This is a genomic window from Sphingobium sp., from assembly GCF_036170395.1.
Classification (GTDB): Bacteria; Pseudomonadota; Alphaproteobacteria; order Sphingomonadales; family Sphingomonadaceae; genus Sphingobium.
Map to the genome: position 1 here is coordinate 1 of NZ_JAVHPD010000007.1, position 55,269 is coordinate 55,269.

Genomic DNA, 55,269 nt, shown 5'->3' on the forward strand with positions numbered 1-55,269 from the left:
CTGATCCGCTCGCTGCTCGCCTTCAACGCCTATTCGGAGGGCTGGGCGCTCTATGCCGAACAGCTGGGCGACGAACTGGGCGTCTATGAGAGCGATGCGGCGGGGCGGCTGGGCTATCTCCAGTCGATCGCCTATCGCTGCTGCCGGTTGGTGGTGGATACCGGGTTGCACGCGAAACGCTGGACCCGGAGCCAAGCGATCGACTGGTTCGCCAGCACCAATGGCTCGACGGTCGAGGATGTGCAGGGCGAGGTCGATCGCTATTGCGCCTGGCCGGGGCAGGCGTGCGGTTACAAAGTCGGCCATGGCGAGATCGTGCGGCTGCGCGGGGCAGCGCAGAAGGCGCTGGGCGAGCGGTTCGACTTCCGCCTGTTCAACGACGCGGTGGTGAAGAGCGGCGGCGTGCCGATGACCGTGCTGGCAGGCAATGTCGAGGCTTGGGTGAAGGGGCGGAAGGCCTGATAACATCATCCTCCCCTGTAAGGGGAGGAAGATTGGCGAGACCCCGCCCCCGTCGGGAACCTACCCCACGAACGCCCGCTCGATCACGAACTGGCCGGGCGCAGCGTTGCTGCCTTCGGTGAAGCCTTCGCCTTCGAAGAAGGCCGCGAACTGCTTAATCATTTCCATGCTGCCGCACATCATGATCCGATCGGTTTCGGGGTCGAACTTCGCCGCGCCCGGAATCCCTTCGAACAGCGCGCCGCTTTCGACCAGCGCGTCGATGCGGGTCGTGTTGCCCTCGAACGGCTCGCGGGTGACGGTCGGGACATAGTGAAACTGCGCGGGCGCCTGTTCCGACACCAGCGGGTCTTCGGACCATTTGCCCTCCAGTTCGTCGCGGAAGGCCAAATCGCTCACCCGGCGCACCGAATGGACGATCACCACCTGCTCGTAAAATTCATAGACATCGGGGTCGCGCGACAGGCTGAGGAAGGGCGCAAGCCCCGTGCCGGTCGAGAGCATGAACAGCCGCTTGCCGGGCAGCAGCGCGTCGGTAACGAGCGTGCCGGTGGGCTTGCGGCCGAGATAGATCTGGTCGCCGGGCTGGATCAGCTGGAGCCTGGAGGTCAGCGGCCCGTCCTGCACCTTGATCGAGAGGAACTCGATCTCCTCGTCCCAGCTGGGACTCGCGACCGAGTAAGCGCGCAGCAGCGGCTTGCCATTGTCGCCCATCAGGCCGATCATCACGAATTCGCCCGAGCGGAAGCGGAAGCTGGCAGGCCGCGTGATACGGAAGCTGAACAGATGCTCGTTCCAATGCTTGACCGACAGCACGGTCTCCACGGAAAGCGCGCCGGTCGGTTCCAATACCGGCTTGTCGGTCGTCACGTCGGTCAACAGTCTTGTCCTTGCGCCTGGGCGGCCGCGCGTCGCAGCCTTTTGCGGATCATTCGCAATAATCAATCTATGCGCGAATTGGCCCGTCCGCACGCGCGGCGCAAGGACAAAAAAACTTGGGCGCCCTAAACCGCCGCGCTTCTACCCGAACAGCCCCTTGGCGATGCCGCCCAGTTCATTCATCGGATTGCCGTCGCCGTCACGATCGAACATGCCGCCAATCTGCCCCAGCAAGCCTTCGGGGCCGGTGAGGTTGCCGAGCAGGCCCTGGAGCGCGTCGGCCGAGACGCCATGCTCCGCCGCGACCTCGGCGAGCGCGCTGACGCTGGTTTCGCCCGAGCCGATCTTCGCCGCGATCTCGCTCATCAACGCCTGCATCTGCGCCGGCTCCAGCCCGATCTGCGCCGCGACCGCTTCCAGCCCGCCCAGCTTCCCGATCAGATCGTCGAACATGCCCGTCCCTCCCGCGTGAGTGAGGAAGGAGGATAGCAGTGTCTACGAGGCGAGGCAAAACCATCCTCCCCTGTAAGGGGAGGGGGACCGCGCCCGTAGGGCGTGGTGGAGGGGTGTCACCCTCTCGATAGCGGGACACCCCTCCGTCAACCCTTCGGGTTGCCACCTCCCCTGCAAGGGGAGGATGATCGGTGCGCCAACGAAGAGGGGCCGGAGGATTTCTCCCCCGCCCCCCTTATTCCGATGTCGCCCGATCAAGCCGCAGCGACGAGCGCCGCGTTGCGGACGCTGTCGTCCACATGGTCCTCGAACTGCGCGAAATTGTCGACGAACGCCTTGACCAGCGTCGCGGCCGTCGCGTCATAGGCGTCCTTGTCGGTCCACATGGCGCGCGGATCGAGGATGGTCGAGTCGACGCCGTTCACCGCCACCGGCACCTCGAAGCCGAAATTCGGATCGATGCGGAACTCGACATTGTTGAGGCTGCCGTCGAGCGCGGCGTTGAGCAGCGCGCGAGTGACCTTGATCGGCATCCGCTTGATCCCCGGCATCGTCGCCTTGCCGCCCGCCCAGCCGGTATTGACCAGCCAGCAGGTGACGCCGCCCTTGGCGATCCGCTCCTTGAGCAGATTGCCATAGACGGTCGGATGGCGCGGCATGAACGGCGCGCCGAAGCAGGTCGAGAAGGTGGCGGTGGGCTCGGTCACGCCGATTTCGGTGCCCGCAACGCGCGCGGTATAGCCCGACAGGAAATGATACATCGCCTGGTCGGGGGTCAGCCGCGCGATCGGCGGCAGCACGCCATAGGCGTCGGCGGTCAGGAAGATGATATTCTTGGGCACCGGCCCCAGATTCTTCTCCGACGTGTTCGGGATGAAATCGATCGGGTAGGAACCCCGGCTGTTTTCCGCGAGGCTGTTGTCATCGAGGTCGATTTCGCGCGTATCTTCGTCGATCACGACATTTTCCAGCACGGTGCCGAATCGCTTGGTGGTGGCGAAAATCTCCGGTTCGGCCTCGGCCGACAGGTTTATCATCTTGGCGTAGCAGCCGCCTTCGAAATTGAAGACCGCCGTGTCCGACCAGCCATGCTCATCGTCGCCGATCAGGGTGCGGCTGGCGTCGGCCGACAGCGTCGTCTTGCCGGTGCCGGACAGGCCGAAGAAGACCGCCGTGTCGCCGTCCGGGCCGATATTGGCCGAACAGTGCATCGGCATCACGCCCTTCACCGGCAGCAGGTAGTTCAAGATGCCGAACACCGACTTCTTCATCTCGCCGGCATAGGCGGTGCCGCCGATCAGGATCAGCTTCTCGCTGAAATTGACCGCGACCACGGTCTCGGTGCGGCAGCCATGACGCGCCGGATCGGCCTTGAAGGTCGGCAGGTCGATGATGGTATATTCGGGGGCGAAGCCCGCCAGTTCATCGGCGGTAGGGCGCACAAGAAGCGTGCGGATGAAGAGGTTGTGCCAGGCCCGCTCGTTGATGACGCGCACATTGACGCGATGCTCGGGCTGCGACCCGCCGAACAGGTCGGCGACGTAGAGCGTGTCCTTCTCGCCCAGCGCGGCGAAGAAATCTGCCTTCAGCGCAGCGAAATGCTCGGGCGTCATGGGCACGTTGGTGTTGCCCCACCAGACGGTGCTTTCGGTTTCGGCGTCGCGGACGATGAACTTGTCCTTCGCGCTGCGGCCGGTATGTTTGCCGGTCTTGACGACCAGCGGGCCGTCCTTGGACAATATGCCTTCACCGTTGCGGACGGCCGCTTCGACCAGCGGCGCGGTGCCGAGATTCCAATGCAGTTGCGCATGGGTGGAAATGCCCTGGTCGGCCAGGGTTATTGAGGATTTGGCCTGCACGCCTTTGCTCCTGATATGTTAGTCGCATCGCGCAAGGTATGTTTGCGCAACCGATCCGCCGCGCCGGCGCCGCGATCTTCCGCGCGGCGTCCATCGCTTGGGAACGCCATCGGCATAGGGCTTTGTTCCTTGTCCGTCAAATGGCCGGAGCGCGCGATTGTGCCGAATATCGACAGCCTATTGACCTATGTCGCCGACCGCACCGATGCCGCGCCTTTTCTTGCAGCCGCGCGGCGCATCGTCTAACGCACCTCCTCGCCCCCTCAACGCTCCTTGGATCGCGCAGGACGCCGCATGACCGCAACCATCGCTCTGGTGGACGACGACAAGAATATCCTGACCTCGGTGTCGATCGCGCTTCAGGCCGAGGGTTTTCTGACGCGGGTCTATTCCGATGCGGAAACCGCGCTCAAGGCGCTGCTGGACAATCCCGCCGACCTCGCCGTGTTCGACATCAAGATGCCGCGCATGGATGGCCTGGAACTGCTGCGCCGGCTGCGCGAGCGGAGCCAGATGCCGGTCATTTTCCTCACCTCCAAGGCGGACGAACTGGACGAGGCGCTGGGCCTTGCGATGGGCGCCGACGACTATATCGCCAAGCCCTTTTCGCAGCGGCTGCTGATCGCCCGCATCCGCGCGATATTGCGCCGCGCCGAGGTGCGCGCCGCGCCCGAGACGCCCGACGATCCGGTCGCCGACCCGATCCTGCGCGGCCGGCTGGAGATGGACCCGGCGCGCCATCGCGTCAAATGGGCGGGGCAGGACGTGACGCTGACCGTCACCGAATTCCTGATCCTGGAAGCGCTTGCCGCGCGGCCCGGCGTGGTCAAGAACCGCAACCAGCTGATGGACGCCGCTTATCAGGACGACGTCTATGTCGATGATCGCACCATCGACAGCCATATAAAGCGCCTGCGCCGGAAATTCCGCGAGGTGGACCCCGATTTCAACGCGATCGACACGCTCTATGGCGCCGGCTACCGATTCTCGGAGGAGTGACGGCGCGCCGCTTGCGGTGCGTTGGTCGGGGCGGCTGAGCCTGACGCCGCGCATCCTGGCGATCAACGTCTTCGCGCTCGCGCTGCTCGCTGGCGGCTTCTTCTACCTCGACAGCTATCGCACCCGCATCGTCGACGCGCGGCTGGAGCAATCCGCGCGCGAGTTGCAGTTGCTTGCCATCGGCCTCGCCAATGCCCCCGCCGACCGGCACGATTCGCTGATCGCCGCCTATGCGCGCCAGACCAGGGACAGGGTGCGCCGCTACGCCCCCGACGGGCGACTGGTCGCCGACAGCTTCGCCATGGATGCGCCGCGCTACCGCCTACGCTCGCCCGACGAGGAGCAATTGCGCCGGCATATAGCCCGCTTCCTCGACAAGATGGTGGACAGCGTGGTCGATGCCGACCGGCCGCCCGATTTCGAGGAGCCTGCGATCGACCGCGCCGACGCCTGGCCCGAAGTCGCCGCCGCGCGCCGCACCGGCCGGCCGCAGGCGACGAACCGCTATGCGCCCGACCGCACCTTCATGATTTCCGCCGCTGTCCGCATGAAGGATGGCGGCAGCCTGCTTGCGACCGAAAATGCGCGCGACATCACCCGCGTGGTCCGCGCCGAGCGCTTTCGCCTCGGCATCGTCCTCGCCGCCGCGATCCTCGCCTCGGTGCTGCTCTCGCTGTTCCTCGCCCGCACTATCGTCCAGCCGCTCCAGCGCCTCGCCCGCGCCGCCGTGCGGGTGCGCCTCGGCCGGGCGCGCGAAGTCACCGTGCCGCGCCTGCCCGAGCGGCGCGACGAGATCGGGATGCTCGCCCGTGCGCTGTCCGACATGAGCCATGCGCTGCGCCAGCGGATCGACGCGACCGACGCTTTCGCCGCCGACGTGTCCCATGAACTCAAGAACCCGATCGCCTCGCTCCGCTCCGCGCTCGATGCGCTCGACCGGGTGGAGCAGCCCGACCTGCGCGCGCAGTTGATGGCGATCGCCCAGGACGATGTGCGCCGGCTCGACCGGCTCGTCACCGACATTGCCGAAGCCTCGCGCGTCGATGCCGAACTCTCCCGCACCCGGTTCGAGCCGATCGACCTTGGCCTGCTCATCGAAAAGATGGTGATCGCCCGCGAGGCGCGCGGGGTGCCGCGCGGCGTCCGCCTCGCCTTCGCCCGGCCGCGCAAGGATGTCGCGGTCGTGCTGGGCGAGGAAGGGCGGCTGATCCGCGTGCTCGACAATCTCATCGACAATGCCGTCTCCTTCTCCCCTGACGGCGGCCTGGTCCAGATCATCGCTACCGTCGCCGACGATCAGGTGTTCGTCAGCGTCGAGGATGAAGGGCCGGGCGTCCCCGAATCCGAGCGCGAGCATATTTTTCGCCGCTTCCACAGCGTCCGCCCCGAAGGCGAGGCGTTCGGCAAACATTCGGGCCTCGGCCTCGCCATCGCCCGCTCGATCGTGGAGGGGCATCAGGGCCGCATCAGCATCGGCGACCGGGAGGACGCGCAGAAGGGCGCGCGCTTCGTCGTCCGCCTGCCGATGGCGGTGGCGCGCGATCCGGGCATCGCATCGGAATGATCCGCATGGGCGCGGTCAGTCGATGATTGCAAAATCCGCCGCATAGCGTCATCGCGGCCAGAGACGATCGGGGGAGCGGACGATGACGAGCGCGAGCGGCATGGGTGCAATGTGGCGGCACAAGCGCGTGCTCGCCGCCAGCCTGATCGGCACGGCGGTGGAGTTTTACGACTTCTACATCTACGCCACCGCCGCCAGCCTGATCTTCCCCGCGCTATTCTTCCCCTCCTCCTCGCCGACCGCGCAGCTGATGGCCTCCTATGGCAGCCTCGCCCTCGCCTTCCTGGCGCGGCCGCTGGGCGCGGCGATCTTCGGCCATTATGGCGACCGCGTCGGGCGCAAGGCGACGCTGGTCACCTCGCTGATGCTGATGGGCGGCTGCACATTGCTGATCGGATTTCTGCCAACCCATGCGCAGATCGGCTGGTGGGCGCCGCTGATCCTGTGCCTGCTGCGCTTCGGCCAGGGGCTCGGCCTCGGCGGCGAATGGGGCGGCGCGGCGCTGCTGGCGGTGGAGAACGCCCCGCCCGGCTGGCGCGCGCGCTTCGGCATGTTTCCGCAGCTTGGCGCGCCGGTGGGCTTCATCGCGGCGAACGGCCTGTTCCTGCTCCTCGCCACTTTGCTGTCGGAGGCCGATTTCCTCGCCTGGGGCTGGCGCCTCCCGTTCCTGGGGAGCGCCGTGCTGGTGTTCCTTGGCCTCTGGGTGCGCCTCAAACTCACCGAGACGCCGGAATTTGCCGCGGCGAAGGCGGAAAGCCCGCCGCCCGCCGTGCCGCTCGCCACGCTCCTCTCCTCGCACCTCGGCGCGGCGATCGCCGGCACCTTCGCCTGCGCCGCCTGTTTCGCCGTCTATTATATCGCGACCGCCTTCGCGCTCGGCTACGGCACCACCACGCTCAAGATCGACCGCAGCATCTTCCTCTCGCTCCAGCTCGGCGCGATCCTGTTCATGGCCTTGAGCATCATCCTTGCCGGCTGGTGGGCGGACCGATCCAGCCCCATCCGCGTCCTCGCCTGGGGCTGCGGCGGCACGATCCTGATGGGTATCATCTTCGGGCCGCTGATCGGCACGGGCGCGCTGCTGCCGGTGTTCCTGATCCTCAGCCTCGCGCTGTTCCTGATGGGCTTCGTCTATGGCCCGCTCGGCGCTTATCTGCCCGCGCTCTTTCCCATCCAGCTCCGCTATACCGGCGCATCCTTCGCCTTCAACCTGGGCGGCATTCTCGGCGGCGCGCTCGCGCCGATCGTCGCCACCTGGCTGATCGGCGTTCAGGGGGTCGAGTTGGTCGGCCTCTATATGAGCGCCGCCGCCGCGATCAGCCTGGCGGGCCTGTGGTGGACCAGCCGCTACCCCTGATCGCTCAGATCGCCTTGCGCATCAGGATGAGCGGCACGCCCTTATCCTCGAAGGCGCGCACGTCCGCAAAGCCGAAGCGGCGATAGAGCGGCACCCCCGCCATCGTGCCCGACAGTTCCAGCGCGGCGAAGCCCTCCGCCCGCGCCGCCGCTTCGCACAGCGACAGGATCAGCATCCCCACGCCCTGCCGCACATGATCGGGATGGGTGTACATCGCCCGCACTTTCGCCGCCTCGCGCGCGGGATCGAGCAGCCGGTCGTCACGCCCGGCGCTGGCGTCATGGCCATAGGGCGTCGCGCGCCGGCTCCACCCCCCGCAGCCAGCGATCACGCCGTCCCGCTCCACGACGAAATAGGTCCCGTCGGCGATCAGCCGGCTGTCCAGCCCCATGAAGCCATGGCTCGCCCGCACCTGATCGGGGGTGAGAAAGGCGGATTGCAGCCGGTCGATCGCCAGCGTCATGACGGCGCGCAGCGCGGGTTCGTCGGCGGGCAGGGCGAGGCGGTGGGTGAGCGGCATGGCGCGTGTGGCATAACGGCTTTGCTTCCGCAGGCAAAGCAGGCGCGGCAATCATGCCACATATGAGAAGATATTTCGCCAGCAATGTGACGCTGCATGGCGGATCCAGAGACACCATCCGTTCACACGCTTGCAACAAATATCAATGCCGTGGGGGAAGGATGGAAAGGCCCATACTAACGTAGGGGGCTATCAATGATCGACCATGTATTTGCTCGTGGGTTAACCAAGGCGCTGCTTGCAACGACAGCGCTCGCCGCGATGACGGCGCCGGCATTCTCTCAGACGCCAGCCGCCCCGGATCAGGCGGCGGAAGAGAGTTCCGGTGACACGATCGTCGTCATCGGGACACGTCGTACGGACCGGTCCGTCACCGACTCAGCCTCACCGATCGACGTCATCGGGTCCGCTGAACTGGCAACCCAGCCTGCGGCGGATATGCTGGAAATCGTCAAGAATCTCGTGCCCAGCTTCAATGTCGCGCAGAACCAGATCTCCGACGCTTCCACCTTCGTTCGCGCGCCGTCTATCCGGGGCCTTGCGGGCGACATGGCGCTAGTGATGATCAACGGCAAGCGCTTCAACCGCTCCGCGCTGGTGCAGGTTGCGGCCGGCGACCCCACCAACAATCTCTCGCAAGGCTCCGACATTTCGGTGCTGCCGTCGATCGCCTTTGGCAACCTGCAAATCCTGCGTGAAGGCGCGACCGCGCAATATGGGTCTGACGCCATTGCCGGCGTTCTGAACTACACGCTGAAGGAGGAAGAGGGGCTGGAGCTTAACACGCGCTACGGCCAGTTCTACGACAATGGCGGCGACGGCATATCGCGACAGATTGCGGCCTATGCCGGCGTCAAGCTGGGTGATCGTGGCTTCATTTCGGTCGCGGGCGAATATAACAAGGACGATGGCACCATCCGCAACGCGACGCGGCCAAGCGCCGTATTGTTCGCGCAGGCGAATCCCGCTCTGGCATCGCAGCTCCCCAACTATCCAGACCCGGTACAGATTTTCGGCAATTCGCCGGCCGAGGGCTGGAAGGCCACAGTCAACGCCCATTATGACGTGACCGACGCAACCCAACTCTACGCATTCGGCAATTTCGCGCATTCCAAGATCACGCAAAGCTTCAATTATCGTCCGCCCATCACTTATACTGCGACCGATACCACAGGTGTCGTGCGCACGCAGACACGCAACTCTGCGTTCAGCCACCCGATCTACCTCACCTCCTGCCCGGCGAACAACACGACATGCCCGGCGGGCGGGTTCGTGAAGGACAGCAATACCTACTCCTTCTCCTCATTATATCCGGCAGGCTTTACCCCCCAGTTCGTCGGGGTGAAGGACCAGGCGTTCGGCGTATTGGGCATCAAGGGCGACCTGATCGAGAATCTGACGTTCGACATATCGGGATCGCTCAGCCGTAACGCGCTGACCCTGTCCATGTATGACTCACTCAGCCCCTCTTATGGGCCTCAGTCGCAGACGGAGTTCGAATTTGGTTCGCTGATCCAGCGGGAAACCAATCTGAACGCCGATTTTACCTATTCGCTTGAAGCCGGCCTCCCCAGCCCGGTCACCATCGCGTTCGGCGGCGAATATCGCAAGGAAACCTACGAGGCGACCGAAGGCGACCCGCAATCCTATGGCATCGGGCCTTATGCGACCCAGGTTCTGTATGTCGAAACGGCGCCCGGCGTATATACGCAGGATTCCACCGTCACCATGCCTCCGGGTGCGAGCGGCTATGGCGGCACCAGCCCGGATGCGGCCGACAGCTTTTCGCAGCATTCCTATGCCGGCTATCTCAGCGCGGAAGTCGATCTGACCGACACGTTGTCGGTGGGCGCGGCGGGTCGCTATGAACATTATAACACTTTCGGGTCCGCCACGGTCGGCAAGGTCAACGCGATCTGGAAGATCACGCCGGCAGTCTCGGTGCGCGGCACGATCGGTACCGGCTATCATGCGCCGTCGCCGGGCCAGAGCAACGTCCAGATCCTGACGACGGCCTTCACCAACGGCATTCAGGTGCAGACGGGAACTTATCCAGTCTCCAATCCGATTGCGCAATATTTCGGCGCGACGGCTCTGAAGCCGGAGAAGTCGACCAACTATGGCCTGGGCTTCGTGTTCCAGCCCCTGCCGAACCTGACCGTGACGGTCGACGGCTATTGGATCAAGATCAAGGATCGTATCGGCACGTCGCAGACCTATAGCGTCACTGCCGCCGACATCATTGCCCAGCCCGCCCTGCTGGCGGTGGGAGAAGGCGGCGATGTCAATTACCCGACAAGCGCCTATGATTCACGCACGGCCGGTGTCGACTTTGTCAGCACCTATCGGACAGGTCTGGGTGATGGCTTACTGAACCTGACGCTTGCCTATAATTACAACGAGACCAAGGTAACGAAGTTCGATCCGGTCATCATCAGCGCCTCGCAGAAAAAGGACATCGAGGGCACTATTCCGAAGCATCGCGCTACGTTGACCGGAACCTATTCCGTCGGCGATCTCACCATCACCGCGCGCGAAAATTTCTACGGCTCGTTCATCCTGGAAGACGCTTTCCCCGGGCAGACATTCGGGTCCAAATTCACCACCGACCTCGAAATCAGCTACAAGATCGCCGACCACTACACGCTGGCGGTGGGTGCCACCAACCTGTTCAACACCTATCCCGACAAGATCAAGGCTACCGCCGCAAACCCGATCTACGTGCTGACCAACAGCCTGTCGAACGGCCAGATCTATCCCAACAGCGGCGGGCCTTTCGGCGCCAATGGCGGCTTCTGGTACGCCCGTCTGAAGGTTAAAATCTGACGGCTGGGGTAACGCAAAAAGAAATCGGGCGCCTTTCGGCGCCCGATTTTTATGTGCCCTTGCGAAGCGGTGAGGAAGGCGCTCGCAGCGCCTTGCGCATCCCGCCGATCAACCCTCGCGATTGTCGCGGCGTTCGGCGATGCGGGCGCGCTTGCCGGTGCGGCCGCGCAGATAATAGAGCTTGGCGCGACGCACGACGCCGCGGCGGACCACGGTGATGCTGTCGATGTTGGGCGAATAGAGCGGGAATACGCGCTCCACGCCTTCGCCGAAGCTGATCTTGCGCACGGTGAAGTTCGATCCCATGCCCTTGTTCGATCGGGCGATGCACACGCCTTCGTAATTCTGGACGCGGCTGCGCTCGCCCTCGATCACCTTCACGCCCACGCGCAGCGTGTCGCCGGGGCGGAAATCGGGGATGTCCTTGGCCAGAGCGGCGATGCTTTCCGCCTCGATCTGCTGGATGATGTTCATGTCTAACTCAATCCTCACGTCGTCGCGCACCAGAGGGCGGCTGGTCCCGAACGCCGATATGGCGTTCCCAAAGGTCCGGCCGCCTTAGCCGTGTATCATCTTCCGCCCGTTGTTTCCGCCAGGCGGCGATCTTCGCATGATCCCCCGATCGCAACACTTCAGGGATCGCGCGCCCCTCCCATTCCACCGGGCGGGTATAGTGCGGATATTCGAGCAGCCCCGTTTCAAAGGACTCCTCGACTCCGCTGGAAGCCGCGCCCATTACACCGGGAAGCAGCCGCACGCAAGCATCTAGCAGCAGCAAGGCCGCCATCTCCCCGCCCGACAGGATGATGTCGCCCATGCTGACCTGCTCGATGGCGCGCGCCTCGAAAATCCGCTCGTCAAACCCCTCGAACCGGCCGCACAGGATCGTCGCCCCCGGCCCCTCCGCCAGCGCCCGCACGCGGCGCTGCGTAATGGGCGCACCGCGCGGCGTCATCGCGAGCACGGGAAGGTCGGGCCGCTTCTCCAGCGCATGATCGACCGCCGTGGCGAGCACATCGGCGCGCAGCACCATCCCCGCGCCCCCACCGGCCGGCGTGTCGTCCACCGTGCGATGCTTGTCGGTCGCAAAGTCGCGGATGTGGACCGGCTCGCAAGCCCACTTCCCCTCGGCGAGCGCCCGCCCCGCCAGCGACACGCCGAGCGGACCGGGGAACATCTCGGGATAGAGTGTCAGGATTTGCGCGGTGAAACTCACCGCCGCCGCGCCCGCAACCTTGCCGCAGACCAGCCGCCAACCATGCACAGCGCCCCGCACACCAGCAGCGCCAGTCCCACCGCGCGCAGCACGTCGGCAAATTGGCGTTCCGGGTGCAGCAGCGCCGGAATCAGCAGCAGCAGCGGGATGGGCGCGACCAGCGCCACCGCCGCCGCGATCTTCCGCCCGCGCGGCCAGCCGATGCCGAACAGCCGCCAGCCGGCGAAGAGCATGAGCAGGAGATAAAGCGCGGTGACGATCTGGGCCATGCTCCGCGCTTAGGCCAAGGCGCGGCTAGCGTCCAGATCAGGGCGTCTTGACGCTGATCTTCCATTCCTGGATTTGCGCGCTCATAGTCGGCGCCAGCAGCAGGCTGCCCGCCACCCTGCCCTTGTCGCAGGTCCAGACGAACTCGCCCGACAAATTGCCCGTCGCCTTCACCGGCGCATCGGTGCGGCACGCGCCGACCTCCGCCTTTATCGCAGCGAGTTTCTTCGCCCAGCTGTCCGCATCGTTGTCCACCAGGAAATTCATGGCGAGGGTCTCGCGCGCCACGCCGACATCCCCCGCCGCATAGATGCGCCCCGCCGCCGCATAGCCCTCGGCCACCAGCGCAGAGACCGCCACCGGCTGCGCGACCAGCGCGCCGGCCTGCTTGAGCAGCATCGCCGCGTCCCAAGCCGGCCCCGCCCCGCCCGTATAGGTGCGGTTGGTGAAGACGAAGATGCCGACGCCATGGTCGGGCATCAGCATCACATGGCTGCCATAGCCGGGATAGCCGCCGCCATGCGAGAGAGTGAGGCCCAAGTCGCAATCCTGCGCCACCCGCATCCCCATGCCATAGGCCGCCGCCTGCCGGCATGCGCTCGCGCCGCTTTTGCCGCTACGCTGGGCAAGCTGCATGAAATTGCTCCCCTCCGCCAGCATCCGCACCGCCGCGCGCGGCACCGGCCCGGCATCGGCCGCATCGCGCGCGGGCCAGGCGGAGAGCAGGAAGGCGACCCAGCGCGCATAGTCGTTGGCGCTGGTCTGCAAGCCCCCCATCGCCCCGAAGGCACCGTCGGCCATGTCCGGCTCTTTCTTCCACCGGCCCGCGTCCCAGCGATAGCCGATCGCGCGCCGCTCGACCGGCCATTCGGCGATCTCATAGCCGCTCGACGTCATGCCGAGCGGCGTCAGCAGGCTCTGCTCGACATAGCGGCGATAGGGCATCCCGCTCGCCTGCGCGACGATCCGGCCGAGCAGCGCATAGCCGAAATTGCTATATTCGTAGCGGGTGCCGGGCGCGGTGCTGAACGGCACACCCTGCCCTAGCAGCCGGGCGAAATCCGCCTCCGGCATCGGCGTCTGCCGGTCGCCCCAGGGATTGTCATCCACAAAGCCCGCGCTGTGGGTCAGCAGGTCGCGGATGCGGATGCGTGGGCTGTCGGCGGTGGGATGGGTCCAGCCACGCATTTCCGGCAGATAGCGTTCGGCCGGATCGTCCAGCGACAGGCGCCCCTCCTCCCGCAGCTTCAGGATCGAGAGCGCCGTAAACGCCTTGGTCATGGAGGCGATGCGGAACAGGCTGTCAGGCGTTACCGGCCGACTATGCACCAGATCCTGCACGCCGAAGCCCTTCACATGCACCAGCCGCCCATTGGCGACGATGCCATAGACAAGGCCCGGCGCATGGCTATCCAGCTGGAAGTCCTGAAACAGCCGGTCGATTTCCGGCACCGCGACAGCGATCTTCTTCTCGTCCGCCTGGGCGTGGGCAATGGCAGGCAAGCAGAGCAGCAGCAGCGCGAGCCAGAGCTTCATTGCGTCCAATCCTCCGCTCGCAGGTCGGGGATGTCGTCGAAGTCCGCCAGATTGTTCGTCACGATCGTCGCATCGACGCTCAGCGCGTGGGCGGCGAGCAACCGGTCGAACCGGCCCCGGCGAAAAGGCATGGCGGCATAGGCGCGCGCCGCCGCCCCGTCGAACGGCAGCAGGTTCACCTCTTCCATAAACCCATCGAGCACCTCGATAGGCGGGATCTTGCCCTGCGCCGACCCCAGCGCCAGTTCCGCGAGGACGATCGTGGAGATCGCCAGATCGCCCGCGTGGCAGGCGGCAACACGCTCGATCAGCCTGGGCCGGGTTCCCGCGAACAGGAAGATGCAGCTGTTCGTATCGAGCAGATACATCAGCGAAAGCCGGGGAAGTCCGGGTCGTCCCAGGCACGCGGGGAATCATCGAAGTCCTCGCGTGGCAGCGGCTCCAGCCACGGGGCCTTGCCCGCGAACTTGCTGACGTCGATCTTGCGCGGCGCGATATCGGCGGGCTGGAAGGTAAATTTGCCATGTTCTTCGCGCAGCACCATTTCGGTGCCTTCCTCCAGCCCCAGCGCCTTGGGCAGGCGCAAGGCCAGGCTGTTGCCCGACTTGAAGATTTTGGCTTTATAGTCTTCGCCCATGGCGCAGTCTCCGTATATACTTCCCGTATATACTACACCGCAAAGGCCGCGTCAACCACCGCCCCATCGTCTCCCAGAGCCACGACATGCATCGGGGCCATGAAGCGTTTGCCCGTGGGACGCTCGATTTCGATAATGTCGCCCGCACCGAAATTCTCGACCGCGACGATCGTCCCCAGCGTTTCGCCCTCGCTCGATACGCAGGGCAGACCGATCAGGTCGGCATGATAATATTCGCCCTCCCCCAGCGGCGGCAGAGCGGATCGCGGGACAGTCAGTTCCGTCCCGCGCAGCGCTTCGGCGGCGCTGCGGTCGCCGATTTCGGCGAAGCGCGCGACCGCGCCATTGGGGCCGGGACGCACCGACTTCAGCGTCAGCGCCCGTCCGCCTGCGTCGAAGCTCTTGTAGCTTTTGAGGCTCTCCGCCCCTTCGCCGAACAGCTTCAGGCGGACTTCGCCCGCCACCCCATGCGCGCCGATGATCGCGGCCAGAGTGACGGGCTTGTCGGTCACGTCGATCAGCCTTCGGCCTGCTCGGTCGCGGCGTCCTCGGCGGGAGCGGCTTCCTCGGCGGCGGGCTCTTCAACCGGCGCCTTGGCGGCTTCTTCCGCAGCCTTGCGGGCTTCTTCCGCTTCGGCCAGCTTGGCGGCGCGATCTTCGGCGCGCTCCTTGGCCTTCTGGCCCGGCTCGGCCTTTTTGGGGTTGTTGCTGGCCTTGCGCTCCTTCACGCCGGCGGCGTCCAGGAAGCGGGCGACGCGGTCGGTCGGCTGCGCGCCGGCCTCGACCCAGTGCTTGGCGCGCTCGGTGTCCAGCACCACCCGCTTCTCGTCGCCCTTGGGCAGGACGGGGTTGTAGCTGCCGATGCGCTCGATGAACTTGCCGTCACGCGGGGCGCGGCTGTCGGCCACGACGATGCGGTAATAAGGGCGCTTCTTGGAGCCGCCGCGCGACAGACGAATGGAGGTTGCCATCTTAACTAATTGCCTTTCTAAACCAGTTAGTTCTTGTCTTTAGGTCCGTCATCCCAGCGAAGGCTGGGATCCCACTTCCCCTTTGAAGAAGGGAGATCCCAGCCTTCGCTGGGATGACGGGGGTTGCGTCACTTCTTCATGAAATTCTGAAAGCCGGGCGGCAGGTTGGGCGCGCCGAGGCCCGGCAGCCCCTGTGGCGGCGCGCCGCCGCCGCCCAGCATCCCGTCCAGCCCGGCCCCAAGTCCTCCGGCGCCGAACATCTTGGCGAGGCCCTTCAATCCGCCCATCTTGCGGATCTTCTTCATCGCCGTTTCCATTTCCTGATGCATTTTCAGGAGGCGGTTGACGTCCTGCACCGTTCGGCCGCTGCCCTTGGCGATGCGGATCTTGCGCTTGGCGTTGATGAGCGCGGGCTTCTCCCGCTCCTTAGGCGTCATGGAGCCGATCATCGCGTCGAGATGGATCAGCGTCTTGTCGTTCGCGCCGCTGTTCGCCATCGCCGCCTGCGCCTTCTTGAGGCCCGGCAGCATTCCGGCCAGCGCGCCAAGCCCGCCCATCCGGCGCATCTGGTTCAACTGCGCGCGCAGGTCGTTCATGTCGAACTGACCCTTCGCCATCTTCTTGGCGAGCTTATCCGCTTCTTCCGCGTCGATGGTTTCCGCCGCACGTTCGACCAGCGACACGACATCGCCCATGCCCAATATGCGCTGCGCCACGCGGGCGGGATGGAAGATTTCGAGCGCGTCGAGCTTCTCGCCCGTGCCCGCGAACTTGATCGGCCGGCCGGTCACCGCCCGCATCGAGAGCGCAGCGCCGCCGCGCGCATCGCCGTCCATGCGGGTCAGCACAACGCCGGTCAGCGGCACCTGCGCGGTGAAGTTGGTCGCGACATTGACCGCGTCCTGACCCGTCAGCGAGTCCACCACCAGCAGGATTTCGGCTGGCTGGCTCGCATCGGCGACAGCCTTCATCTCGTCCATCAGCGCCTGGTCGACATGCAGGCGGCCCGCCGTGTCGAGCATCACCACGTCGAAGCCCTGGAGCTTCGCCGACTGGAGCGCCCGCCGCGCGATCTCGACCGGCTGCTGCCCCGGCACGATGGGAAGCGTCGCCACCTCGGTCTGCTGACCCAGCACCGCAAGCTGCTCCTGCGCGGCGGGGCGCTGGACGTCGAGCGACGCCATCAGCACCTTCTTGCGCTCCTTTTCCTTGAGGCGCTTGGCGATCTTGGCGGTCGTGGTGGTCTTGCCCGACCCCTGAAGGCCGACCATCATGATGACGGCGGGCGGGGTCACGTCGATCAGCAGGTCGCTCGTGTCCGACCCCAACGTCTCGGTCAGCGTGTCGGAGACGATCTTGACGACCATCTGGCCGGGCGTGACGGAGCGCAGCACGTCGCTGCCCACCGCCCGCTCGGTCGCCTGATCGACGAACTGGCGCACCACCGGCAGCGCGACGTCGGCTTCCAGCAGCGCGATTCGCACCTCGCGCATCGCGGCGCGGACATCGTCCTCCGTGAGCGCACCGCGCCCCCGCAGCTTGTCGAAGACCCCGCCTAAACGATCGCTGAGCGAATCGAACATCACCACCTCAAAACCGGGACTTGCGCCCCATCAAAACCCGTCGCATCCCCAAACGACAAAATCGCCGGCGGGCGAAACCTCGCCGGCCAGCGTCCATCCGATGCCCCACATGGGCGTCCTGGAGTCGTCAGAGTCGAACGGCACGCCGCCCGATGCTGGGGGCGCCCTTAGGGGAAAGCGGGATTGAGCGCAAGTAGCGGCGACCGACGTTGCGCAGGCTGCCCGAAGCATATATCATAACCATAATTCTAATAAGGGGATGTTTGGATGCCCAGCCGCCGCGATCTGTTCAAGTTTTCGGTTCTTCCGCTGGCCGCGGCCGCGACCGGTCAACGCGCCGGAGCCGCAACCTCGGCGAGCGCCGCCGCCGCGTCCCAGGAAGCCTCCTGCGGCGACCCCCTTATCGAATGGCCCCGCGGAGTTGAAGGTCAGCGCAAGGCCGATCTGGGCGACGGCCGCTTCCTCAATCCGGTGCTGTCGGGGGACTATCCCGACCCGTCCGTCCTCAAGGATGGCGACGATTATTACATGACCCACTCCTCGTTCGACGCGGCGCCCGGCTTGCTGATCTGGCACTCGCGCGATCTTGTGAACTGGCGTCCGCTCGCGCCCGCGCTGGCTAGGCCGCTCGGCACCGGTTTCGCCGTCGATCTGGTGAAGCACGCAGGCCGATATTACATCTACATCCCCTTCATGCGGGCGCCTTGGTCGACAGAGCTCAAGGACTTCGCCAACATCTTCGTGATCCACGCGCCGTCCATGAACGGCCCGTGGAGCGAGCCGATCGACCTCGGCATCGGCGGGCTGATCGATCCCGGTCATGTCGTGGGCGAGGACGGCCATCGCTATCTGTTCTTCAACGATGGGAAGCGGGTCAGGCTCGCACCCGATGGCCTCTCCACCGCCGGACCGATCGAAACCGCCTACAGCGCGTGGCAATATCCGGTCGACTGGATCACGGAGGCTTATGCGCCCGAAGGCCCCAAACTGTTCAAACGGGGCGACTATTTCTACCTCGTCAACGCCGTTGGCGGGACGGGCGGACCTGCTACCGGCCACATGATCGTCGCCGCCCGCTCGAAATCGTTCAATGGCCCGTGGGAGAATTGTCCCCACAATCCGATCCAGCGCACCAAATCCGCCGCCGAGCGATGGTGGTCGCGCGGCCACGCCACGTGCGTGGAGGGCCCCGGAGGCCGCTGGTTCATGATCTACCACGGCTTTGAGAATGGCTACCAGACGCTCGGGCGGCAAACCTTGCTGGAGCCTATCGAATGGACCGAGGACGGCTGGTTCCGGGCTGTCGGCGGCGACCTCTCCAAACCTCTGCCCAAACCCAAGGGGCAGGCGGTGCCGCACGGGTTGCGCCGGTCGTCGGATTTCGCCCCGGCCGACATGGGCCGCCTCTGGAGCCTTTACGCGCCATCGCCCAAGGATGCGGATCGCGTCCGGCTTCTGCCCGGCGGTCTGGCGCTGCGCGCCAAGGGTTCGAGCCCGCGTGACGGGTCCGTCCTGACCCAGCAGGTCGGCGATCGCGCCTTCGAGATTTCCGTCGAACTCGAAGTCCGGGGCGACGGCGAAGGCGGGCTGCTCCTATTCTTCAACGATCGCCTGTTCCTCGGCATGGGCATCGACGGCAAACGGATGGTCAGCTATCGCGGCGGCAAGGCGTCGCACTGGCCCGAGCCTGCCCCGCAAACGCGGCATATGCACATGCGCATCGTGAACGATCATCAGGTCGTCACCTTCTATTACAGCCTTGATGGCCGGCAATGGACCAGGCACGGCGTCAGGAGCCAGGTCACCGGCTACAACGCGAACACAGTCGACGATCTACTGAGCCTTCGCCCGGCGCTGTTCGCATCGAGCGCGGGCGAAACGCTGTTTCGCAACTTCCGGTACCGAAGTCTCTGACAAGGCCCGCCGACGCGATCGCGCACCCTGTCCTATGCAGGGCCGCGCTGGCAAAGTCCGGCTTGTTCACGCCCCATGTTGAAAGAAACATCGGCGCGTAATTTTATGTCGCATTGTGCGGGAAATGTGCGAAGTTAACGGAGGAGAATAGAGGGGAGCCTACCGCCATGAGCTGGACACGCCGCAAGCCCATGGAGGCCATGGTGCCGCAGGACAGCGGCCACCAGCTCGCCCGCACCCTGTCCTGGCCGCACCTGCTGGCGCTCGGCGTCGGCGCGATCGTGGGAACGGGCATCCTGACGCTGATCGGCGTCGGCGCGGATCGGGCTGGCCCCGCCGTCCTCCTCTCCTTCGCGATTGCGGGCGCGATCTGCGCCTGTGCAGCGCTGGCCTATGCAGAGCTGTCCACCATGATGCCGGCGGCGGGCAGCGCCTACAGCTATTCCTATGTGGTGCTTGGCGAAGGCATCGCCTGGATCGTCGGCTGGTCCCTTATCCTCGAATATAGCCTTGTCGTCTCGACCGTGGCGGTCGGCTGGTCCGGCTATGCCGGGCCGCTGCTGACCCCGCTCGGCTTCCCGGAGGCGCTCACCAGAGGCCCGGAACTGGGCGGCCTCATCAATCTGCCCGCCATCTTCATCATCGCGGTCGTCGCCGGGCTGCTGATGGTCGGCACGAAGGAAAGCGCCCGGCTCAACACCATCCTCGTCCTCATCAAGATCGTGACGCTCAGCCTCTTCGTCGCCTACGCCCTGCCCGCTTTCGACGCCGCGAACCTTAAACCCTTCATGCCCTTCGGCTTCGCCAAGCATATGGGGCCGGACGGAGTGGAGCGCGGGGTGATGGCGGCCGCGGCGATCATCTTCTTCGCCTTCTACGGCTTCGACGCCATCTCCACGGCTGCGGAGGAAGCGAAGAACCCGGACCGCGACCTTGCCATCGGCATCGTCGGATCGCTCATCGTCTGCACGCTGATCTACGTGGCTGTCGCCGCCGCCGCGATCGGCGCCATGCCCTTCACCCGCTTCGCCGACTCGCCGGAGCCGCTCGCCCTCATCCTGCGCGAAATGGGACAAGGCGGCATCGCCCGCATCGTCGCCATCGCCGCCGTCATCGCGCTGCCCACCGTGCTGCTGGGCTTCCTCTATGGGCAGAGCCGCATCTTCCTCGTCATGGCGCGCGACGGCTTCCTGCCGCAAAGCCTCGCCCGCATATCGACGCGCGGCACCCCCGCCCGCATCACTGCTCTCACCGCGATCCTGGTCGCCATCATCGCCGGCCTCCTACCCATCGACGAGATCGCCGCGCTGGCCAACGCCGGCACGCTGATCGCCTTTGCGGCGGTGGGAGCGTGCCTGCTCATATTGCGGCGGCGGATGCCGGACGTCACGCGACCGTTCAGGACACCGGCCGCCACAGCAGTAGGCATCGGCGCGGTGCTGGGCTGCACCTATCTGTTCGTAAGCTTACCGGTAAACACGATTTTGGCGTGCGTCGCGTGGAATGGCGTGGGTTTAGCCGTGTATTTCCTCTACGGGCGGAACAGAAGGCATTCAGGGTGGGAGCAGACGAATTGAACGGTCTTTTCGCAATGGCGCTTGCAGCAGCCCTGACGCGCGCAACTCCAGCAAATAGCGCGGCCGTCTGGATAACAGACGCAGATTACCCTCGCGGCGCATATGACCGAAGAGAAGAAGGGTTCGTAGCCTTTTCGCTGCTGGTTGCCCCTGATGGCAGAACGGTTCGGTGCTCCATCACGCGGTCTAGCGGATTCGCTGAGCTTGACCAGAAGACCTGCGCCGCTTTGACTGCGAGAACTCGCTTTAAGCCAGCGAAAGACGAAAATGGCGTCCCGATTTACGACACATACAGTGGCGGCCTGATGTGGTGGCACCCAACGCGCAATGGCATCCCAGCCCGAGGAGCATCTCCACCGCCTCCGCCTGTTGATCTGCACTTTACGGTGAAAAAGCTTCCCGACGGCTCAAAGGAGCAAATCGTCGGTATTGCCGTCCGAGTTGACCCTTCGGGCCATGCTGTTTTTTGCCAGCCTTCCGATCCGAAAGGCAGTGCACTTTCAATCAAACTGGCAGATGTCGCCTGCACTCAAGTCAAGGCCGGCTATAGGGCAGAAACGAAGGACGAAGCCGGAACGCCGATCGCGCTGATCGTTGGCATGCGAGCCAAGTTCGAGTCAGAGACACCTTAGCGACTCGCCTTTGTCCCCTATCTCCCCTACATCCCCGCCCATCATGGGACGCTTCTCCAAAATGCATGGCCTCGGCAACGACTTCGTCGTGATCGACGCGCGCGCCGCGCCGATCGCCATGAGCGAGGCGCGCGCCCGCGCCATTGCCGATCGTCATGCGGGGATCGGCTGCGACCAGCTCATCCTGATCGGCGACGCGCCCGATGCCGATGTCTCCATGCAGATTTTCAACGCCGACGGCAGCGAGGTGGAAGCCTGCGGCAACGCGACCCGCTGCGTGCCCCTGTTCGTGGGCCGCGACGTGACGATCCGCACGCAGGCCGGCCTGCTCGACGCGCGCCTGATCGACGGCGGCGCGAGCGTCGACATGGGCGCGCCGCGCTTCGAGTGGGATGCGATCCCGCTTGCCTATGCGATGGACACGCTGACGATGGCGGCAAGCTGGGAAGACCTGCCCGCCCCCGCCGCCGTCAATGTCGGCAACCCGCATGTCGTCTTCTTCGTGGACGACCTGGGCGCGGTCGAGACGGCGCGCCTCGGCTCGCTGATCGAGCATGATCCGCTCTTCCCGCAGCGCGTCAACGTCAACTTCGCGCAACTGATCGCCCCCGACCGCATCCGCCTCATCGTCTGGGAACGCGGCGCCGGCCTCACCCGCGCCTGCGGCACTGGCGCCTGCGCCACCGCCGTCGCCGCGATCCGGCGGAAGCTGGCGACCGGCCCCGTCACCGTCAGCCTCCCCGGTGGCGACCTCGTCATCGACTGGCAACCGGGCGGACATACCCAGATGACCGGTCCCGCCACTCATGTCTTTGACGGCGAGGCCGACTGGTCGCGCTTCTGATGCCCCTCTCCCCAACCAACGGCCCCGACATCATCACCATGGGCTGCCGCCTCAACATCGCGGAGAGCGAGGCGATCCGGCAGATGGCGAGCGGTCAGGACGACCTCATCGTCGTCAACAGCTGCGCCGTCACCGCCGAAGCCGTGCGCCAGACCCGCCAGGCGATCCGCCGCGCCCGGCGCGAGCGGCCCGAAGCCCGCATCCTCGTCACCGGCTGCGCGGCCCAGACGCAGCCGCAGACCTTCGCCGCCATGGCCGAAGTGGACGGCGTGATCGGCAACCGCGAGAAGATGGAGGCGACCAGCTACCAACGGGCGTTCGGATCATCCGCCATCGTCAAGGTCGCCGACATCATGGCGGTGCGCGACACCGCGCCGCACATGGCCAGCGCCTTCGCCGATCATGCCCGCGCCTTTCTGGAGGTGCAGAATGGCTGCGACCATCGCTGCACCTTCTGCATCATCCCCTATGGCCGGGGGAACAGCCGATCGGTGCCCGCCGGCGCGGTGATCGACAAGGCGAAAGAGCTGGTCGATGCGGGCTATCGCGAGATCGTCCTCACTGGCGTGGACGTCACCAGCTACGGCCCCGACCTCCCCGGCAGCCCGTCGCTCGGCCTGCTGATCGAACGCATATTGAAGGGCGTGCCCGACCTTCCCCGCCTGCGCCTCTCCTCGATCGACAGCGTGGAAATGGACGATCGCCTGTTCGATCTGCTCGCCCACGAACCGCGCATGATGCCCCACGTCCACCTCTCGCTCCAGTCGGGCGACGACTTGATCCTGAAGCGCATGAAGCGCCGCCACAGCCGCGCCGACGCGCTCGCGATCGTCCAGCGCCTCAAGGCCGCGCGCCCGAACATCTGCATCGGCGCGGACATCATCGCCGGCTTCCCGACCGAAGAGGAGGCGATGTTCGAGCGCAGCCTCGCGCTCGTCGAAGACTGCGACATCGTCCACGGCCACATCTTCCCCTACTCGCCGCGCGAAGGCACCCCCGCCGCCCGGATGCCGCAGGTCGATCGCGCCACGATCAAGACCCGCGCCGCCCGCCTGCGCGCCGCCTGTGAGGAACGCCGCACGCGCTGGCTCGCCAGCCTGATCGGGACGAGCCAAAGCGTGCTGGTCGAACGCAGCGGCCTCACCGGCCATGCCGAGAATTTCGCGCCGATCCGCTTTTCGACACCGCTGCCGCCCTCCACCATCGTCCGCGCGACGATCACGGGGCTTGAGAAGGGCGTCCTCTTGGCGCAAGAGGCGGGGCGAGAATGACCTTTCCTTTTCCCGTCATTCCCGCGAAAGCGGGAACCCATCTCCCGACCGTCGCTCTTGGCGCCAGGTCGGAGATCGCTCCGGCCTTCGCGGTAATGACAATGGTTTATAGGCATGGCTGAAACTTCCTGGCGCGACCGCCTCTTCGGCGGCCTCAAGCGCACATCCGACAAGCTCGGCGAAAATCTGTCCGGCCTGTTCAAGGCTGCGCTCGACGATCAGACCCTCGACGAGATCGAGGAAGCGCTCATCATGACCGACCTTGGCCCCGCCATGGCCGCGCGGGTGCGCGACCGGCTGGCCGCCGGGCGCTACAATCGCGAAATCACCGAGGAATATCTGCGCGAGATCATCGCGGAGGAGATCGAGAAGGTGCTGGCCCCGGTCGCCCGGCCGCTGGAGATCGAGGCGTTCCCGCGTCCGCAGGTGATCCTCGTCATCGGCGTCAACGGCTCCGGCAAGACCACCACCATCGCCAAGCTCGCGCATAATTTCCTGGAGCAGGATTATGGCGTGATGCTGGCGGCGGGCGACACGTTCCGCGCGGCCGCGATCGGACAGCTCAAGGTCTGGGCGGAGCGGCTCGGCGTCCCGATCGTCGCGGGCAAGGAGGGCGGCGACGCGGCCGGCATCGTGTTCGACGCGGTTCGCCAAGCCACCGAAACCGGCATCGACGTGCTCATCGTCGACACCGCCGGCCGGCTCCAGAACAAGACCGAGCTGATGGACGAGCTGGCGAAAGTCCGCCGCGTCCTCGGCCGATTGAACCCCGCCGCCCCGCACGACGTTGTGCTGGTTCTGGACGCCACGACGGGGCAGAATGCGTTGAACCAGATCGAAGTGTTCAAGGAAACGGCGCAGGTGACGGGTCTGGTCATGACGAAGCTCGATGGCACCGCGCGCGGCGGCGTGCTGGTCGCGGCGGCGGAGAAATATCGCCTGCCCATCCACGCCATCGGCGTCGGCGAGAAGATCGAGGATTTGCGTCCCTTCGACCCCGGCGACATGGCGAAGGCGATCGCGGGGACGGCTTATGCGCGGTGACAAGCTGGATGCAGAAACTCTCTTCGTCATCCCCGCGAAGGCGGGGATCCATCTCCCAGCCTCGCATATGGTGATGCGGCTGGAGATGGATTCCCGCCTTCGCGGGAATGACGGGAACTAACCATGGCCACCACCAAATCCCCCCATAACGGCACGCTCAGCCTGGCGCTCGATTTCGGGCCGCTGCTCGTCTTCTTCCTGACCTACAAGGGCGCTGGCTGGATCTGGGGGCCGGGCAATCCGATCACCGCCATGACCTTCGGCACCGCCGCCTTCATGGCTGCGATCGTCGTCGCGGTCATCGTCTCGAAGGTGAAGCTCGGCCGTGTCTCGCCGATGCTCTGGCTCTCGGCGCTGCTGATCCTCTTCTTCGGCGGCCTTACCATCTATTTCCACGATCAGAGCTTCATCCAGATCAAGCCGACCATCATCTACGCCTTCTTCGCGCTGATGCTGTTCGCCGGGCTGCTGCGCGGCAAGCCGTTGCTCAAATATCTGCTCCAGGCCGCCTATGACGGGCTCACCGAAACCGGCTGGATGAAGCTGTCGCGCAATTGGGCGCTGTTCTTCGTCGCCATGGCGATCGCCAATGAGGTCATGCGCCGCAGCATGAGCTTCGACACATGGCTTGCGGTCAAGGTGTGGGGCGTGACGATCGTCTCGATCGTCTTCGCCGCTGCCAACATCCCCATGCTGATGCGCCATGGCCTGACGCTGGGCGACGGGCCGGACAGCGACGAGGTGGGCGAGACCACCCCGCCGCAGGGATGACGATCAACCGCCGTTGAAATTGACCATCGCATAGAGCATCGCCAGCGACAGCAAAGTGTTGGTGCGCGAGACGATCATCGCCGTCGTCGCCGCTTTCGCCTTGGTCGCATCGTCGGCCGGCACAATGCCCAGCGCCCGCTTCTGGTTCGGCCAGATGATGAACCACACATTGGCCGCCATTATCAGCCCCAGCCACATGCCGACCCCGATCAGCGCGAAACCGGGCTTCAGCGTCAGCGCCTCGACCAGATAGGCGCTGCGCCAGGCGATGATGAGGCCGGTCACCACCGTCAGCAGCGCCGCCCAGCGGAAGAAGAAGAGCGCGGAGGGCGCGATGAACTTGGATACGCCCGGCTTCAGTTCGGCGGGCACCTTGGGCATGGTCGGGATCTGCACGAAATTGAAATAATAGAGCAGCCCGATCCAGGTGATGCCGAAGAACAGGTGAAGCCAGCGCAGGATCGCCTGTTCTGGAATCGTGTTCGCGGGAATCGCGAAGACAAGCAGCAGCGCGAGCACGAGCCCCGCCGCCAGCACGAGATGCAGATTGCCGAAAAATTTCGCCATGGCCCTTCCCCCGATATTCCGGCCGCCGCATGAAACGGGCGTCCTGACCTTCAAGTCTATGCCATCGGCGCAGGCCTGTCACATGGATATTTTCTCATCTTCTCGACAAAATATCCTGTTTTCCGCGGCGCAACCGGCCTGCTAGGGCAGCGGAGCCTTACGGTCGCAGCTTCGTTGTGCGGCCATTCCCATAAACGAACCCGAGGAGTTCTTCATGGCTTTCATCCTGCCCGACCTGCCCTACGCCAAGGACGCCTTTGGCGACATTTTGTCCGCCGAAACCTTCGACTATCACCATGGCAAGCACCACAATGCCTATGTCGTGAAGGCGAACGAGCTGGTCGCCGCCGATCCCGCGCTCCAGGGCAAGTCGCTGGTCGAACTCATCAAATCGTCCAAGGGCGGCCTCTTCAACCAGGTCGGCCAGATCTGGAACCACAGTTTCTACTGGCATTCGCTCAGCCCCGAAAAGACCGCGCCGTCGGGCGAGCTGCTCGACAAGATCAACGCGGCGTTCGGATCGGTCGACGCCCTGATCGAGAAACTCAAGGCAGAGGCCGTCGGCCATTTCGCCAGCGGCTGGGCCGCGCTGATCCTCAAGGACGGCAATCTCGAAGTCACCAGCTATCATGACGCCGACACGCCAGTCGCGCATGAAGGCCATACGCCGCTGCTGATCCTCGATGTGTGGGAACATGCCTATTATATCGACTATCGCAACGCGCGGCCCAACTATGCCGACCGCGTGCTGAAGGAAGCGATCAACTGGGACTTCGCGGCTCAGAATCTGGACGGAGAGGGCGTCAGCCGCGCCGACCAGCCGGGCTGATCCGGCCAGGACCGATCAGGCAGGGATCGAACAGACAAGGCCCGCTGCGCCCGTCCGGCGCGGCGGGCCTTGTCCTTTGCGGACAAAGCGCAAGCATTTGTTAAGCGGCCTTCGATAGCTTTCCCTCCGGGTGACGACAGGGGGAATGCCGTGGACCTCGACCTGCTCCATACGCAACATGCGGAGATCACAGTCACCGCGCGCCAATTGGCGGACGCGATCGCGCAGCCGGCCCAGCCGGCGGGCATCGGCCAGCTGCGCTGGCGGCTGGCGCGGATCGTGATGACTCATCTCGCGCTGGAGGACCGCATCGTCTATCCCGCGCTCCAGCGCTCGCCCGACCCCGAACAGCGCGCCCAGGCCGCGCTGCTCCAGCGCCAGATGGGGGGCCTCGCCCAGCAGTTCGCCGATTATACCGCCGGGTGGAGCGATGACCGCATCACGCGCGAATGGCCGCTCTTCTGCGCCCAGACCCGCGTCATACTGGAAGTGCTGGACGCCCGCATCGCGTTGGAGGACCGCTTCTTCACGCCCATCCTGCCCGAGTTGCAAAGGCTCATGCGGGGTTGACCTCACCCCGGCGACGGCAGATCCAGTTCCCGCGCCAGTTCATCCAGATCAGCGCCCGGCCGCACCAGCAGCCAGTCGCGGCTCGCCGCGCCATTGACCACAGTCACCGCGCCCTTGGGGCAGACGCCCAGGCAATCGACCTCGACCACGCCCGCCGCCGCCTTGCGCCCTTTCTTCAGCGCCAGATGCTTGCGCAGCGCTTTGGCCAGCCGCTCCTCGCCCTCCGGCCCGAACCCGCCGCCGACCTTCTTGGAACATTTGCGGCAGACGAGCACCGCGTTCTGCCAGTTGGACCGGACGAGAGGCTTCAATCCGCCGCTCCGCGCGGTTTCCACGTCCGCCGCTCTTCCGCCGCGCGCAGCACCTCATAGGCCGCCTGGATCGCCTGAAACCGCACCGCCGCCTGCGCGTCGCCGGGCTTCACATCGGGGTGATTTTCCTTCGCCAGCCGCCGCCAGCTCTTCTTCACCGTCTCGAAATCGGCGTCGTCCTCCAGTTCGAGCGCTTTGAGCGCATGAAGCTCGTCGCGCGACCGGCTGCCGTCGCCCGGCCCGCCCCAGCTATTATAGGCGCTCGACTGATAGGCGCCCGCGTCCCGCCGCTCGTCGCGCGCGCGCTGCTCGCGCTCCTCGGCGTCCAGCCCCTGAAAATAGTCCCAGTTCCGGTTATATTCGCCCGCATGATCGGCGCAGAAATACCAGCGCTCGGGGCTGTTGGGCGATTTGGGCGCGGGGCAGTCGCCGGGCTTGTCGCAGCCATGCCGGTCGCACAGCCGCACCTTCTGCGCCTCGCGCGCCGCGCCATAGCTGCGCCATCGGGGAAAGCCCCAGTCATTCGATCGACCCTGCCGTGCCATCCCCCCAACCTAGGGAAGCCGCGCGCGCTTTGCCAGTGGCTCTGCGCGGTCGATCATCCCGGCATCTTGAAACTGATACTGAAGTTGCTGCCGCTGCATCCCAATGCCCCATCAGGGCGATAGCTCTGCTGATAGCGCGCATGGCCCACGATCTTCGATGCGTTGGTGCTGAACGCCATCGGCGGATAGGCCGCGACGACCCGGATGTTGGTCGTTCGTCCATCGGCAGCGACATCATGCTCGACCCGCGTCCAGCCCTCGATGCCGACCCGCACCAGGTCTTCGGGATAATCGTCGCTGCCAACGCCGGTCGAGCGCAAGGCGGGCTTCGCATCGACGATCGAGCATTGCTGCGCGTCGAGGCCGGTCTCCAGATAGTCCGCCCGTGCCGCCGCCAGATCCTTGTCCGCCACCCGCGCCGACGCCCGTCGGACGAGGGCGGTGACGCGCATCGGATCATCCTTGGCAAGGCGACTGTCGGTAATGATCGCGTCCAGCGCGGCCCTGTCGCCTCGCCGACCGCGTTGCATCCCGGCACGATCATAGTTGATAAGCCGAGCCAAGGCGTATGTCGGCGCGTCGGCGGCATAGGGCGCTTCGGGCAAGCTGCGCTTCCGCTCCATCCGCAACTCCAGCACGTCGATCCACAGCCGCGCGGCGGGCGGCGCACCGGCGGCCGTCGAAATGGCCTTGAGGTCAGCGACATATTCCTCCCCCGTTCGCCCGGTAACCAGCGGATTGGCGAGCAGGTCTGCCAAGACGGCCGCCCGCGCCAGCGGCGGTGTGCCCGGCGCGGCGCGCAACCGGGCAAGCTCCTGCGCCAGCGCTTCGCGCCGGACCGCCTCCGAATCGCCGGTCGCCTCGAACCGCGTGACCCCTGCCCCCTCGATCCAATCCCGGAATGCCTTGCTCGCGCCCTGCTCCAAACCCGGTCCGCCCTGCGCCGCCGAGCAGCGCAATTCCAGCCGCGTAACCATGCGGAACAGCGCCGGTATCTTGGTGACGTCCTCGGGCCGCCACGACCATTCCCGCACCGCCCGCGCGAACGCCAGCGCCATGCCGCCGGGCCGCGAGCCATAGACGGGGCGGGCATAAGCCACCGCGCCGTTGTCCAAAATGCCGAACTCGATCACCGCAACGTCATCGGGCCGGATGCCCTCCTCCCCGCATTGCGGCGGTCGCATGTCGGCGGCAAAGGTAAAGTCCTGCTTCTCCATCCGGCCCGCGCCGGTATAGACCAGATACTCCCGCCCTTTGTCGCGCTTGCCAGCCAGCATCGCGGCGATCGCAGCATCGGATCGCGCAACCAGATCGTCATAATTGACCTTGAGCGTCAGCCCGCCTTCCGCGCGCACATTTTTGGCAAAAGCCGCCTCCGCCTCGGCGAAGCGTCCGAGATTGAGCAGCGCGCGTCCGCGCATCCCGGCCGCATAACCCAGCAGCGCCTTGTCCGCCTTCAAGTCGGAGGCGGCCAGCCGCTCGGCCTCCTCCGCGTCGGCCAGCGCCTTCGTCGGATCGAGGAAAATGCCGGCCTGCGCTTTCCCCATCAGGGCGGAAACCCGGTCGGCCGGCTCCACCGCCGCCGCCAGCGCCTGAGCATAATAATCATGCGCCGCCTGATAATCGAGGTCGCCCAGTTCCACCTGCCCGAGCGCGATCAGCCCCTGGATGCGATCGAGCCGCAAGCTCTCATCGTCGGCCGGGAGCGCCGCAACCGCCTGCTCCAGCAGCGGGCGCGCCTCGCGCCATCGGCTGAGCTTGCCCAGCGCCATGCCCTTGCGCAGCCGCACGATCGCGACGCTGCGCGGGCTCTTGACCCGCTGCTCCAGTGCCTCCAGCAGCGCCAAAGCCTTGGCATTGTCTCCGGCAAGCGTGGCAGCCGAAGCCGCGTCGAACGTCTGCTGCACGCTCATCGCGGGCTGGGCGACGGGCGCTGCGTCCTGCGCCACAGCGAAGGCCGGCGCGGTCGCCAGCGCCACACCCAGCATCATCCTGTTCATGCCCGCCGATTCCCCCTGCCCCAACCCGTTGCCGGACAAGCCTTAATCGGCGCGCAAGGACATTGCCAGAGGGCCTGTAAGCCGGGTTCTGTCCACCCGTGAACGGGATGGGCGACCATTCCTCTAGGGGACGGATTGCTCCGTCCCTCAAGCAACCAACCCGGGCGGTCTCGGCCGAAACATGCCTAGCCGGATCGCTCCGGCGCGCCGCCCCTATTCGGTCTTGCTCCCGGTGGGGTTTACCGTGCCGCCTTGCGTTGCCGCAGGCGCGGTGCGCTCTTACCGCACCCTTTCAATGTCACTGGGTCGAAACCTGAGCGACCTGCTTTCTGTTGCACTGTCCCTTGGATCACTCCAGCCGGCCGTTAGCCGGCACCGTCATTTCGTGGAGCCCGGACTTTCCTCGCCGTGGAAGTTACCCGCCACGCCGCGGCCGCCCGGCCCTCTGGCGGGTAGCGCCATAGCGCGCCTTGGCGGCTTAGTCATCCCCTTGCGGTTTAGGGAGGAGCAAGGCGAGCAGGATCGCGCGGCATTCCCCGTCGATCACCCCGTCCATCCGCTCGGGGCGGAAGCGCCGCTGGAACGCGACGACCGCCGCCTGCGGATCGGCGATGTCATAGCCGAAGCGCTCCAGCGCCAGCATGAAGCCGCTGTCGGTCCAGTGCGGGTCCATGAGATTCTTGGTCGGACGCGGCAGGGCGAGCCGCAGCCTCGCCAACTGCCCCCACGGAAAAAGCTCGCCCGGATCCTGCTTGCGCGCGGGCGCGACGTCGCTGTGCCCGACGATATTGCCGCGGGTGATCTTGTGCCGGGTCACGATATCGTGGACCAGCGGGATCAGCGATCCCATCTGTGCTTCGGGAAAGGGGCGATATCCCCATTCATGCCCCGGATTGACGATCTCAATGCCGATGCTGGCGGAGTTCACGTCATCGATCCCGCGCCAGTGCGATCGCCCCGCATGCCAGGCGCGCTTGGCCTCATCGACCATGCGGATGATCTGCCCGTCCTCGGTCACGACATAATGGGCCGAAACCTTCGATTCGGGGTTCGCCAGCCAGTTGATCGCGCTCGCCGCGTCGGGCATCCCGGTATAGTGCAGCACGAGGAGGCTGATCGGCAGCGAGCGCTCATCGAAATTGGGCGACGGCGTCTCGATCATGGGGATGTCGGTCATCGGGAAAGGCCAGTCACTTGCTGCGGTTCGATCATCGCGCCCTTCCGGCCGCCTGTCGATACCCGCCGGCCCTTAGCCTGACCATGGCGCAGAGCGCCGCCGCAATCAAGCAGGGTTAATGCCGCGCCAGCCTTCAGGCGGTTCGCCGCATCGGCCCGCCGGCGCAGTCGGGCAGAGCGACCTTGCGCCCATAGCTGCCGCGAAATTCGGGGTGGGGCGCGAAATCGTCCCCCTGCCCGATCACCGTCTCGCCCGCGCCCAGCAGCAATATCGTCTGGGCATGGCTGTGCCGCGCCAGCAGCCCCAGCACCGCCTGCCGCCGCTCGGGCGTGAAATAGAGCAGCACGTTGCGGCAGAGGATGAGGTCATACTGGCCGATCGGCGCGCGCGGATCGAACAGATTGTCGTGGCGGAAATCGATCATCGCGCGCAACTCCGCGCTCGCGCGCCAATCCTCGCCATGCGGCGCGAACCATTTGATGAGGTCGCCGACCGCCAGCCCGCGCTGCACGTCCATCTGCGAAAAGACGCCGGACTTGGCCTGCTCGATCGCGGCGGTCGAAATGTCGGTCGCCAATATTTCGATCCGCCACCCCTGCCAGCGCGCCGCCTCGTTTTGCAGCCGGATCGCCAGCGAATAGGCTTCCTGCCCCGTAGAACAGCCCGCGCTCCACACCCGCAGCGTGCGGTCGGCCCGCTCCTCGCGGATGCGCGGCAATATGTCCTTGTGGATCATGTCGAAAATCTGGAGGTCGCGGAAGAAGCTGCTCTCATTGTTGAGCAGCGCGTTGACGACGTCGCGCTCCAGCCCCGGATTGCGCCCGCGCAGCAGCTCCGCCGCGACATCGTCAATATCCTTGAGGCCATGGGCGCGGATCACCGGGCGCAACGCGGTTTCCATTCGCCATGCCCTGTTTTCCGACAGAAGCTGCCCGGTGCGCGCCTCCAGCAGGCCGGTCAGCACGCGCGCGGCGCCCTGGAGTCCGTCGGGGGCGGAGGGCGGCAAAGCCATCACCCCGCCACCCGGCCGCGCCGCGCGACGAAATCCATGATCGCCACCGGCTCCATTATCGAACATGTCAGTCCCGCTCCCGCCACCGATCCGGGCATTCCCCAGACGACGCTGCTTGCCTCATCCTGCGCGACGATCCAGCCGCCCGCCGCCACGATGTCGCGCGCGCCCATGGTCCCGTCGCGGCCCATCCCGGTCAGCACCACGCCCGCCGCGCCCGCGCCATACATCTCCGCCATGCTCGAAAACATGGGATCGACGCCGGGCAGATTGCCCGCCGGCGTGCGTTCGGGGCTGAGCGCCACTATCACCCGGCCGTGCAGGCCGCGCCGCAGCTGCAAATTGGCGTCGCCCGGCGCCACATAAACGGTATCGGGCATCAGCGCCTCGCCCATCTCGGCGACCTTCACGCGCAGGCTGGTCATGCGCGCCAATTGCTGCGCGAAATAGACGGTGAAGCTCGCCGGCAGATGCTGGGTCAGCAGCAACGGCACGCCCAGCGGCGCGCTCAGCCCCTCGAACAATTGCCCCAGCGCATGAATGCCCCCGGTCGATGCCCCGATGCCGAGGCAGGCGAGCGGCGCGGCGGCGGGCACGGGCGTCGTCGGCACGATCGTGCGCGGCAGCGGCGTCGCCGCCGGCCGGTCGCTGAACAGCCGCATCAGCCGGTCGATCAGCGCGCTCGGGAATTGCTCGCCGAAGCTGCCGCTGCCGGGTTTCGAGAGGATATCGCTCGCGCCCAGCGCCAGCGCCTCGACCGCAGCGGCGCTCCCCTCCTCGCATTTGCCCGAGAGGATCGCGACCTTTACCTGCGGGTTGGCGCTCAATATCTGCGGCAGCGCGGCAAGCCCGCTTTGCCCCGGCAATTCGATATCCAGCAGCACCAGATCGACGGCATTCTCGGCCAGATAGCCGAGCGCATGTTCGGCGCTGTTGGTCTTGTGGACCACGGCGAAGGCGGGATTGGATTCCAGGATGCGGCCGATGACGGTCCGCACCACCACCGAATCGTCGACGACGAGGGTGCGGATCACCGGCGTCGCGCGCCTGTCGCTGGACATGATCGGAACCATGGCGGTCATCGGTGAACGGGCTTTCGTGCGATCAAGAGGCGGAGATAGGCTTGCTCCCAAATGGTGCGGCACGGGGCGCGCTAGATCACCCCGACGATCGCCAGCTTGCTTTCCAACGTCTCGCGATCGAAGGGCTTCATCACATATTCGTCCGCGCCGGCCTCGACCGCCGCCTTGATGTGGCTGATGCCGTTTTCGGTGGTGCAGAAGATGATCTTGGGCCGCGCCGCCATCTTGGCGGACGACAAGGCCTGGAGGAATTCCATCCCGCTCATGACCGGCATGTTCCAGTCGAGCAGCACCACGTCGGGCGGCGAGGCTTCGCACTGGGTCAGCGCGTCCTGTCCGTCCACCGCCTCGCTGACCGTCAGGTCCAGCGACTCGAGGATATGGCGGGCCACCTTGCGGATGACCTTGGAATCGTCGACGACCAGGCAGTTTTTCATGAAGTGTCCTTCAGGTGTTTTTTCGTCCCGTTGAACGGGGTTAGCGACCAAAAGCGAGGATTTGGTAAACGGGAATCTCAGCCTGTCTCATGCCGCCTGCGCCAGAGCGCCGCCCTCGATGAACGCGGCTAGCGACACGAGCAGCCAGGGCTGCCCCTCATTCTCGACGATCGCCCGCGCGTGCGGCGCCCAGGCGCTGTCCAACTGCCCGCGCAACGGCGCCGGCCCTTCGGCTACCCGGCAGATGTCCAGCACGCTGTCGACCAGAAAGCCGTAGCTATGCCCGCTGATATTGGCGATGATCGCCAGCCGCCGCGCCTCGGCCGGCATCGGCTTCCCATGGACCAGCGCCGCGACGTCGATCACCGTCAGCACCCGGCTGCGCAGCGCGGACAGGCCCGCGACATGCGCGCCCATGCCCGGCACCGGCGAAATATCGGACAGGCGCACCACCGCCTCGACCTCGGCGGCGTCCACCGCCACCCGCGTGCCCGCCAGCACCGCGAACAGATAAAGCTCGTCCAGCATCGCGCTTACCCCCTCCCGCCGGCGATCGCCGCCATCAGCGCGGCCTGATCGTAGCGATAGATGCTGCCGTCCTGCGGCCCGACAGGGCGCGGCGATGCGCGCAGCTGCACCACCCGGCATCCCATGATCTCCGCCGCCTGCGCCGCGTCCGCGCCGCCGCACAGCACGATGTCGTCTGGTTCCACCGCGCGGTCGGCGGGCAGGCCCATGACCACGTCATGCCCCGCCTGCCGCAGCAACGGCGCCAATATCTCGCGCGTCCACCCATCCTCGGCATCGGCCAGCACGCATCGGCCCCGCACCCGCGCCATATCCGCCTCGTCGGGCAGACCGGCGAACAGAGCGAAGGGGTTGATGACCTCCAGATGCTCGCCATCGACCACCGCGACGCCGCTCAGCATCCCGTGCATCGCCACCATGTCGGGCACCGCCGGCATCTCGACGATATCCAGCACCGCCGCGACCGGGTAGCAGGCTTCGCGCCGGTCGTCGCGCAGCCGCAGCGCCGCTACGCTCGGACGGTCGAATTGCCACAGCCCGTTGGCGACCGGCACCAGCCGCTCGTCGAGCCGCACGAACGCTTGGCCCCCCGACCGGCCGAACAGCCGCGTGTCCACATCCTCGACCCGCTCGATCAACGAGAGCTTGAGCAGCCGCCGCTCGCCCGACAATTCCTCGAAGCGCAGCGCCGGGACCATCTCCACCCCATCCTCCTGCGCCGCGCTCTCCTGCGTCCGCGAGGCCCGATCATCCTCGACATTGGAGAGGTTGGCGGCGTTGGCGAGGCCGGCGGCGTCCAGCAGCAGCATCGGCTTGCCATTGTCGGGCAATGTCATGCCGGCATAAAGCCCGCTCGCCATCACCAGCGGGGAGGCCGGGCGGATCACCAGCTCCTCATGATTGTCGACCGCCGACACGCCCATCGCAAAGGGCACGCCGGTCGCCGATCGCACCACCATCACCGCACGCGGCCCGGATTGCGCCGGCTTCTCCAGCCCCAGCACATCCTCAAGGTCGATCATCGAATGGCGCACCGACCTGATCGACGCGATCTTCGCGCCGCCCACTTCGCTCACCTGAAGCATGTCGTTGTTATCGTGCAATATCTCGACCACCGCCGCCCGCGGAATCGCGAAATGCTGCCCACCCGCCCGGATGATGAGGCCGGGGATGATCGTCAGCGTCAGCGGCACGCGCAGCGTGATGCAAAGCCCCCTGCCCGGCGCATTGTCGAGCGCGATGACTCCGCCGATCCGCTCGATATTGGCGCGCACCACGTCCATGCCGACGCCGCGCCCGGATATGGCGGTCACCTTGCTCGCGGTCGACACCCCGGCGTGGAAGATGAGGTCGAGCTTCTCCTGCTCGGTCATGCGCGCGGCGGCGTCCGGCGTCAGCCGCCCGGCGGCGATCGCCTTGTCCACCAGCCTTGCCGTGTCGATCCCCGCCCCGTCGTCGGCGATGGCGATGACGATCTGGTTGCCCGACTGGCGCGCCTCCAGCCGCAGGCTTCCCGCTTCGGGCTTGCCGGCGGCGCGGCGCACCTGCGGCGTTTCGATGCCATGGTCGATGCTGTTGCGCACGATATGGGTGAGCGGGTCGACGACCATCTCCACCATCTCGCGGTCCATCTCAACGTCGCCGCCTTCCAGCGTCAGGTCGATACGCTTGCCAAGGTCGCGGCCAAGATCGCGGACCATGCGCGGGATCGCGGAGAACAGGCGATCGACGCGCTGCATCCGCGTCTTGGAGATGATGTCGCGCATGTCCGCGACGCAGGTGGACAGCCGCTCGAACACATTGTCCAACTCGGGATCGGCCGACCGCTCGCGCAGCTTGCGCGACAATTCGTTGCGCGCCAGCACCATGTCCGACACGCCGTTCATCAGCTGGTCGATCAGGGTCAGCGGCAGGCGGATGGTGCGCGGCCCGGACTGGGCGCTGGCCTGGCGCGCGACCGCGACGGGCGCGACATTCTCCGCCTCTGCTGCCGGCGCCTCCTCCTGCGCGGTGAGCGCTGCGATCAGGAAATCGTCATTCTCGCTCGTCAGCGCCGCGCCCACGGCCACCGCTTCGGCCAGTTCGCCGATCCGGTCCATGACGCCCAGCACCGCGCTTACCGTCGCGGGATCGGCCTTGCGTCGGCCGGCGCGAATCTCCGACAGAACATCCTCGGCCGCGTGGCTCAACCGCTCGAAGCGCGGCAGGTTGAGGAAGCCGCAACTGCCCTTGACGGTGTGGAAGAAGCGGAAGATCGCGTCCAGCCGGTCGCTATCGGCCGGATCGGCCTCCCAGGCGACCACCTCTCCGGCAAGCGCCTCCAGCGTCTCCTGCGTTTCGGAGATGAATTCCTGTAATAGCTCGTCCATTCCGCTTCAGGCCCCTGGGATGCGCGCCTGGGCACCATGGGACTGCGTGGTTAAAGGGCGGTTAAAGGCCAGCGAAACGCCCACGAAAAAGGGCGCGGCAACCCTTGTTCGCCGCGCCCTTTGGGGATCGATCGAGAGGCTTACTGCTTCTCTTCGACGGCGTCCTCGGCCTTGTCGCCCGCCTCGCGGGTGGCGTCGGCCTTGTTCTCCAGATTGTCGGCGGCGTTTTCGGCGGCCGCTTCGGCGTTGCCGCTCAGATTGTCGGCCATGGCCTCCATATTGTCCGCCTGGTTGTCGAGTGCGTCGGCCTGATTCTCATACGCGTTCTCGACCTTATTCTCCTGCTTGGAATCGCATGCGCTCAGCGCGACCATGCTGGCAATACCAAGGACAGTGACGAAGGTTTTCACGGCGTTATCTCCTGTTGCGCCCCCTGGGGCTGACGTCGTTCGGCACGGGTTCCGCTCCGCATCCTGCGATAGGCAACCCTGACGCCGATCAACCGGCCGCAGGAAAGATGGTTCCGGCCGTGAACTCGTTTCGTCGCATAAACGATTATTTTTTGAGGCTATCCCGGATTTCGCGCAGCAGGACGATGTCCTCGGGCGTCGGCGCGGGGGCGGCGGGGGCCGGCTCTTCCTTGTGCGTCAGCCGGTTCATGGTCCGCACCAGCAGGAAGATGATGAAGGCCAGGATCAGGAAATTGACCATCACCGTCAGGAACTGGCCCCACCCGAACATGGCGACGCCCGCGGCCTTCAAGTCCGCATAGCTTTGCGGATTGCCCTTGAACCCTTCGGGGATCGCACCCAGCCGGACGAAGTAGCGCGAAAAGTCCACGCCCCCGAATATCCAGCCCACGACCGGCATGATGAGGTCGTCGGTCAGCGATTTGGTGATGGTGGCGAACGCCCCGCCGATGATGACGCCGACCGCCAGGTCCATCACATTCCCCCGGTTGATGAACGTCTTGAACTCGGAAATCAGTCCCATGGATCAAGCCCTTTGCCTGTCGCAATCTAGTCGCTGCTGGATGGCCCGTTGCACGACGCGGGGCAACCTCCTATTTCCCCGTCGAAACAAAGCCGAGGATGTTCCATGCCTGTCCCGCGTCACCTGCGTATCGCCCTGCTGCCCCTGACCGCCGCGTTCGCTTTGTCCGCCTGCGGCATCAACAGCGTGCCCACTGCCGAGGAGGCGGCGAAGGCCAAATGGGCCGACGTGCAGGCGCAATATCAGCGCCGCGCCAACCTCACCGGCAACCTCGTCGCCACGGTGAAGGCGGCGGGCAAGCAGGAACAGGAAACGCTGACCCGCGTCACCGAAGCGCGCGCGAAGGCGACCTCCATCCAGATCAACGCCGAAGACCTGTCCGATCCCGCCAAGGTCGCCCAATATCAGGCGGCGCAGGCGCAGCTGAGCCAGGGCCTTGGCCGCCTGCTCGCCTCGGTCGAAGCCTATCCCGACCTCAAGACCAACGAAAATTTCCTCCAGCTCCAGTCGCAGCTCGAAGGCACGGAGAACCGCATCGCCGTCGCCATCCGCGACTATAATGGCGCGGTCCAGGACTATAACACCCGCATCCGCACCTTCCCCGACGCCATCGGCGCGAAGCTGATCCACGGCGCCAAGCCCATGACCCCGTTCCAGGCAACCACGCCCGGCGCGGAAGAAGCGCCCAAGGTCGACTTCGGCAACTGACCGGGACGCCCCGGATGATCCGTGCTACGTTCCTGGCAAGCCTAATGTTGGTTAGCGGCTGTGGTGTTGGTGCGCAGGCTCCAAAGGCAGCGCTGGAACTGACAGGCCGGGTGGTTGATCGCGCGAATTTGATTGACGAGGGACTGGAAAGCCAACTGACCGCCCGCTTGGCTCGGCTGGCGCGCGAGACAGGTGTGCAAATGGTCGTCGTCACTACCCCTTCGCTCAATGGGCAAGATATCGACACCTACAGCCTACGCCTCGCCAATGCCTGGGGCGTCGGCGACAAGAAACGGAATGACGGGCTGATGCTGCTCGTTGCGCCCAACGAGCACAAGTTGCGCATCGAAGTCGGCATAGGCCTGGAATCCGTGATGACCAATGACCTGTGTTCCGACATTATCAAAAACGCCATTCTGCCGCCATTCAGTGCAGGGGATTTGCCTGGCGGCATCGTCGCGGGAACAGACGCCATCGTTGAAGCGGTGAAAACGCGCACCGTATATCGGAAAGCGGCATGAGATTTGGGCGCAGCCTGCTGTTATTGATCGTACTGCTCGCCCTCGCGCCGTCAGCGCAGGCGCAGAGCTTCCCCAAGTTCAACGACAGCGGCGTAATCGACGCCGCCAACCTCCTCGACCCCGCGCAGGAACAGGCGCTCAGCCAGAAACTCATCGCGCAGAAGCGGGCGAGCGGACGCGCGCTGGTGGTCGCGACCATCCCCGACCTTCAGGGCTATGACATATCCGATTATGGCTATCGCCTCGGCCGCGCCTGGGGCATCGGCGACAAGCAGGACCAGGGCGCGCTCCTGATCGTCGCGCCCGCCGACCGGAAGATCCGCATCGAGGTCGGCTACGGCCTCGAAGGCATCCTCACCGACGCGCTCTCATCCCAGATCATCCGCCGCGACATCACCCCGCGCTTCAAGGCGGGCGACATGGCCGGCGGCATCAACGCCGGCGTCGACTCGCTCTCCAACCTCCTCGCCCTCCCCCCCGACGAAGCCCGCGCCCAGGCCGCGAAGGCGGAAGCGGACGCGCGGCGGCAGGATGATGGCGGCGGCGGCATCATCGCTTTCTGGATCATCCTGTTCGTCGTGTTCTTCGTCGCGCTGCCTTTGCTGTCGCGGATGCGCGGCGGGCGGCGCTATCGCAGCGGTGGCATCGGCGCGCCACCAATCATCATCTGGGGACCGGGCAACGGCTCAGGCTGGGGATCGGGCGGCGACTGGGGCGGCAGCGACGGCGGCGGCTTTTCCGGTGGCGGCTTTTCGGGCGGCGGCAGCTTCGGCGGCGGCGGCGCATCGGGGGACTGGTGATGCAGATACATTTGTCGCAGGCCGACCACAAACTCGTCTCCGCCGCCGTGGCGCAGGCCGAAGCGCAGACCTCGGGCGAGATCGTCACCATCGTCGCCCGCCGCTCCGACGCCTATCATGATGTGGGGTTGAGCTGGGCGGCAGCGGCGGTGTTCGTCGCGCTCGCCTTCGCCGCCGGCTTCCCGGCCCATCTGCGCGCCTTCCTCTCGGCGCTGCTGCTCGACTGGGAGCATGAGCTGGCCGACTGGAAGCTGCTCATGGGCCTTCTCGCCCTCTTGATCGCCAAATTCCTGGTCGTGCGCTACCTGCTCGCGATCATGCCCTTGCGGATGCTGGTCACGCCCAAAGCAACCAAGGCCCGCCGCGTGCGCCGCCGCGCCATCCTCCTCTTCCGCACCGCCGCCGAGGCGCGCACCAAGGGCCGCACCGGCGTCCTCCTCTACCTCAGCCTCGACGAGCATCGCGCCGAACTGGTCGCCGACCGCGCCATCAACGAAAAGGTGGCGCCGGAAGTCTGGGGCGACGCCATGGCCGCGCTGATCGCCGCGATCCGCGACGGCCGCCCCGGCGAAGGGCTCGCCGAAGCCGTGCGCCGCGTCGGCCTCGTCCTCGCCCAGCATTTCCCGCGCGCCGACGACGACGTCAACGAACTTCCCGACAGGCTGATCGAACTATGACCGACCCCGATCGCGACGCGCCCGAAGAGACAATGTGGGCGGGCCGCTTCATCGCCGCCAAGACACGCGGCAAATGGGAATATGTCAGCCGCACGCGCGGCATCCACGCCGCCGTCATCCTCGCGATCGACGAGGATGCGGAGGGGCGCCACGTCCTGCTGGTCGACCAATATCGCGTGCCGCTGGGCCGCCGCTGCATAGAACTCCCCGCCGGGCTAGTAGGCGACGAGGAGGAGGGCGAGGACGCCTCGCTGGCCGCCGCGCGCGAACTGGAGGAGGAAACCGGCTACCGCCCCGACCGGCTGGAAAAGCTCGGCGAGTTCTTCAGCTCCCCCGGCATGGTCTCCGAAGGCTTCACCCTCTTCAGCGCCCACGACCTGACGAGAACCGGCGCAGGCGGCGGCGTCGCGGGCGAAGACATTGTGGTGCATCGCGTGCCTTTGGCGGACCTCCCGGAGCGCCTAGCCGCCTGGCGATCGGAGGGCTATGCGATGGACGTGAAACTGCTGGTCCTTCTGGGCGCGGACATGGTGAGGTAGCGGGCGGGCAGACCGATTGCTCCCACCGTCATCCCAGCGAATGCTGGGATCCCGCTTTTCTTTCAGCCGCCGCGCGCAAGAAAGAGAGATGCCAGCCTACGCTGGCATGACGGAGTTGAGCAGACCTCAAAATTAGCTGTCGCGCAGTCGCTTTGACATGCGATACCTCGATTGGCACATACATCTATCAGCAACGGCGAGATGCAGATGCGAGGCTGGCCTAAAACCTCATTGCCGCTTTCATGCCTTTTGCTGCTTTCTTGTGGTCAATCGACGAGAATATCGGCTTTAGAGCCGAGTGCCCCTAGGTGGGATAGAAGCCTAGATGACGTGTGCGAAATGGTATCACCCGTCAGACAAAAAGGCACGACTATCTCGGGTGAATTTTCGTTGGATGCGGAAGGAGAATTCCCTACCCGGCTGATCGTAGACGGAAAGCGTTACTTGGTTATATTTAGTAACGAATTTTATGACCCATCAACAGCAATGCAGAATTATGAGAATTTAAGCTCTTCGCCCCTTAGAAGCGCCATGAAAGGCATTGTTTACAATGGGAAAATAATCTGCAAAAATTTCGCTCCCTCCGACGGCGCTATCTTTGTTCTGAATATCGGCGAACCGGCCATTCACTGACGACAACAAACGGCAATTTCTGATCGCTTCCCCGTCCTCCCCTGTAAGGGGAGGGGGACCGCCGCGAAGCGGTGGTGGAGGGGTGTCACCCCCTCGATAGCAGGACACCCCTCCGTCTGGCCTGCGGCCAGCCACCTCCCCTGCAAGGGGAGGATGATAGAGCCCCCCTCACGGCACCCGATACCACCCCGCCACCCGATCGAGCGCCAGCGTCAGCACCAGCTTCCCCGCGCGGCTCGGCCAGCCCAGCGCCTTTTCCGCCGCGACCAGCCCCTCGCCCGCGCACACCACGCGCCACAATATGTCGGCCAGGCCCGGCCCCGCCGCCCGCACCGCCCCGTCGAACCGCTCGCGCGCCGCCATCTGCATCAGCGTCGGATCACCGCGCCCGCCCCCGCCGCGCCGCCCGCCCTCGCGCGGGGCCGCGTCCCAGCGCATCGTCACCCGCGCGCCCAGCCCCGCTCTCTCCCAATCCTGCCGCAGCATGTCGCCCGCCGCGCATTGCCGGTCGCTCACATGGCCGCGCGCATGGAGCCAGGACAAAGGCGATTCGCCCGGATTGACCAGCACCGTCTGTGCGCGGCCCATCGGGTCTTCGATCACCTGCTCGATCAGCGTCACACCCATAATTGCGCCTCCATCACCCAACCGGACAGCAATCCCCTTGCCATGCCGGCTAAACTGTAGGAAAGCGGAAAACCAAATAGGTTACACGACCGAGGCAAGAATGATTACCCGTATCCGCGAAGTCCGCAAGGCGAAGGGGCTGACGCTGGAACAAGTCGGCGCCCTCTGCGACCCGCCCACGACGGCGCAGACGATCGGCCGGCTCGAAACCGGCACCCGTACCGTATCGGTCAAATGGCTGAACCGCATCGCGCTCGCGCTAGGCGTCACCAGCGCGGAACTGGTCGCGCTGCCCGGCCAGGCCGATGTGCCGGTCGCGGCGCTGCTCGGCCCCGATGGCGTCCGCGCGCCGACCCGCTCGCTCGCCTTCCCCGCGCCCGTCGGGTCCGATGGCATGGTCGGCGTCCATGTCGCCGCCAGCATCGGCGACTATCGCAGCGGCGACGCGATCTGGTGCCGCCGCATCGCCCCGCCCGAATTCGCCGCCGCGCTCAACCGCGACATCCTTTTCCCCCGCCCCGCCGGCCGCTTCCTCTTCGGCCGGCTGATCGGGCGAGAGGGCGACCGGCTCCAGATGCTCCCGCTGGGCGCGGGCGCGCGGCAGCTCGTCCTCACCGATCCGCCATGGGCCGCCGTCGCGGAGCAACTCGTCCGCCGCCTCTAGCCAAGCGATTTCCGCCGCTTTAACCCTGCGCTAAAGCCCGCCATGCCAGACGAGACGCCATGACGCTCAACATCCTCATGCTCTCCACGCTCTTCCCGGACCTGAGCCGCCCCAATTTCGGCGTGTTCGTGGAGCGGCAGGCGCGCGAACTGGCGAGCCGCCCGGAGGCCGACGTGACCGTCATCGCGCCCGTCGGCCTGCCGCCCTGGCCGCTCAGCCTCGCCGGCCGCTACGCCCCCTTGCGCGCCCTGCCGCGCAAGGAGCGCTGGCGCGAACTCACCGTCTATCGCCCCACCTTCCCGATCATCCCCAAAATCGGCGGCCGCACCAACGTCACCACCATGACCCGCGCGATCCTGCCGCTGGTGAAGCGCCTCCACGCGCAAAAGCCCTTCGACGTCATCGACGCCAGCTTCTTCTTTCCCGACGGCCCGGTGGCGCAGAGCCTGTCGAAAGCGCTCGGCATCCCCTATTCGGTCAAGGCGCGCGGCGCGGACATCCATCATTGGGGCACGCAGCGCGGCACCCGCTCGCTGGTGCGGCGGGCAGCGGACGGCGCGGCCGGGCTGCTCGCCGTGTCGGACGCGATGCGCCGCTCGATGGCGCGCATGGGCATCGACGCCGACAAGATCCGCGTCCATTATACCGGGGTCGATCTCGACACGTTCGAGATCATCGACCGCGACGAAGCGAAGGCCGCGCTCGGCTTTTCCGGCCCGGTGATATTGTGCGTCGGCGCGCTCATCCCGCGCAAGGGGCAGGATCTGCTGGTCCGCGCGCTCGCCGACCTGCCCGACGCAACCCTGCTGCTCGCCGGCCAGGGCGCGTATCGCCGCACGCTCGAACAATTGGCGCAGCAGCTCGGCGTCGAGCGGCGCATCGGCTTTCTCGGCTCGGTCCCGCACCACAAGCTGCCCCGCATCTTCGCCGCCGCCGATGTGATGGCGCTGCCCTCCGAATCGGAAGGTCTGGCGAACGCCTGGGTCGAATCGCTCGCCTGCGGCACCCCGCTCGTCATTTCCGACGTCGGCGGCGCGCGCGAACTGATGGACCGCCCCGAAGCCGGCCTGATCGTCGATCGCACGCCCGAAGCCATAGCCGAGGGGATCCGCACGATCCTCGCCAACCCGCCCGATCGGCAGGCCGTGCGGCGGGCAGCGCTGCGCTTCACCTGGGCCGCCAATGGCGACACGCTGCTGGCCCATCTTCAGGGGATTTCGGCCGCCCGCTGACTGACCATCTTGTTCCCCGGCGAAAGCCGGGGTCCAGGGTTCAAGGCGCCGCGTGTGGGACTCTGGACCCCGGCTTCCGCCGGGGAACGGCAACCTTCAGCCTCAATCCACCCCCACCAGCCGCGCCCTGCCATCCGCCGTCATGAACCGCCCCTCATCGAACGGCACCTCACCCCAGCGCCACGGCGTCAGCTCGTCATAAGCGGGGTTGGAAATCGGCGCATGGCGCTTGAGGTTCAGCAGCCGCGCGCCGTCGTTGCGATAGGCGGTCAGCCGCACATGCTCGCGATACACCTCCGCTGCCCGGTCATAATGGAACGCGTCGCCCCAACCCATCGCCTGCGCCACCTTGCTCATCCCCCACCATGTCGGCCTTGCCTCGCCGGGCAGGTCGAACAGCCGCCTTTGCCGGCTGATGAGCCGATCCGCGCCCGTCACTGTCCCGTCTTTCTCCGCCCAGACGGGCGCTGGCAGCAGTATGCTCCACCCGTCCGCCGCCTCGTCCGCCCAGGGCGTCGACCGCACCGACAGCGCGGCCGCCCCGCGCGCCTCCGCCAGCCACGCCTCGTCGCTCTCGTCCAGATCGCCGATGCTCCACAACGCCTTGACCGCGCCGCCCCGCATCGCGTCGAGCAACGCCGCGCCACTCAAGCCCGGCCCATCCGCCATCGCCCGCGCGCCCCAGAACAGCGCGACATCAGCCAGCGCCTCGGCCGAAAAGCCGCGATGCGCCGCCAGCTGATCGCCCAGACATCCCACCTCGCGCGCGCCCATGGCGTTGGACAGTGCCGGCACCCCGAACGGCGCAGCCCCCGCCCGCCCGATCCGCCCGGTCGCCAGATGCAGGTTGACGACCGCCCCCGCCAGCGCCGCGTCGTCGTCAGGATAGAGCGTCACCGCCCGCGCCCGCCCCGTCCACAAATCGTAAAAGGCGCGTAGTTCCGCAGGATTAACCCCGCACGCCCGCGCCACCGACCAGAGATCATGCCCCGGCCTGAGCGCACCCAGCGCCGTCTCCAATATCTGCACATGCGCCGCATTAGCATATCCCGCTTCCCACGCATGGAGCAAAAGCCCCCCCACCAGCCGCGCCGCCGTCCCCTCGCAAACCGCCAAACAGCTGTCCCACTCGCTGTTCGCTTTAGGCTCCCCGCCCAGCGCGACGACCACCGCGCCCGCCTCCCGCGCCGCCGCCACCCGGTCCATCAGCACCGGATGCCGCGCGGCAATCCGCGAGTCGGCCAGCAGGATGATCTCCGCCCGGTCGATATCCTCGAAGGCGCCGGGCATCACATCCTCGCCGAACGCCGCCCGCTGCACCGCCGCCCCCGCGCCGATCCCCGGCGCATGGATATGGGCCGACCCGAAAAAGCCCTTCATCAGCTTGTTGGCGACGTAGTAATCCTCGGTCAGCAGCCCGCCGCCGACATGCAGCGCCACCGATCCCGGCCCATGCCGCGCCAGCACCGCCGTCAGCCGCTGCGCCAGCTGCGCCGCCGCCCGATCCCAGCGTGTCGCCCGCCCCTGCGCCATCGGCCGCAACAGCCGCCCGTCCAGCGCCGCCTCCCGCTCCAGCCGCTTGACGCGCGGGCACAGCAGCCCGCCATTGGCCGGATGGGTATGATCCCCGGTGATCGACAGCGCCCGCCCCTCGCTGGTCGCGGCGCGAATGCCGCAGCCGATGCTGCACTGGCCGCACAGGCTCCGCACCACCGCCATGTCAGCGCATCCGGGAGGGATGTAGCATCATGCCCTCCCCCTAGCCCAGCCCGTCCCCCTTGCGAAGGGCCGCCGGCCACGCCAAACAGACGCCATGCTCCAGCGCCTCCTCGCGATCTTCGCCCTGTTCGCCTCGCCTGCCATGGCGGCCGAGAATAAAGCGCCGGTCGTCCTCGCCGCCGCCAGCCTTCAGGAGGCGATGACCGCCGCCGCCGACGCCTGGACCGCGCGCCGCCATCCGCGCCCGGTCCTGTCCTTCGCCGCCTCTTCCGCCCTCGCCCGCCAGATCAAGGCCGGCGCCCCCGCCGACCTGTTCGTGTCCGCCGATGAGGAATGGATGGACGATGTCGCGAAGGCCGGCCGCATCGCCCCCGGCTCCCGCGCGACACTGGCCGGCAACCGGCTGGTGCTCGTTACTCCCAGGGCCAAGCCCGTCCGGCTTCGCATCGGCCGCGCCATGCCGATCGCCCGCGCGCTCGGCGACGGTCGGCTCGCCATGGCCGATCCGGACGCGGTTCCCGCCGGCAAATATGGGAAGGCAGCGCTGACCGCGCTCGGCGTCTGGGGCCAGGTGGAGCGCCGGGTGGTGCGCGCCGATAATGTGCGCGGCGCGTTGGCGCTGGTCGAGCGCGGCGAAGTGCCGCTCGGCATCGTCTATGCGACCGACGCCCGCGCCAGTGGGAGCGTGACGGTGGTGGGCACCTTCCCGCCGAACAGCCACCCGCCGATCCGCTACCCCATCGCCCGCATCGCCGGCAGCCGCTCGGCCGATGCGGAGGGCTTCCGTCGCTTCCTGCTGTCCGGCGCGGGCAAGGCGATCCTCGCCCGCTACGGCTTCAGCCCACGCTGATCGCTATTTCTGGCAGGCCACGATCGCGGCGATCACCGCCAGCGTTTCCTGCGGATCGCGCACCCGCACCGTATCCAGCCCCAGTTCCTTGGCCGGATAGTCGTTGCCGCCGGGGAAGATCGCGTCGCCGATGAACATCATCGCATCGAGCGCGATCCCGCTGGCGTCGCGCAGCTTCTTGAGCCCATAGGCCTTGTCCACGCCCTCGCGCGTAATATCGATGGAGGTCGCCCCGCCCATGTTGATCGACAGTCCGGGCAGCCGCTGGCGCAGGTCCGCCTGGATGATCTTGCGCTTGGCGAAATCGGGATCCCAGCCTTCCTTGGCATGGATCGGCGCCTGCTGGCCGAGCGCCGAGAAGGTGATCTGGCTGCCCCGATCCTCGATCCGCTCGCCCCAGGTCTGCTCGGGCACGAAGCCGGTCGCTTCCAGCGACTCGTCGAACGCTTTCAGGATCGCCGCCTTCTGCGCATCATCGAACAGTTCGGCGAATACCGGCGACCAGGCGCCGTCCTTGAAGGTATAGAGCTTGGTGCCCGTGGTCGGCATCAGCCACAGCCTGGAGCGATCGGCGCGCTCGGGCAGGCGGCTCGCCACCTGCTTGTCGAACTGCGGCCAGTCCCCGCCGGAAATCACCGAAACATGGGCGACCGTCAGCAGGTCGGCCAGCGCCTCGGCCATCGGCTCGCCCAGCGGCTGCTTGCTTTCGGCCAATGTGCCGTCCAGGTCGAACGCAACAAGTTCCTTCATTCCATAGGCTCCGATAAGGGGAATTTCGATGCGACCCGGTTTGTCTGCTTTTGGCGCGATGCGGCCTTCTCTACAATCCGTTTGCGTGGCGTTTGTCAAACTGCTTCCCTGTGCGCCATGCCGGGCGCGGCCGCGCTCGCTTAGGAAGATGGTTTGACGATCGCGTGACATGGGGCCTTACCGCCGATGAATGGATCATCATCGGCCTATCCTTGAAGATCGGGCTGGCGGCGATGGCGGCGATGCTGCCCATCGCCTTCGCGCTCGCCTGGCTGCTGGCGCGGGCGCGCTTCCCCGGCAAGCTGCTGCTGGACACGCTCGTCCATCTGCCGCTGGTGGTGCCCCCGGTCGTCACCGGCTGGCTGCTGCTCATCCTGTTCGGCGCGCAGGGGCCGATCGGGCGATGGCTGGCCGACTGGTTCGGCATCACCCTGCTGTTCCGCTGGACCGGCGCGGCGCTCGCTTCCGCGATCATGGCGCTGCCGCTGATGGTGCGCGCGATGCGCCTCTCGATCGCCGCCATCGACCGCCGGCTGGAGCAAGCCGCGCAGACATTGGGTGCATCGCGCGCCCGCATCTTCTTCACCATCTCCCTGCCGCTCGCCTTGCCCGGCATCTTCGCCGGCGCGATGCTGGGCTTCGCCCGCTCGATCGGGGAGTTCGGCGCGACCATCACCTTCGTCTCCGACATACCGGGCGAAACCCGCACCCTGCCGATCGCCATCCATTCCGCCCTGCAACTGCCTGGTGGCGAACCGATGGTGCTGCGCCTCGCCTTGCTGTCGATCGCCCTCTCTTTCGCCGCGCTGCTGCTTTCGGAACTGCTGGCGCGCCGCGCCCAGCCGGCGGAGCGCGCCGATGGCCTTTGACATTGACCTGCGGCTGACGCGCGGCACGCGGACGATCGGCTGCACCGTGCGGTCGGACAGCGGCATCATCGCCCTGTTCGGCCCCTCGGGCGTGGGCAAGACCTCCACCCTGCACATGCTCGCCGGGCTGCTCCGCCCCGAAAGCGGTCATATCCATATCGGCGGCGAGACGCTGTTCGACAGCATGGCCGGCATCGACCTGCCCCCCGCTCGCCGCCGCTGCGGCTATGTGTTCCAGGAGCCGCGCCTCTTCCCGCACATGAAAGTCCGCGCCAACCTCCGCTACGGCCGCTCGGCTGGCGATCGGGAAGGCGGCGTCCATGGCCTGAGCCAACAGGCGCTCATCGACCTGCTCGGCATCGCCCCGCTGCTCGACCGCTGGCCCGCTTCGCTCTCGGGCGGCGAAGCGCAGCGCGTCGCGATCGGCCGCGCTTTATTGTCCGATCCCCGCTTCCTGCTGCTGGACGAGCCCGTCTCCTCGATCGACGACGCGCGCCGGCAGGAGATATTGGCGATGATAGCCCGCCTCCATGCGCTCACCGCCATCCCGATCGTCTATGTCAGCCACGACCGGCGCGAACTCGACTATCTGGGCGGCGAGGTCATCGCTCTCGAATGACGGTTCAGGCTAAAGTGCCTTGATCGCAACCTGTAGTGTCTTGTTCCCCGGCGCCGGCCGGGGTCCAGTTCAGAGGTCGGGACTGGACCCCGGCCTGCGCCGGGGAACAGTGTGATGCCCCGCTACCGGCGTGCTTCTATCAGACCGTAGCGACCAGCACATCGGCGGCGGCATCGACCGTCACCGCGGCCTCGCCCTCGATCAGCCAGCATTGATGCGCTTCCCAAGCCGCGCCGTCGATCGTGCCCGCGCCGCTCAGCGGGATGAACCAGCCCTGCCCCGCGCGCAGCGTCTCGCCCTGCCCCGCATCCCAATGCCGCATGTCGAGCGCAAACGGCGCCTCGCCTCGCTCCAGCATCACCGCGTCGCCGCCGGTCGGGATGACCCGCTCCGCCATCGGATAGGGCCGCGCCTGCGACACCGCGACACCCGCGTCCAGATGCAGTTCGCGCGGCCGGCCATAGTCGAACAAGCGATAGGTCACGTCATTGTTGATCTGCACCTCGACCAGGGTCACGCCCGCCCCGATCGCATGGACTGTGCCCGCCGGGATATAGAAGAAACTGCCCGGCTGCACCGGCTTCCAGTCCATCAGCGCTTCGAGCGACCCGTCCAGCGCCGACGCCCGCAGCGCCTCCCCGTCCAGTTCGCGCGTCGTGCCGATGCCCAAGGTCGCGCCGGGCTCAGCGTCCAATATATACCAGCACTCATTCTTGCCCCCCGGCAGACCGGCGTCATGGGCCTGTTCGTCGGTTGGATGCACCTGGATCGACAGCTTCTCGCTGGTGAAGATATATTTGACCAGCAAAGGCGGCCGCCGCCCCTCCGGCCCATCGAACCAGATTTCCCCGACCTGTTCGCCCGCGGGATTAGGGAAAGCCCCGATGTCGGTCCGCCCCCAGGGCTTCACCACCTGCTTGGTATCGAGCCGCACTGCGCCCACAGCCTGCCTCCTGTCTCTAGTCCGCCGCTTTGGTGCCGCCGCCAGCCGGCTCGCGGTTGAAGGCGATCTGGCTCAAGCCGCCGATGCTCATCGCTTCGATGAAATTGGCCCGCGCAATCAGATCGTCCGCATGGCAGAAATAGAAACCGCCCACGCCGATCGCGATGGTGCGCGTATCGTTGCCGTCGGTGATCTTGCCGAGGTCGGCCGGATTGACGCTGCGGAACCGGATATGGAATCCCTCGACCGGTGCGATCTCGGGAATGTCGAGCGCGACCCATTGAAACTCGCCCGCCGCCAGCGTGCCCTCAACGAACAGCCCGGCCGCCGGCGCGGAGATTTCAAAGCGGGTCGGTTCGCCCGGCGGCGCATGAAGGCGCACGAAACCGCGCACCGGCCCCTTCTGATCGACAAAGCGCAGCGCAATGTCGCCACCCTCGCCCTTGGTCCAGCAGCCCCATGGCTCCATCCACCACCAGCCGGTGCCGCTGCGATAGATTTCGGCAGAGCCCGATCCGCGCCAGATACGCTGAGCGACGCTGCGGCCGATCGGATAATAGGCGCCGAACCGAACGGGCGCGATGCGCTCGACCATCTCCCCGTCATTGCCCGGCGTCGGCGCGGGCGTGCGCTTGACGAAGCTCTCGATCTCGCGGCCGATCTGGTCGGCGATATCTTGCCATTTGCGCGGACGGAACTCGGCCCTGATCTTCTCCTCCAGCCGCGCCCGCTCGGCATCGTCGAACATCAGCATCTCGGCCTTCTCGGTCAGCTGTGCGATGGAGCCGGACTTGTAATAGACCGCAAATGGCCCGCCCGCTTCGGGTAGCGATGAATTGTCCGGCAGCAAAGGCACCTTGCCGTAACAGAGCGATTCGGTGACCGGCAGGCCCCAGCCCTCATAATGGCTGGGATAAAGGGTGAAGCGGCATGTGCTGTAGAGCAGGCCCAGTTCCTCGTCGGACAGGCCCGACAGGATGATGACACGCGAGCGCAAATGCGGCGACGCTTCGATCTGCGCATAGACTGCATCGTCCAGCCAGCCACGCTTGCCCACGCACACCAGCTTGGGCACGCGGCCAATGCCATGCTTGTCGATCAGCGCCAGCCATGCCTCAAAGGCGGCTGCGTGATTCTTGCGAACCTCGATCGTGGACACCATCAGCGCGAACTCGCCCGGCGCAAGCTGCCATTCACGCAGCTTGCGTAGCGGGGCAAGCTGCTGATCGGGATCGCGGAACTGTGCGTCGAGCGGGATCACCGCGACATCCTGCGAGTCCATCTCGTGCCCCAATATGCCCGCAACCTTCAGCAGGTCGCGCTTGGTGGCATTGCTGTTGACCAGGAAGAAGTCGGCGTGATGGAACACCCCCAGCACCCATTCGATAAATTCCTGCGTCAGCTCCTTGACGCAATATTGCGGGGTGATGATCGGGATAAGGTCATGTACGAACGGGATGTAGCGCACCCCGTGCGCCCGCTTGGCCTCACGCACAAACAGGAAATAGTCGCGCAGCCACCAGGACGTGCCGAGATTGACCAGGAACGCGCCGGTCTGGAACTTCAGCGGCGGCGCAAGGCTGATATCGACTTTCAGCTCGGTATAGGCGTCAATCCATTCCGGGTCGGTCCGGTCGCCGCTCTCCAACGCAAGCCGGCATAGCGTCATGAAGCCCTCGGTCGACACCTCGGTCCAGCTGCTATCCTGGTCCGAAAAGCAGCTGACCTTGACCGTGCCGGCGGGCCGGTTGCGGATGGAATCGGCGATCGTCGCGATCTGAACGCGCTGAATACCGGTCGGCAGCCGATTATGGGCGAAATATTCGATCAAATCGGATGCGTCGAACACCAGCTCATTGCCGTCCCAGTCGGCCAGCGACGGACCGGGCGAAGCGAGCTTCTCCCGTGCGGCCTGCAATGCCTGGACCTGTTCCGCTCCCAGATCCAGCGCCCGCGCCCGCGCGAGCAGCCCGTCGATCGCCGCCAGATCGCTGTCCGCCGACCGCAGCGCGCGCGAAGACTTGCGTTCGCCTTGCACGATGCCGGCCAGCGCTTGTCTTTCCATTCTGGTTCTCCGTTCGAGCCCGTTCAAAATTTCGGTCAGTGCGTCGGCATTGCCGCGATTGGCGTGATAGGCCCGCATGAAATGCTGCAACGCCTCGCCCTGCTTGTTCTGCAAGCGGGCGACCCGCCCCTGCTCGATCGCGCCTTCGCCCGAAGGATCGAGCGCCTCCGCCCTGGCATAAGCGTCCAGCGCCAGGTCATAATGCTCCAGCTGCTTGTGCATATGTCCCAGCTGAACCCAGATATGCGCCAGATGCGGCGCCTGCGTCACGGCGTCGCCGAAATGGCGGGCGGCATCCTCCCACCGCTTGGCACTACGCGCGGCATTGCCCTTCGAAATCAGCCCATGGACCATTGCCGATACCGGCACGCCCGCGGACTTGTAGCGTCCCCGCGCCCGGTTGACCTTGGCGATCAGCTTGCGGAGCGCAGGCGGCGCTTTCTTCCGGGTCTTGTCACTCACGCGCTCTGTCCCCCGCGCACCGCTCAGGCGCTATGCTCGCGAACACCAGCAAGGAGCAGCCAGCCGATGCCATAGGCGACTGCGAGCGACAGGAACACCGTGAAGATCGACTTCACCGCTTTGGGATAGGTCGCTTTTTGCGGCATATTCGGTTCGACCAGCCGCACCACGAACAGTTGCTGGCGGGTCGCCTGTTCGCGAGCGGATTCCAGCGCCGCAGCTGCGGCGGCATAGCGTTTCGATTCAAACTCGCGCCGAAGCTCCAGATCCTGATAGTTGCCGAGCCGCGCCGCGATCGACCGGCTGTTGCCGACCAGGAAACCTTCCTGCGAACTGAGCTGGCCATTGATCGCCTCGGCACGGCTTTGCAGCGCCTTATATTGCGGGTTGTTGCTGCCGATCTGCGCCGCGATCGCCTCCATTTCGGCGCGCGCCATCGCTTCCTCCTTACGCAGGTCGGTGACGAGCTTCAACTGCGCCTCGGCGCTGCCCTGCGGATCGACATCCCCCTGACCACGGCGGAAGGTGGCAAGCGCCGCCTGCGCCGACTGGAGACCCTTTTCCGCGTCGGCAAGCTGGCGGCGCGCCAGCGTCTGCATCGACTCATAGGACCGCAAGTTAAGCGCATTCACCCGTTCTTCGCCCAGCGCCAGCATGGCATTGATGATGGCATAGGAGTCCGCTGGCCGGAATGCGCGAACCCGCACATTGATGATGCCGGTTTCGGAATCAAGATCGATGTTGGAGCGGCTCTTGAAATATTTCAGCAGATCTTCGTCGGTTGGATCGTCCTTTTGCAGCCGGCTGATGAAATCGGCTTCGGGACGCCTGTAGCGCTCGACCAGCTGGGTATTGCGCCGCAATGATGCGACGACATCGTGCGAGCGCATATAATCGCCAAGGGTCGATGCTTCACGCGAGGAGTCGCTGGTCCCGAAGGATTTAAGCACCGCGTCGAGGCCCCCGCTCGAATCCCGGCCGCCGCTGTTGGATCGTACCACCAGATGCGCTTCGGATTCATATTGGTCGGCGGCGATCAGTCCGAAATAAACCGCGACCAGCGATGTCGGCAGAAGGACGATCGCCAGAAAATAGCGCATGCGCCACAGATAGCGTTTCATGAACTCGGCGGTCGAAACTCTGCCGTCGTCTTCATGCACCCCCCCAGGCAGCAGTCGGGTGTCGGGCTGGGTGCTCAGACGGCCAAAGTCGGTGAGCTTATTCATTTCAATTCAACCTTCCGCCGCACGAGCTTGATCGCCAATAGTCCGACAAGCGTCAAAACCATACATATTGAACAGACATAGAGAGGATAAAAATGCTGGTCAGAAGCCTGTTCGAACCAGCCATAGCGCATTTCCTCGAACACCGACGCCATCGGCCAATAGGCGATCAGGCCATGGAACCTGTCCGGGAACCAATCGACCATGAAGAAAGCGCCGGACAAGGGCATGAGGATGTAGCTGATGGGGTGGATGAACTTCTCCACCGTTGGATTCTCGTAGCTCGCGGCGCAAACGATCATGGACAGCGAGTAGGAAAACCAGAAATACTGCAGGAAGCCGGTCAGAAAATAGATCGGCCGCGCGGGCCAATCCCCCATCTCCAGCATGATGCATAAACCCTGGAGAATGAAAAAAGCCATCAAAGACGCCACGGCTTCCAGTAACGCACGAGACATCAATATGTCGAAAACGCTCACCATCCGATGATACATCAGCGGCAGGTTGGAATCGAGCGCCTTGTCGGACCGGTTCCATATGCCGCGAAACATGATGAAGATCGTGTAGCCCAAAATGATGAAGGCGACGACGCTGATGCCCCGACCATAATGGCGCTCGTGCGAGACAAGTTTGAGCGACACGACCATGACCGCAAGCAGCATGGGTTCAAGAAACAGCCACACATAGCCCAGCCCGCGCTTGCCATAGCGGGTGTGTAACTCACGCATCAGAAGCGCGCCGATCACGCTCCCCTGGACGCGCACGCCTTCTAACAGGCTGACCGCGCTTGGTAGCTTTTTGGTGTAAACGTTGCTCATTCGATCACCGCCTCCGCATCAGCGGATACCCTGCGGCATCATGCCGCAGTGCGGTCGCTTGCACAATGCTTGACCAGATTGGGCCTTCATACGCCGGCCTGGCGCCGCTTCAGATGATCGACGATCTTCTTGACGTCCTGCGAGCGGTCGCGCGGCGCGACGAGCACGCCCTCGGCCGTCGATACGATGACGCAGTCGCGAACACCCAGCGCAGCGACCGGCGGCCCGTCGCTCACATAGATGAGGTTGCCGTCGCCGTCGATGACAAAGCCGTCGCCCCGCACGCCGTTCGCCCGCGCGTCCCGTTCGCAGATCGTCCAGAGCGCGTCCCATGATCCGACATCGGACCAGCCCATGTCGACCGGCACGACAGCGACATTGGTCGCCTTCTCCATCACCGCATGGTCGATCGATATGTCGGGGCCGGCCATGAAGGCGTCCGCATCGGGCCGCACGACCGCGCCGTCGGCGCTCGCCTTGTCCATCGCCTGGGCGCTCGCCTCCGCGACGTCCGGCGCATGGTTGCGCAGCGCCGCCAGATAGTCGCCAGCCGAAAAGAGGAACATGCCGCCGTTCCAATAATGCTGGCCGCCCTCGAAATAGGCGGTGGCGGTTTCCAGCGGCGGCTTTTCGCGAAAGCTCACGACATCATGCACATCGGCGACATCGGCAAGCGCATCTCCGCGCTCGATATAGCCATAGCCTGTCTCTGGATGCGTCGGCTGGATGCCGAACGTCACGAGCCGCCCGCCCTGCGCCGCCTTGGCCGCCGCTTCGATCGCGCGATAGAGGCTCGGCCGATCGTTGATGACATGGTCGGACGGCATCACCATCATCAGCGCATCGGGATCGTTCGCGGCGATCCAGTGCGCCGCGATTCCGACCGCCGCTGCGGTGTTGCGCGCCGCCGGCTCCAGCAGGATGGCGGCGGGTTCGACGCCGATCCCGG

At 65.9% G+C, this 55,269-nt stretch carries 58 protein-coding genes, 1 other RNA gene and 1 pseudogene (1 of these 60 only partly in view); 26 read left to right on the top strand and 34 right to left on the bottom strand.

The window, feature by feature from the left end:
- Nucleotides 1-462: DUF885 domain-containing protein (locus tag V2B31_RS01540; protein ID WP_328274621.1), on the top strand; the 462-nt coding region annotated here is incomplete at its 5' end.
- Between the two features lie 60 nt (nt 463-522).
- Here V2B31_RS01540 and V2B31_RS01545 read toward each other — a convergent pair.
- From V2B31_RS01545 to V2B31_RS01555, 3 genes are all read right to left on the bottom strand, one after another.
- The gene (locus V2B31_RS01545; protein WP_328274623.1) at nt 523-1,341 is read right to left on the bottom strand and encodes a ferredoxin--NADP reductase; all 819 of its coding nucleotides are present in this window, start codon (nt 1,339-1,341) and stop codon (nt 523-525) included.
- Nucleotides 1,342-1,482: 141 nt separating this feature from the next.
- A complete protein-coding gene (locus V2B31_RS01550; RefSeq protein WP_328274625.1) occupies nt 1,483-1,794 on the bottom strand; it encodes a hypothetical protein in 312 nt (103 codons plus the stop codon).
- Between the two features lie 254 nt (nt 1,795-2,048).
- Nucleotides 2,049-3,653 (bottom strand): phosphoenolpyruvate carboxykinase, encoded by a 1,605-nt coding sequence (locus V2B31_RS01555; protein ID WP_328274627.1) that lies wholly within the window; start codon nt 3,651-3,653, stop codon nt 2,049-2,051.
- A 294-nt stretch (nt 3,654-3,947) separates the two neighbouring features.
- On the opposite strand from V2B31_RS01555, the gene V2B31_RS01560 reads away from it, so the two are divergent.
- The 3 genes from V2B31_RS01560 to V2B31_RS01570 all read left to right on the top strand — a co-directional run bounded on the left by V2B31_RS01560 (nt 3,948) and on the right by V2B31_RS01570 (nt 7,573).
- Entirely contained in the window at nt 3,948-4,652 is a 705-nt protein-coding gene (locus V2B31_RS01560) for a response regulator transcription factor (protein ID WP_328274629.1), read from the top strand.
- Nucleotides 4,621-6,216, top strand: coding sequence for a sensor histidine kinase (locus V2B31_RS01565; RefSeq protein ID WP_328274631.1), 1,596 nt, complete (start codon nt 4,621-4,623; stop codon nt 6,214-6,216). Before V2B31_RS01560 ends, V2B31_RS01565 begins: the two co-directional genes overlap by 32 nt.
- An 82-nt stretch (nt 6,217-6,298) precedes the next feature.
- A complete protein-coding gene (locus tag V2B31_RS01570; RefSeq protein ID WP_328274633.1) occupies nt 6,299-7,573 on the top strand; it encodes an MFS transporter in 1,275 nt (424 codons plus the stop codon).
- Nucleotides 7,574-7,577: 4 nt separating this feature from the next.
- Here V2B31_RS01570 and V2B31_RS01575 read toward each other — a convergent pair whose 3' ends face one another.
- A complete protein-coding gene (locus V2B31_RS01575) occupies nt 7,578-8,093 on the bottom strand; it encodes a GNAT family N-acetyltransferase (RefSeq protein WP_328274635.1) in 516 nt (171 codons plus the stop codon).
- A 195-nt stretch (nt 8,094-8,288) separates the two neighbouring features.
- Between V2B31_RS01575 and V2B31_RS01580 the strand changes: the two genes are divergently transcribed.
- The gene (locus V2B31_RS01580) at nt 8,289-10,919 is read left to right on the top strand and encodes a TonB-dependent receptor plug domain-containing protein (protein WP_328274637.1); all 2,631 of its coding nucleotides are present in this window, start codon (nt 8,289-8,291) and stop codon (nt 10,917-10,919) included.
- 108 nt (nt 10,920-11,027) lie between these two features.
- On the opposite strand, the gene rplS is transcribed toward V2B31_RS01580, so the two are convergent.
- The 9 genes from rplS to ffh all read right to left on the bottom strand — a co-directional run bounded on the left by rplS (nt 11,028) and on the right by ffh (nt 17,128).
- Nucleotides 11,028-11,393, bottom strand: coding sequence for a 50S ribosomal protein L19 (gene rplS / locus V2B31_RS01585; protein WP_155178223.1), 366 nt, complete (start codon nt 11,391-11,393; stop codon nt 11,028-11,030).
- A gap of 7 nt (nt 11,394-11,400) precedes the next feature.
- A complete protein-coding gene (gene trmD / locus V2B31_RS01590; RefSeq protein ID WP_328275186.1) occupies nt 11,401-12,135 on the bottom strand; it encodes a tRNA (guanosine(37)-N1)-methyltransferase TrmD in 735 nt (244 codons plus the stop codon).
- A complete protein-coding gene (locus V2B31_RS01595; RefSeq protein WP_328274641.1) occupies nt 12,132-12,404 on the bottom strand; it encodes a hypothetical protein in 273 nt (90 codons plus the stop codon). The genes trmD and V2B31_RS01595 overlap by 4 nt, the downstream gene beginning before the upstream one ends.
- 37 nt (nt 12,405-12,441) lie before the next feature.
- Nucleotides 12,442-13,938: a serine hydrolase domain-containing protein gene (locus tag V2B31_RS01600; RefSeq protein ID WP_328274643.1), complete on the bottom strand. Its 1,497-nt coding sequence runs from the start codon at nt 13,936-13,938 to the stop codon at nt 12,442-12,444.
- Nucleotides 13,935-14,306, bottom strand: a complete 372-nt coding sequence (locus V2B31_RS01605; RefSeq protein WP_328274645.1) for a type II toxin-antitoxin system VapC family toxin — start codon at nt 14,304-14,306, stop codon at nt 13,935-13,937. The genes V2B31_RS01600 and V2B31_RS01605 overlap by 4 nt, the downstream gene beginning before the upstream one ends.
- Nucleotides 14,306-14,575, bottom strand: coding sequence for an AbrB/MazE/SpoVT family DNA-binding domain-containing protein (locus V2B31_RS01610; RefSeq protein WP_328274647.1), 270 nt, complete (start codon nt 14,573-14,575; stop codon nt 14,306-14,308). Before V2B31_RS01610 ends, V2B31_RS01605 begins: the two co-directional genes overlap by 1 nt.
- A gap of 32 nt (nt 14,576-14,607) precedes the next feature.
- Nucleotides 14,608-15,087 (bottom strand): ribosome maturation factor RimM, encoded by a 480-nt coding sequence (gene rimM / locus V2B31_RS01615; protein ID WP_328274649.1) that lies wholly within the window; start codon nt 15,085-15,087, stop codon nt 14,608-14,610.
- A gap of 5 nt (nt 15,088-15,092) precedes the next feature.
- Nucleotides 15,093-15,545: a 30S ribosomal protein S16 gene (rpsP, locus tag V2B31_RS01620; RefSeq protein ID WP_328274651.1), complete on the bottom strand. Its 453-nt coding sequence runs from the start codon at nt 15,543-15,545 to the stop codon at nt 15,093-15,095.
- 128 nt (nt 15,546-15,673) lie between these two features.
- Nucleotides 15,674-17,128 (bottom strand): signal recognition particle protein, encoded by a 1,455-nt coding sequence (gene ffh, locus V2B31_RS01625; RefSeq protein WP_328274653.1) that lies wholly within the window; start codon nt 17,126-17,128, stop codon nt 15,674-15,676.
- Nucleotides 17,129-17,395: 267 nt separating this feature from the next.
- Here ffh and V2B31_RS01630 point away from each other — a divergent pair, with 267 nt between their 5' ends.
- The 8 genes and pseudogenes from V2B31_RS01630 to ispZ all read left to right on the top strand — a co-directional run bounded on the left by V2B31_RS01630 (nt 17,396) and on the right by ispZ (nt 25,181).
- Nucleotides 17,396-19,042: a family 43 glycosylhydrolase gene (locus tag V2B31_RS01630; protein ID WP_328274655.1), complete on the top strand. Its 1,647-nt coding sequence runs from the start codon at nt 17,396-17,398 to the stop codon at nt 19,040-19,042.
- 167 nt (nt 19,043-19,209) lie between these two features.
- Complete coding sequence (locus tag V2B31_RS01635; protein WP_328274657.1) at nt 19,210-20,619, top strand: amino acid permease; 1,410 nt, start codon at nt 19,210-19,212, stop codon at nt 20,617-20,619.
- A 14-nt stretch (nt 20,620-20,633) separates the two neighbouring features.
- Nucleotides 20,634-20,888: pseudogene (locus V2B31_RS01640) on the top strand (TonB family protein); the annotation flags it as partial.
- 117 nt (nt 20,889-21,005) lie between these two features.
- Nucleotides 21,006-21,251 (top strand): hypothetical protein, encoded by a 246-nt coding sequence (locus V2B31_RS01645; RefSeq protein ID WP_328275216.1) that lies wholly within the window; start codon nt 21,006-21,008, stop codon nt 21,249-21,251.
- Between the two features lie 43 nt (nt 21,252-21,294).
- Nucleotides 21,295-22,095 (top strand): diaminopimelate epimerase, encoded by an 801-nt coding sequence (dapF, locus tag V2B31_RS01650; RefSeq protein WP_328274659.1) that lies wholly within the window; start codon nt 21,295-21,297, stop codon nt 22,093-22,095.
- Complete coding sequence (gene mtaB / locus V2B31_RS01655; RefSeq protein ID WP_328274661.1) at nt 22,095-23,366, top strand: tRNA (N(6)-L-threonylcarbamoyladenosine(37)-C(2))-methylthiotransferase MtaB; 1,272 nt, start codon at nt 22,095-22,097, stop codon at nt 23,364-23,366. The genes dapF and mtaB overlap by 1 nt, the downstream gene beginning before the upstream one ends.
- A gap of 114 nt (nt 23,367-23,480) precedes the next feature.
- Nucleotides 23,481-24,410, top strand: coding sequence for a signal recognition particle-docking protein FtsY (gene ftsY / locus V2B31_RS01660; protein WP_328274663.1), 930 nt, complete (start codon nt 23,481-23,483; stop codon nt 24,408-24,410).
- Between the two features lie 123 nt (nt 24,411-24,533).
- Nucleotides 24,534-25,181 (top strand): septation protein IspZ, encoded by a 648-nt coding sequence (ispZ, locus tag V2B31_RS01665; protein WP_328274665.1) that lies wholly within the window; start codon nt 24,534-24,536, stop codon nt 25,179-25,181.
- 3 nt (nt 25,182-25,184) lie between these two features.
- Here the strand turns inward: ispZ and V2B31_RS01670 are convergent, their stop codons facing one another.
- Nucleotides 25,185-25,748, bottom strand: a complete 564-nt coding sequence (locus V2B31_RS01670) for a urate hydroxylase PuuD (RefSeq protein ID WP_328274667.1) — start codon at nt 25,746-25,748, stop codon at nt 25,185-25,187.
- Nucleotides 25,749-25,962: 214 nt separating this feature from the next.
- Here V2B31_RS01670 and V2B31_RS01675 point away from each other — a divergent pair, with 214 nt between their 5' ends.
- Nucleotides 25,963-26,577: a superoxide dismutase gene (locus V2B31_RS01675; RefSeq protein WP_328274668.1), complete on the top strand. Its 615-nt coding sequence runs from the start codon at nt 25,963-25,965 to the stop codon at nt 26,575-26,577.
- Between the two features lie 150 nt (nt 26,578-26,727).
- On the top strand, nt 26,728-27,147 hold the full coding sequence (locus tag V2B31_RS01680; protein WP_328274670.1) for a hemerythrin domain-containing protein: 420 nt from the start codon (nt 26,728-26,730) through the stop codon (nt 27,145-27,147).
- Between the two features lie 2 nt (nt 27,148-27,149).
- Here V2B31_RS01680 and V2B31_RS01685 read toward each other — a convergent pair whose 3' ends face one another.
- The 12 genes from V2B31_RS01685 to mscL form a co-directional block, all read right to left on the bottom strand.
- Nucleotides 27,150-27,482: a (2Fe-2S) ferredoxin domain-containing protein gene (locus V2B31_RS01685; protein ID WP_328274672.1), complete on the bottom strand. Its 333-nt coding sequence runs from the start codon at nt 27,480-27,482 to the stop codon at nt 27,150-27,152.
- On the bottom strand, nt 27,455-28,003 hold the full coding sequence (locus V2B31_RS01690; protein WP_328274674.1) for a J domain-containing protein: 549 nt from the start codon (nt 28,001-28,003) through the stop codon (nt 27,455-27,457). The genes V2B31_RS01685 and V2B31_RS01690 overlap by 28 nt, the downstream gene beginning before the upstream one ends.
- 53 nt (nt 28,004-28,056) lie before the next feature.
- On the bottom strand, nt 28,057-30,003 hold the full coding sequence (locus V2B31_RS01695; RefSeq protein WP_328274676.1) for an energy transducer TonB: 1,947 nt from the start codon (nt 30,001-30,003) through the stop codon (nt 28,057-28,059).
- 61 nt (nt 30,004-30,064) lie between these two features.
- Nucleotides 30,065-30,452, bottom strand: an RNA gene (rnpB, locus tag V2B31_RS01700) — RNase P RNA component class A.
- Nucleotides 30,453-30,481: 29 nt separating this feature from the next.
- Nucleotides 30,482-31,180 (bottom strand): N-acetylmuramoyl-L-alanine amidase, encoded by a 699-nt coding sequence (locus V2B31_RS01705; protein WP_328274678.1) that lies wholly within the window; start codon nt 31,178-31,180, stop codon nt 30,482-30,484.
- A gap of 133 nt (nt 31,181-31,313) precedes the next feature.
- On the bottom strand, nt 31,314-32,192 hold the full coding sequence (locus V2B31_RS01710) for a CheR family methyltransferase (RefSeq protein ID WP_328274682.1): 879 nt from the start codon (nt 32,190-32,192) through the stop codon (nt 31,314-31,316).
- Nucleotides 32,192-33,274: a chemotaxis protein CheB gene (locus V2B31_RS01715; RefSeq protein WP_328274686.1), complete on the bottom strand. Its 1,083-nt coding sequence runs from the start codon at nt 33,272-33,274 to the stop codon at nt 32,192-32,194. Before V2B31_RS01715 ends, V2B31_RS01710 begins: the two co-directional genes overlap by 1 nt.
- 71 nt (nt 33,275-33,345) lie before the next feature.
- Nucleotides 33,346-33,711: a response regulator gene (locus V2B31_RS01720; protein WP_056683968.1), complete on the bottom strand. Its 366-nt coding sequence runs from the start codon at nt 33,709-33,711 to the stop codon at nt 33,346-33,348.
- Between the two features lie 87 nt (nt 33,712-33,798).
- Nucleotides 33,799-34,236: a chemotaxis protein CheW gene (locus V2B31_RS01725; protein WP_328275188.1), complete on the bottom strand. Its 438-nt coding sequence runs from the start codon at nt 34,234-34,236 to the stop codon at nt 33,799-33,801.
- An 8-nt stretch (nt 34,237-34,244) separates the two neighbouring features.
- Nucleotides 34,245-36,608 carry a chemotaxis protein CheA gene (locus V2B31_RS01730; RefSeq protein WP_328274688.1) on the bottom strand — a complete coding sequence of 788 codons (2,364 nt, stop codon included), beginning with the start codon at nt 36,606-36,608 and terminating at the stop codon, nt 34,245-34,247.
- A 140-nt stretch (nt 36,609-36,748) separates the two neighbouring features.
- The gene (locus V2B31_RS01735) at nt 36,749-37,018 is read right to left on the bottom strand and encodes a hypothetical protein (protein WP_328274690.1); all 270 of its coding nucleotides are present in this window, start codon (nt 37,016-37,018) and stop codon (nt 36,749-36,751) included.
- Nucleotides 37,019-37,163: 145 nt separating this feature from the next.
- Nucleotides 37,164-37,601: a large conductance mechanosensitive channel protein MscL gene (mscL, locus tag V2B31_RS01740; protein ID WP_328274694.1), complete on the bottom strand. Its 438-nt coding sequence runs from the start codon at nt 37,599-37,601 to the stop codon at nt 37,164-37,166.
- A gap of 105 nt (nt 37,602-37,706) precedes the next feature.
- Here mscL and V2B31_RS01745 point away from each other — a divergent pair, with 105 nt between their 5' ends.
- From V2B31_RS01745 to V2B31_RS01770, 6 genes are all read left to right on the top strand, one after another.
- A complete protein-coding gene (locus V2B31_RS01745) occupies nt 37,707-38,309 on the top strand; it encodes a LemA family protein (RefSeq protein ID WP_328274699.1) in 603 nt (200 codons plus the stop codon).
- A gap of 14 nt (nt 38,310-38,323) precedes the next feature.
- Nucleotides 38,324-38,830 (top strand): TPM domain-containing protein, encoded by a 507-nt coding sequence (locus V2B31_RS01750; RefSeq protein WP_328274701.1) that lies wholly within the window; start codon nt 38,324-38,326, stop codon nt 38,828-38,830.
- Nucleotides 38,827-39,630 carry a TPM domain-containing protein gene (locus V2B31_RS01755; RefSeq protein WP_328274703.1) on the top strand — a complete coding sequence of 268 codons (804 nt, stop codon included), beginning with the start codon at nt 38,827-38,829 and terminating at the stop codon, nt 39,628-39,630. The genes V2B31_RS01750 and V2B31_RS01755 overlap by 4 nt, the downstream gene beginning before the upstream one ends.
- Nucleotides 39,630-40,307 carry a TPM domain-containing protein gene (locus tag V2B31_RS01760; protein WP_328274705.1) on the top strand — a complete coding sequence of 226 codons (678 nt, stop codon included), beginning with the start codon at nt 39,630-39,632 and terminating at the stop codon, nt 40,305-40,307. Before V2B31_RS01755 ends, V2B31_RS01760 begins: the two co-directional genes overlap by 1 nt.
- Nucleotides 40,304-40,846 carry an NUDIX hydrolase gene (locus tag V2B31_RS01765; RefSeq protein WP_328274707.1) on the top strand — a complete coding sequence of 181 codons (543 nt, stop codon included), beginning with the start codon at nt 40,304-40,306 and terminating at the stop codon, nt 40,844-40,846. The genes V2B31_RS01760 and V2B31_RS01765 overlap by 4 nt, the downstream gene beginning before the upstream one ends.
- A gap of 339 nt (nt 40,847-41,185) precedes the next feature.
- Nucleotides 41,186-41,479, top strand: a complete 294-nt coding sequence (locus V2B31_RS01770; RefSeq protein WP_328274710.1) for a hypothetical protein — start codon at nt 41,186-41,188, stop codon at nt 41,477-41,479.
- A gap of 168 nt (nt 41,480-41,647) precedes the next feature.
- Here the strand turns inward: V2B31_RS01770 and V2B31_RS01775 are convergent, their stop codons facing one another.
- On the bottom strand, nt 41,648-42,106 hold the full coding sequence (locus tag V2B31_RS01775) for a DUF6456 domain-containing protein (protein ID WP_328274712.1): 459 nt from the start codon (nt 42,104-42,106) through the stop codon (nt 41,648-41,650).
- 100 nt (nt 42,107-42,206) lie between these two features.
- Between V2B31_RS01775 and V2B31_RS01780 the strand changes: the two genes are divergently transcribed.
- Both V2B31_RS01780 and V2B31_RS01785 read left to right on the top strand, forming a co-directional pair.
- Entirely contained in the window at nt 42,207-42,770 is a 564-nt protein-coding gene (locus tag V2B31_RS01780) for a helix-turn-helix domain-containing protein (RefSeq protein WP_328274714.1), read from the top strand.
- A gap of 59 nt (nt 42,771-42,829) precedes the next feature.
- Nucleotides 42,830-44,002, top strand: coding sequence for a glycosyltransferase (locus tag V2B31_RS01785; RefSeq protein ID WP_328274716.1), 1,173 nt, complete (start codon nt 42,830-42,832; stop codon nt 44,000-44,002).
- Nucleotides 44,003-44,104: 102 nt separating this feature from the next.
- Here V2B31_RS01785 and V2B31_RS01790 read toward each other — a convergent pair whose 3' ends face one another.
- Nucleotides 44,105-45,721, bottom strand: a complete 1,617-nt coding sequence (locus tag V2B31_RS01790) for a molybdopterin-dependent oxidoreductase (protein WP_328274718.1) — start codon at nt 45,719-45,721, stop codon at nt 44,105-44,107.
- A gap of 142 nt (nt 45,722-45,863) precedes the next feature.
- On the opposite strand from V2B31_RS01790, the gene modA reads away from it, so the two are divergent.
- Nucleotides 45,864-46,571, top strand: a complete 708-nt coding sequence (gene modA, locus V2B31_RS01795; RefSeq protein ID WP_422247131.1) for a molybdate ABC transporter substrate-binding protein — start codon at nt 45,864-45,866, stop codon at nt 46,569-46,571.
- A gap of 3 nt (nt 46,572-46,574) precedes the next feature.
- On the opposite strand, the gene V2B31_RS01800 is transcribed toward modA, so the two are convergent.
- Complete coding sequence (locus tag V2B31_RS01800) at nt 46,575-47,321, bottom strand: HAD-IIB family hydrolase (RefSeq protein ID WP_328274722.1); 747 nt, start codon at nt 47,319-47,321, stop codon at nt 46,575-46,577.
- Nucleotides 47,322-47,485: 164 nt separating this feature from the next.
- Here V2B31_RS01800 and modB point away from each other — a divergent pair, with 164 nt between their 5' ends.
- Together modB and V2B31_RS01810 are read left to right on the top strand one after the other, a co-directional pair.
- Nucleotides 47,486-48,190 (top strand): molybdate ABC transporter permease subunit, encoded by a 705-nt coding sequence (gene modB, locus V2B31_RS01805; RefSeq protein WP_328274724.1) that lies wholly within the window; start codon nt 47,486-47,488, stop codon nt 48,188-48,190.
- Nucleotides 48,180-48,809 (top strand): ATP-binding cassette domain-containing protein, encoded by a 630-nt coding sequence (locus V2B31_RS01810; RefSeq protein WP_328274726.1) that lies wholly within the window; start codon nt 48,180-48,182, stop codon nt 48,807-48,809. The genes modB and V2B31_RS01810 overlap by 11 nt, the downstream gene beginning before the upstream one ends.
- 139 nt (nt 48,810-48,948) lie before the next feature.
- Here V2B31_RS01810 and V2B31_RS01815 read toward each other — a convergent pair whose 3' ends face one another.
- From V2B31_RS01815 to V2B31_RS01835, 5 genes are all read right to left on the bottom strand, one after another.
- Nucleotides 48,949-49,752, bottom strand: coding sequence for a class I mannose-6-phosphate isomerase (locus V2B31_RS01815; protein WP_328274728.1), 804 nt, complete (start codon nt 49,750-49,752; stop codon nt 48,949-48,951).
- A gap of 16 nt (nt 49,753-49,768) precedes the next feature.
- Nucleotides 49,769-52,279, bottom strand: a complete 2,511-nt coding sequence (locus V2B31_RS01820) for a glycosyltransferase (protein WP_328274730.1) — start codon at nt 52,277-52,279, stop codon at nt 49,769-49,771.
- A gap of 23 nt (nt 52,280-52,302) precedes the next feature.
- A complete protein-coding gene (locus tag V2B31_RS01825; protein WP_328274732.1) occupies nt 52,303-53,505 on the bottom strand; it encodes a lipopolysaccharide biosynthesis protein in 1,203 nt (400 codons plus the stop codon).
- Nucleotides 53,502-54,320 (bottom strand): ABC transporter permease, encoded by an 819-nt coding sequence (locus V2B31_RS01830; RefSeq protein ID WP_328274734.1) that lies wholly within the window; start codon nt 54,318-54,320, stop codon nt 53,502-53,504. Before V2B31_RS01830 ends, V2B31_RS01825 begins: the two co-directional genes overlap by 4 nt.
- 86 nt (nt 54,321-54,406) lie before the next feature.
- On the bottom strand, nt 54,407-55,269 hold the 3' portion of the coding sequence (locus V2B31_RS01835; RefSeq protein WP_328274736.1) for a mannose-1-phosphate guanylyltransferase/mannose-6-phosphate isomerase. The gene runs 226 nt beyond the window's last position; only the last 863 of its 1,089 coding nucleotides appear in the window; its start codon lies off the right edge, out of view; the stop codon is at nt 54,407-54,409.

What these genes read in the sequence shown, in the direction of transcription:
- V2B31_RS01720 (WP_056683968.1), bottom strand. Translation starts at nt 33,711, where the DNA reads ATGAAAAACTGCCTGGTCGTCGACGATTCCAAGGTCATCCGCAAGGTG.
- V2B31_RS01710 (WP_328274682.1), bottom strand. Translation starts at nt 32,192, where the DNA reads ATGGCTTTGCCGCCCTCCGCCCCCGACGGACTCCAGGGCGCCGCGCGC.
- V2B31_RS01675 (WP_328274668.1), top strand. Translation starts at nt 25,963, where the DNA reads ATGGCTTTCATCCTGCCCGACCTGCCCTACGCCAAGGACGCCTTTGGC.
- V2B31_RS01810 (WP_328274726.1), top strand. Translation starts at nt 48,180, where the DNA reads ATGGCCTTTGACATTGACCTGCGGCTGACGCGCGGCACGCGGACGATC.
- V2B31_RS01790 (WP_328274718.1), bottom strand. Translation starts at nt 45,721, where the DNA reads ATGGCGGTGGTGCGGAGCCTGTGCGGCCAGTGCAGCATCGGCTGCGGC.
- V2B31_RS01755 (WP_328274703.1), top strand. Translation starts at nt 38,827, where the DNA reads ATGAGATTTGGGCGCAGCCTGCTGTTATTGATCGTACTGCTCGCCCTC.
- V2B31_RS01770 (WP_328274710.1), top strand. Translation starts at nt 41,186, where the DNA reads ATGGTATCACCCGTCAGACAAAAAGGCACGACTATCTCGGGTGAATTT.
- V2B31_RS01760 (WP_328274705.1), top strand. Translation starts at nt 39,630, where the DNA reads ATGCAGATACATTTGTCGCAGGCCGACCACAAACTCGTCTCCGCCGCC.
- dapF (WP_328274659.1), top strand. Translation starts at nt 21,295, where the DNA reads ATGGGACGCTTCTCCAAAATGCATGGCCTCGGCAACGACTTCGTCGTG.
- V2B31_RS01575 (WP_328274635.1), bottom strand. Translation starts at nt 8,093, where the DNA reads ATGCCGCTCACCCACCGCCTCGCCCTGCCCGCCGACGAACCCGCGCTG.
- V2B31_RS01785 (WP_328274716.1), top strand. Translation starts at nt 42,830, where the DNA reads ATGACGCTCAACATCCTCATGCTCTCCACGCTCTTCCCGGACCTGAGC.
- V2B31_RS01830 (WP_328274734.1), bottom strand. Translation starts at nt 54,320, where the DNA reads ATGAGCAACGTTTACACCAAAAAGCTACCAAGCGCGGTCAGCCTGTTA.
- V2B31_RS01800 (WP_328274722.1), bottom strand. Translation starts at nt 47,321, where the DNA reads ATGAAGGAACTTGTTGCGTTCGACCTGGACGGCACATTGGCCGAAAGC.
- V2B31_RS01730 (WP_328274688.1), bottom strand. Translation starts at nt 36,608, where the DNA reads ATGGACGAGCTATTACAGGAATTCATCTCCGAAACGCAGGAGACGCTG.
- modA (WP_422247131.1), top strand. Translation starts at nt 45,864, where the DNA reads ATGGCGGCCGAGAATAAAGCGCCGGTCGTCCTCGCCGCCGCCAGCCTT.
- V2B31_RS01750 (WP_328274701.1), top strand. Translation starts at nt 38,324, where the DNA reads ATGATCCGTGCTACGTTCCTGGCAAGCCTAATGTTGGTTAGCGGCTGT.
- V2B31_RS01580 (WP_328274637.1), top strand. Translation starts at nt 8,289, where the DNA reads ATGATCGACCATGTATTTGCTCGTGGGTTAACCAAGGCGCTGCTTGCA.
- V2B31_RS01635 (WP_328274657.1), top strand. Translation starts at nt 19,210, where the DNA reads ATGAGCTGGACACGCCGCAAGCCCATGGAGGCCATGGTGCCGCAGGAC.
- ftsY (WP_328274663.1), top strand. Translation starts at nt 23,481, where the DNA reads ATGGCTGAAACTTCCTGGCGCGACCGCCTCTTCGGCGGCCTCAAGCGC.
- V2B31_RS01610 (WP_328274647.1), bottom strand. Translation starts at nt 14,575, where the DNA reads ATGGGCGAAGACTATAAAGCCAAAATCTTCAAGTCGGGCAACAGCCTG.
- V2B31_RS01570 (WP_328274633.1), top strand. Translation starts at nt 6,299, where the DNA reads ATGACGAGCGCGAGCGGCATGGGTGCAATGTGGCGGCACAAGCGCGTG.
- V2B31_RS01825 (WP_328274732.1), bottom strand. Translation starts at nt 53,505, where the DNA reads ATGAATAAGCTCACCGACTTTGGCCGTCTGAGCACCCAGCCCGACACC.
- V2B31_RS01560 (WP_328274629.1), top strand. Translation starts at nt 3,948, where the DNA reads ATGACCGCAACCATCGCTCTGGTGGACGACGACAAGAATATCCTGACC.
- V2B31_RS01670 (WP_328274667.1), bottom strand. Translation starts at nt 25,748, where the DNA reads ATGGCGAAATTTTTCGGCAATCTGCATCTCGTGCTGGCGGCGGGGCTC.
- V2B31_RS01690 (WP_328274674.1), bottom strand. Translation starts at nt 28,003, where the DNA reads ATGGCACGGCAGGGTCGATCGAATGACTGGGGCTTTCCCCGATGGCGC.
- ffh (WP_328274653.1), bottom strand. Translation starts at nt 17,128, where the DNA reads ATGTTCGATTCGCTCAGCGATCGTTTAGGCGGGGTCTTCGACAAGCTG.
- mscL (WP_328274694.1), bottom strand. Translation starts at nt 37,601, where the DNA reads ATGGGACTGATTTCCGAGTTCAAGACGTTCATCAACCGGGGGAATGTG.
- V2B31_RS01630 (WP_328274655.1), top strand. Translation starts at nt 17,396, where the DNA reads ATGCCCAGCCGCCGCGATCTGTTCAAGTTTTCGGTTCTTCCGCTGGCC.
- ispZ (WP_328274665.1), top strand. Translation starts at nt 24,534, where the DNA reads ATGGCCACCACCAAATCCCCCCATAACGGCACGCTCAGCCTGGCGCTC.
- V2B31_RS01780 (WP_328274714.1), top strand. Translation starts at nt 42,207, where the DNA reads ATGATTACCCGTATCCGCGAAGTCCGCAAGGCGAAGGGGCTGACGCTG.
- V2B31_RS01715 (WP_328274686.1), bottom strand. Translation starts at nt 33,274, where the DNA reads ATGACCGCCATGGTTCCGATCATGTCCAGCGACAGGCGCGCGACGCCG.
- V2B31_RS01565 (WP_328274631.1), top strand. Translation starts at nt 4,621, where the DNA reads ATGGCGCCGGCTACCGATTCTCGGAGGAGTGACGGCGCGCCGCTTGCG.
- V2B31_RS01600 (WP_328274643.1), bottom strand. Translation starts at nt 13,938, where the DNA reads ATGAAGCTCTGGCTCGCGCTGCTGCTGCTCTGCTTGCCTGCCATTGCC.
- rpsP (WP_328274651.1), bottom strand. Translation starts at nt 15,545, where the DNA reads ATGGCAACCTCCATTCGTCTGTCGCGCGGCGGCTCCAAGAAGCGCCCT.
- V2B31_RS01745 (WP_328274699.1), top strand. Translation starts at nt 37,707, where the DNA reads ATGCCTGTCCCGCGTCACCTGCGTATCGCCCTGCTGCCCCTGACCGCC.
- V2B31_RS01705 (WP_328274678.1), bottom strand. Translation starts at nt 31,180, where the DNA reads ATGACCGACATCCCCATGATCGAGACGCCGTCGCCCAATTTCGATGAG.
- V2B31_RS01595 (WP_328274641.1), bottom strand. Translation starts at nt 12,404, where the DNA reads ATGGCCCAGATCGTCACCGCGCTTTATCTCCTGCTCATGCTCTTCGCC.
- rplS (WP_155178223.1), bottom strand. Translation starts at nt 11,393, where the DNA reads ATGAACATCATCCAGCAGATCGAGGCGGAAAGCATCGCCGCTCTGGCC.
- mtaB (WP_328274661.1), top strand. Translation starts at nt 22,095, where the DNA reads ATGCCCCTCTCCCCAACCAACGGCCCCGACATCATCACCATGGGCTGC.
- V2B31_RS01550 (WP_328274625.1), bottom strand. Translation starts at nt 1,794, where the DNA reads ATGTTCGACGATCTGATCGGGAAGCTGGGCGGGCTGGAAGCGGTCGCG.
- V2B31_RS01765 (WP_328274707.1), top strand. Translation starts at nt 40,304, where the DNA reads ATGACCGACCCCGATCGCGACGCGCCCGAAGAGACAATGTGGGCGGGC.
- V2B31_RS01695 (WP_328274676.1), bottom strand. Translation starts at nt 30,003, where the DNA reads ATGAACAGGATGATGCTGGGTGTGGCGCTGGCGACCGCGCCGGCCTTC.
- V2B31_RS01605 (WP_328274645.1), bottom strand. Translation starts at nt 14,306, where the DNA reads ATGTATCTGCTCGATACGAACAGCTGCATCTTCCTGTTCGCGGGAACC.
- V2B31_RS01775 (WP_328274712.1), bottom strand. Translation starts at nt 42,106, where the DNA reads ATGGGTGTGACGCTGATCGAGCAGGTGATCGAAGACCCGATGGGCCGC.